The following is a 55,784-nucleotide window of genomic DNA, read 5'->3' as shown; positions in this document are numbered from 1 at the left end:
CGACGTCACTTGAAGTGGAGGCTCTCCAAAAATTTCATGAATTGCTCTAGATATTTCTGTCATACCGAAAGGGTCATTTACGTATAAGCCTATGATGCCTTCCTTAATCGACATAGGCTCAGAAATGTAAACTTGGAACCCCTTCTTGTTAAATATGGCCTCAACCTTTCTTAGGCCATAAGGAGGAAACTTCTTTCTCCGTGCTGGATTTAACCTTTTAGGTATTGGACTCATAGAGAAGAAGGTAGCTTTATCCGCCGTTAGGGTTATTTCCACGCTAGAAAGATACAAAAGAAGGGATATAAAAAATCATGAAAGAGGTTTAACTTTTCCTGTCGATATATCCTTATCTATGTCCTTAATTTCTTTGATAGCTAAGAGCAGCTGAGCGTGAACGAACATTTGAGGATAATTTCCAGTGTATTCTCCTTTATTTTCGTCTATATGTTCTCCCAATAGATATATCCCTTTGGAAGGCCTCAACACATTCCATAGTAACTGCCTAGCTTCATCATATCTCCCTAACCTAGCGTAGATTCTCGAAAGCCATACGTTAGCAAGCACGAAAGGATGAGTTGCTTCTCCCATGAAGTCTTTCCTATACCTCTTAACGAAGCCGTCCTTCAGTAAATCTCTCTCTATTAAAACAAGAGTATTAAGAAAGACCCTTTCTTTAACATCGAGGAAACCGTAAATGGGAAGGGTAAGAAGAGCTGCATCGACCTCGGAGGATTCAGAGTACCTGACCAAGTAACCTGACTTGATACAATTAGACATTATCCATTCTCTTAATTTATTTTTACTGGTTCCTGAAACTATTTTACCTATTACTCTTCCTAACTTTTCCACTCTATCCAAAGCTACCCACATCATAACCTTAGAGTGTGTATAATGCCTCGGTTTACCTCTATCTTCCCACATTCCAGCATCCCTCATTTTCCAGTTTTTTGATATCCATTCATGTATATATTCTAACTTATTCCAGTTTTCCTTTATAAACTCCTTATCCTTAGTAATCTGATAGTATCTATACACGGCGTCTACGAAGAATCCCTCTACGTCAAGTTGAACTTGGGACGCTGCAGCATTGCCTACTCTCACTGGTTTAGACGATGCGTAACCAGACAACCACATTAGACTTTCTTCAGGAGGTGGGTCTCCTCCATCCACAGTGTAAAGTGGATGAAGAAAGGGCTTTCCGGAGAAGTTCAATGAACCTAACAGGAAATTTAACACTCTTCTAGCTTCCACTATGTAACCGTAAGTCATGAGCGCTTCCGATATCATTGAGGAATCCCTGACCCAAGCGAATCTGTAGTCCCAATTTCTTGTACCTCCTTCTAATTCCGGAAGGGAAGTTGTAGGTGCAGCTATTGAAGCCCCGGTCGGAGAGTAAATTGATCCCAGTAAAGCTGAAATGCTAGTTGACTTAACAACGTCGATTTCGTTCTTAGGATGAGGAACCTTACTCCTCCAGAAATTAAGAGTGTTTTTAATTGATCTATTAACTGTTCTTTTTATCATTTTCTTAGTAAATGGTCCGTAAGCCGAATCTGAAGAATATATCAAGTATAAAGTTAAACCTGGCGGTTGGATTAAGTTTGTATTAGGAATGAGAGCCAAACATTCTCTCGTTAGGGGGTTTATGAATCTAATTCCATCCTTTTCTATTTCAACAGCTGGCTTATACAAGCCGTAGTTGAAGAGAGGCTTAACGCTAACATTGAGAGGTATATCACTTTTAACTTGCCTAATTAAAGACCTCTCTCCTATTGGCATCAAGTCGATTACCTCAGCCTTACCATCTTTACACAAGAAAGTAGTGGAAAGAATTGTACCAGCAACATATTTCACTTTTACGTCACATTCTTCCTCTGGTGAGATAGAGAACTCCCCTCCTTCATCGTCTAAAAGCTTTGTGAACACTGAAGGTGAATCATATCTTGGTAATGGAAACCATACCACGGAACCGTCGTTCACAATGACACTGGTTAGACCGTTACTAAGAAAACCTAAGGGTTTCATTAAATTAAAATTTGTATACTTTACATTAAAAGCTATTATATAATATAATATTATTATTTAAACATCTATAATTCTTATAGATATACTATTATATTTGAAATATTTTAAAAACTTTTTCAGAACTGAAAAAGATTTGAAAGTTGTTATGGCAAGACAATAGTTAGGTATAATTATTTATCATGTTAAAATAAAGGGTTTAATTCGCTTACTAAACAAAGATAACTATGTTTTAGAGAAAAATCTTGAATAATTTATAAATTATAAACCTAAAATCATTTTATGGAATATCAACAAATTGCTGTTCTAGCGTACTTGACAGGCATGATGATCATAGATTTTTTCATACTATGGCTTCTTTTCAGGAGCCATAACGCATCTAGAAAAGCAGTCTTATTCATTTCCTCCATTTTTCTTTATATGTCCACTGAGGCTACCGATATAGGTTACATACTCTTTTACCACGGATCCATACTAGTAGAAATATTTACCATATTTATATCATCAATACCTATCTTGTTATCCTTAAAGGTCAAAGACAAGGGATATTGGAGAGATGACATGATATCTTCCACTCTTCTAACTGTGACGCTAGTTCTAGATGAAGTTTCGATGGGTTATGCCTACTCTTCAGCCTTCGGTCCTCATTTAAATCCTATCGTGTCTTCAGTAAGTAACCCAGCCTTCGGAGTTATGATGATGGCTGATGCAATATTCTTCTTAGCCTTAAATAAAGTGAAATTTGACGTCAAAGAGTTAGCTCTGTTTACCTTTGCATCATCCATGGCATTCATGCCTAACGTTTTTCTGGCATTTGATAAAAATGTATGGCTAGTCTCTTCAGTATTTTCTTCATTAATAATGATAATAAATATCATTACGCTTTATCTAATTGAAATAAGGAGAGCCTCTTTCAACGCGCAGTTACTTTCAATTTCCCTTGCTGGGCTTGATTTCTTCATGATGTTAGGCTTATCCTTGTTCGTGATAGGAGATGGACTGATGATGATATCCCTAGCAATGATAGGAGCTATGGCGTTTTATTTCATGTTAATATTCCACAAGTTCAGTGATAGGAAAATAAGAATTGGGGCAGGGACGTCTCTCCTGTTCGTGAGTCTCATTAATTTAGCCGAGCTAACAATGGGATTCGGTGAAAGCGTTCTTGGATTCGTTGTTACTAATTCTATATTTAGTCCAAGACATATGAATTCTATGAGTTCTATGAGAAGTCCTCATAACAATCCTTTATGGTGGATGTTCCCTCTGAATCCGCTTTCAATGATTAATATGGCAGAAAAGTCAGCCAATATGTTACACGATCCTTTGTTTTCGATTTTCTGGGCTTCATATATGTTGATTATGACAACTACAATGATGCCTTTCTATATCTTAATGATGGGGGGAGAGATGCTATTCCTAGTTTATGAGAGATACAAGCATGCCAAGTCATCTGAGGTTAGAAGGTGGGCTTTAATGATAATTATAGCCATGCCGGTTTTCGTATGGCTCCTGCCATATTATACCAATTTTTACATTTTTGGTATGAGTGGTATGATATTTCCAGTGACAGTAATCGGGTTCATACTTTCAATGGTTATAATGTCCACAGCATCTATACTGTTCGGAAGAAGGGCCTTTTGCAACACCATATGTATGTCAGCCCATATGTGGACTAATGCTTACTATGACAAGTTCAAAGCCAAAAAGAACTCTAACTTTTGGCAATACTTCAGATGGATCCCCTTCGGTTTGATGATGATATTCTTCTCATGGTGGATATTGGGCGAAGTGGGAGTTCTTCGCTTCTTAAGATTAGGCATGTCTACCTTGAATCCTTTGGACTTGTTTGGAATGTTTACACTTAACTATGTTTGGTGGTTCTTTTTCTTTATGACTCCAGTGTTTGGAACTTATTCTTGCGCCAGACAAGGCTGGTGCGGTTACGGAACTTTCATGGGAATATTTAACAAGGTTCTGTTCAAAGTGAAGCCTAATGATGTCAAACTCTGCGAGACTTGTAAGGAAATAACTTGCGAAAAGGCTTGTCCGTCTAAAATTACGATCAGGGATGATATCTTGAAAAAAGGATTCATGAACAGGATATCATGCATAGGATGTGCAGACTGCGTAGAGGCTTGCGAATACAATAACTTAATGATACAAGATATAAGGGGTTATATTGCTGATAAAAAGAAATTAAAATAAAGAATATAGAATTTTTAGTTATTCTTAAACATTTATTATTATCTTCAATATCTTACTGTCTTTCTTAATATATTGCTATAAAAGTTCTGTTACTTCTCCCGCATCGTCTATTCTATAAGCTATAGGGGTAAAACCCCCTGATTCACGAAAGGTACATATTCTATTGAATCCCTCGTTTTAACCTCGATACCCTTAATTTTGAATAATGAACGTGGATCCATTATATCTTCCTTCCAAACGTGAATATGAAAACCTCTCTTAGTTGTTATAACAAGCCTTGCCTTCAGCCCTTTCATTTGTTCAATTATCTCCCTACTTTTGTTGTCCACATCTATCATGAAGATTCTAAAGTCGATACTTCTGGAAATTTCCGAATTGTAAATTTTCATTATATCCAGCTTCTTTCCGTTACCACATTGCTGTACGAACTTGGTAGCCGTCGCTCTCGACGCCTTGACAAAGTTCACTGGATTTAGCACAAACATAATCTTAACCCATTCCTTTTTCACTTGTATACCTCTTACTGTGAAAACGTCGGATATCTCTCTAACCGAGTTCATTATTTGTACTGCCCTACTTGGATTTACCTCGGATATCCTAAACAAGACCTTGTCTATGTTAACTCCGAGCTCATCCCTCACTTCTCTATCTCTAGAGATTAAATAAAATAAGTAGTATTGCTCGTCGTTGAGCTTAGGTAAATACTCTAAAAATTCGTCCAGTGATATTTGTTTCAATTCTACCCACATATTTGTCAATTGAAATGTAGTTTATGATATTTTCGTCTTCATGATTTAGGATACTCATAAATCTTTTGGATTTCCAAATGATGACCACAACAAAAATTTAAGCTAAATGAAAAGAATCCTCAATAATCTCTTTTTAAATGAAAAGAATTAATTCATATTTCAGGTATATTAAAGTTCCTTTAAATATAGATAGAAATATTTAAAGATAAAGACTGAGATATGGATATCATGAGAACTATTATAATTGGTGGAGGTTTCGCTGGATTGTCTGCAATGAAAGTTAACAAGTCGCTTCTGATTGATGAGAAAGATTATTTCACTTTAACTCATAAACTTGTTGACGTATTCAAAATTGGCAACCCCAATTTAGCAAAGATACCTTATCGAGAAGGAAACTTCTTGAGGGCTAGAGTAAGGGAAATTGACTTTAGAAGGAATAAAGTAATTACAGAGATGGGAGCTTTTGACTACGATAAATTACTGATAGCTGCTGGATATTCTCAGAAGATTTTCCCAAATACTCTAAAAATAGAAAACATAGATGACGCCTTAAATTTACGTCAAAGGGTAATGAAGAGTAAAAAAGTCACCATATTAGGAGGAGGTTTACTAGGAGTAGAGCTAGCAAGCGCTTGCAAAGAAATGGGGAAAGAGGTCAGTCTAGTTGAAGGACAGAACAAGCTCTTAGGCTTTATGACCAAGGAGTCCTCCCAGTTCGCCCTAAATAAGTTGAGTGAAATCGGAGTTAAGGTATTACTAAACCAAAAGGTGGAAGGCATAGAAAATGGCAAGGTCAAAACCAATGACTATGAGTTAGAAAGTGACGTGGTGATCTCGTCTGTGGGATTCAGAGGACCTTCCTTGGTTCAGGAGATGGGATTAACTAACGTCAATGGAAGAATGCTGGTAGACGATTATCTTCGTTCGGTAGATTATGAGAACGTCTATGGAGCAGGAGACTCGGCTACTACTAAGGGATTCGTTCCAATGTCTGCCCAAGTAGCAGTACAAGCAGGTAAGACCGCAATGGAGAACATGTTGAGGGAGCCTAGAAAGTTTACCTACAAACAAGTTGCAATTATAGTAAAGATAAACGGGGAGTACTTCGGAGATTTAATGGGTAGGTTCGTTAGGGGAAAGGTAGCTGAAATGGCAGAGAAGATAGGAATAGCAAAGGCTGTAATGCTAGTCAATTGAAAGCAAACTGCCGTACCTCATTGATATCTGGCGAGGTAAATAAGCTCCTAATATTTGGCTTTAGATAACAACTTTATTTAACAATAATTAAATCATTTTTCACTTCTCCTCTAATTGTTAATGTAACTACAATAATAATACATATACAATTCTTTTTTTCTTAACCTAAGATCTCGTTTATATATTTGTGATAACATAAAGCTGTCTTATCCCAATCATATTTGAGAGATTCCTCATAGCTCTTCCTAGACATAACCTTCATGTTTTTCTCTTCCATAAGGTAATCCAAGGCTTTAGCCGCTGAATCGAAGTCCTTATAACCTACTACGAAACCATTAACGCCTTCTTGAACCACTTCAGGTAGAGATCCAGTATTGTAAACTACTGCAGGAGTTCCGCACGAATTAGCCTCTACTATGGTCATCCCCCATCCCTCTATAAACGAGGTGGAGAGGATAGCCCATGCTCTTTGATAAAGGGATACCTTTTCTTTTTCGTCTACCCTGCCTAAATATAAAACGTCTTGTTTCCGTGACTCTTCTGCAAACTGTTGAGATAGATCCCCCGACCCAACAACAACGAATTTAGCCCTAGTCTTCATTCTTCTTTTAATTTCAAATATATCGAAGGGATTCTTGTATCTTTTAAGTCTACCAATCCATAAAACAGTAGGTTCCTTGTCCTTTTCCCCTGGTTTAAACTTCAAGTGATCTACTCCGTTATAAATGACCTTCACTTTACTTTCATCGATGTGTAGTTTATCATGAAGGTCTTTCTTAGTTGTCTCAGATACTGCAATCACATAATTGTATCTTTTAATTTGCCTCTCCAGAAACCTAACCGCTTCCCTCGATAGATAACCTAGTTCGTACTTTACAACGTCCTGATGAACATGATGAACTAAGGCTATAGATTTCGCGTTAACCAAATAGGAAAAGAATGGCACTGCGTGGGCTATGCTGTCCAAAACTACTTCGTGTTTTTTAGCTTCTTTAAGAGAGAAAATGTGAACTGACGCCCTCCCTCCCCTCCTTTTAAGTAAAATTCCTTCATATTCCTCCTTGCTAGGTCGATTCTTAACTGATTCGGAAAACCATGTCACTCGATTTCCTTTAGATACTAGTCTAGTTGCCACTTCCTTTAGCACTTCCTCAGCGCCTCCGGCCTGAGGATGATAAATGTCCCTGTGATTCACTATAAGCAAGTCCACAAAACGTCATTTATCAAAATGACATATTAAGTTGCACAGAGACAAGTTAGCGTTTAATAAAGGAAATTTAATTTCATATATAAGTTTAATTCTAAAATCTATAAGAAAGCATTATGAGTTGAGACATAACACAAATTTCAGAATATTTTCAGTGTAGGTAGAGTTCGTTTCTACATTTTCATTTTGAGATTAGAAGTTGAGATCAGAAGCGTTCATAATTTGTCGTCTGAGATACATCATACTTTTATATTTATAAAAAGCACAATATAATATTTATTTATATAAAATCTCATATCTTCTTTTATTAATATATATTCCATAATCTATAAATAGAAGATATTAACAGCTATATTACTTCAAGTTTAATGTAAACATCTAAACTGCCGCACCTACAGTTATTAATAATAGCATCAAGAAAACTTTTGTTATTGAGCTCCTTTCCGCATAAGTTACCAGTTGCGTTTAGATTTCCGTTTTCTACTTGAACCCTACCCGATATCTTTCCGTCGTTAGATTCTAGATAAACTAGGTATTTCCCTTCCTTCCTCCTAAGCTCTCCAATTGTGGAGATTAAATCGCACAAGTTTCCCTCTTTTGATTCTAGATGCAAGTAACCGCAAGGTGAAGGAATTGCAAACAACTTAAAATAAGGTATGAAATGTCCTTCTAATAAATGCCTCTCTAGATCTCCTTCATTCATTCCTACATATCTTATAGCTTGTGGTGAATTGAAGGAAGCTGAAATTGATAATGACAATTCATAATTTTGAAACGCGAATTCTGTCATGAAAGAGATAGATTTGTCGTCCGCGGAAGCGATATATGTTACTTTATTATTAAGGATCTTCCTTTCCATCTTTCCCGTAAAGGTGGAAAGTGAGGAAAAGGGATTACCGAAGGTGAAAAGAATCCTGAATTTGTTTGATGATGATGTAGCCTTATCCAAAGTGACGAAATTACCTGCATTATTCTCAACCATCAGAACTTGAATATGACCAGATATCCCAGCGAATGATGCTGGATCAGAAATTAGGCTTGCAACGTAATGGTCTAACTTTCGAGGAGATTTCCAATGAATCAACTTTGATCTTGTAACATAGCTCAAACTAAATAGATAAGCCGTGGTCATCTTGATAGTTATTTTACTTTTTAATATACTGTCTTTTGAAAATCTCTTATTAACAAATGATAGAGTCTCTCCAAAAAATTTTTAAATTAAACAACTTATTAGCCATATGCATGCCGTAATTTTAGCAGGAGGTTACGGAAAAAGGCTAAGGCCACTTACTGACGATAAACCTAAGCCTCTAATCGAGGTGGCTGGAAAGCCTATATTAGAATGGCAGATCTTGCACTTCAAGAAGTTTGGCGTTTCTTCTTTCATTTTTCTCACTGGATATAAATGGGAAGTTCTAGCAGAATGGGTAAGTAAGAACGAGAAGAGACTAGGCATAAGTGCTTATTTTTCGATAGAGGAAGAACCTCTGGGAACTGGAGGTGCGTTGAAGAAGGTTAAGGATATTTTGAGCAATAAAAATGAATTCGTTGTCACAAACGGTGACGTAGTGACCAATTTGGATTTCTCTAAAATGGATGTTAAGGAAAGCGTAGCAACAATCGCTTTAGTTCCTTTGAAGAGCCCCTACGGAATAGTTGAAACAAGGGACGATTTAATCACCAGTTTCAGGGAAAAGCCAGTTCTGGAAAACTATATGATAAATGCAGGGGTATACATGATATCACCTAAAATATTTGATCTATTGCCAGACAAAGGTGATATAGAGAAGTCAACGTTCCCCAAGTTAGCTGAGGCAGGACAACTTAAAGGGATAAAGTTCAAGGATGTATACTGGAGGTCAATAGACACGTTAAAGGACATTGAGGAAGCCTCAGGTGAGTTACCTCAATTTATAACATCTTAAAATAAGAATTATGCATACCACCTTTTCTTCTATACAAAACTTCTTCTATACAAAACATGTTGGAAAAGGAAAAAGAACGTGTAAAGGCTTTTCTCTAGTCACTTCTTACCCTTCTATTTCCTTACTACCATCTCCAGATCCTCGTCAGTGATACCATACCATTCCCTCATAGCCTTATTCGCCCCCTTCTCCTTTAAGTCCCTTATTATTTTCTTACTAAGTTCATCTATCAGATCCTGACAATCGGTAGGGACGCTATCTCTCATCAAGTCCAACACAGCTTTTACTAACTTAAGATCTGTTTCCATGCCAATTTCCCTATGTAATTAAAAACGGAGTCATCGCCGAAACTAAGCGAACTTACACGACTTAGTTATTTTATATATTTTTCTCCTTATATCGTTTAGACATGTTATCTCATCCTTCTCACATATCTCTATCTTTGCCCTTCCTGCAGACCTAACCAACTCTTCAGTCAATGTACTCTCCACTATTATGTCACATTCTCCTTCGCTTACCTTGAAATAACCTCTTTCGTCAACCATGTATCTTGAAACGGGGAAACAAACTATCATCGGTATACATTACTTTCTAACCACCCTTTTTGCTCTTTCTATCAAGATGTGAGTTTTTTACACTTGGTTACAGACGTTTTACTTCTTATTACTTCATGCTTAATTTTATGCAGAATTTCTCGATGAATTCACCTCATTGATTCGGAATTAAAATGGTGTATTAAAGTACGGCTAATTTTTGTTTAAAATTAAATTTATCTTATTACTTTTTAATAAGTTATAAAAATAAAAATAACTTTATTCTGTTCAGTGTAATTCCTAATGTTTGCCATGCTTGTGTCTATAGATTAGCAAAAGTAATATTGTTATAATGATAATAGGAATAATAACAAAGTATAAGATCTGAAGCTGGTTATTTCCAACAAGAGACGATGATAAACTCACGGTAGGGTTATTTACGTTAAAGCCGAAAACGACGGTCATATTTCCAGAATATGGATAATCTATAAGGAGCAACCCCGTATGGGAGACGTAAAATGCTTGGAACGGAAAGGACACATTTCCATTAGCAGTATTACCTATATAGTTTACCTCAACTCCATTAGGTGCTATATAGTATGGAGATCCATTGATGTCTACCTCAGCTATTTTAGATAATTCTGCATTTGAGGTCGTGTTCAACACTAATACTGCAAAGTGCTTATCTACAATCGAAACTTCAAGGCAATTATTCACGTTGGAGACTCTAATCTTAGCATCAGGGGAAGCCACTAGGAAGTTTCCTATGCCATGAGAACCGCTCTCTATCTTACCAGTATATTCCTTATAATCTCCTTGATAGCCAGTCTTTATCATGGAAGGTACTTGTTTTAGATAGAACGTATTATTAAGGATAACCTGACCTCCCTGAGATACGAACATCTTACCTTGCAAAGGTATCATATATTGAAGATCGAAATAAGCGTACTCGTTTGATCCATTGTATATCTTCAGTGCTGGTAAATCTTCACCTTGATAGCTATAAGTGGTGAACTGTACTTCCGGATATTCTATATAAGCCCCTGAGAATTCTGAGCACCAAAGTGTAAAGTATGAGCTATAAGTCGTTTTGTTGAAGCCTCCCGGAAAGGTCTTGTTCAGAATCGGATTATAAACGTTGACTTTCCCCGTCAATACAACGTGTTCTCCGTCCCAAGTTGAATTTAGGTTAACTACAACGTATTCGCCGTTGGCTGTGCCAGACAGTAGGTAAGGCATTACCATTCCAACTGCAAGGAAAAGGAATATTGACTCCTTTATCATCGCTTGTCTATGATATATCAGTACAAAAAATCTTTTCCGAAGGAGCCCAGTTAACCAATTACTTTAAGATAAATAGAAATGTTTAAGCAAATCTTTTATTCATATGAAGTTAGACTAATTAAATGTAGATTCTATGTTTAATAGACGTGAAAAGGAAGGGTATTGCCTTCTCGGAAGATGGCTATTATATAGTTGAGGTTTCTGATGAGGAAGTTAGGTTTAGGAAAGCCAGAGAGCTTGATATACTTTATTATTTGTCTTTTATTTCTCTTGTGCCAATAGTATTGGCTTACGCAGTTACATTCTATACTTGGATCTTATTACTAATTTTACTTCCTTTTATCCTTTACTTAGGCTACATCAAGGTTGCCCTTTCTAGATTCAGTCCAAGCGAGACGTGCAAACTTTATTCAATAGAGGTCAAGAGGAACATCGTTAAGATACATTCTGAGGCAAAGACCTTTATTATGCAAAAGGGAAAATTACTCAGCTTTAAGCTGGACGTTTAAGGATAATCTTTACCCCTTTTCTTGTAAACTACCCCGCCATTACGGATGGGGTCTCTGGTGTTAATAGATAAATTCTCAATTTATTAATATAAATTGCACGCAAGTGATAATTCTACACTTTTATTTATCAAGGATTACAAGGAGATTTTATCCTTTTTTAAATATTTTTATTACCTTTAAGAAAATAAAGAATACGCATACATATGCAAACATATAAGTTGAATGCTATTATAATTTTTCTTCTTTTTTCTTATTCTTACTTTGAATTCCACATTTTAATGACTGCATGCCTTCGCGTTTCAAATAGAACTTTCTCATGATTCCTTCAAAGAGAGAAACGAAGGTCCGAATTGTCATAAATTCTATAGTAAATATTAGAGCAAAATAAAATAAATTAAACGGAAAAGAGTAGAAGAGATTCGACACATCGATTCCGTAAATTATAGACGCGACTGAAACTCCAATCTTGAAATCGAAAAGCGAAAAAATAAGAGACACTAAACCGAATGTAATTTTCTTCATGTGTAAGCTGAAATGAAGACTAAAATAAATTTCTATTTTTTTCGTTTATCCAGATCATAACTTTCGAAAGTTTCAGTTTATGAGACTGATTCCTTTTCTGGTTGCAAATATAAACTACGGCAAAGTGGATTAAGAAAATGAAACTTTCAAGTTAGTTCGTCTGCCTGATCGAAACTTTCTTAAGGTAATCTATTAAGCTTCCGGTGTTCAAAATTTCTAGAGCCATTCCAGTTATACCCTTTCCCTTCAGAACTTTGCCGTTAGCTATCACTTCGCCGGTCTCAACGTTTACCTTTATCATATCTCCTTCGTTAACCTCCTTGGTTATGTTAGGAACAACAATAACAGGTAATCCGTTGTTAATTGAGTTCCTGTAGAATATTCTAGCAAACGATTCTGCCACTATTGCCTTAACACCTGCGGCCTTTAGAGCAATTGCCGCTTGTTCTCTTGATGATCCCATTCCAAATACCTTTCCAGCAACTAGAATCACTCCCTTGGAAGCCTTCTTATGAAACTCTGGATCTAAAGGCTCCATTGCGTGCTCTGCTAAGTACTTGGGATCGGTATACTTCAGGTGTCTGGCTGGAATTATAATATCTGTGTCTATTTTATCTCCAAACTTTATTGCAGGACCTTCTACTATCATTCCACATCACCTGGTAAGGATATCTTTCCCGCTATTGCGCTGGCTGCTGCAACTGCTGGTCCAGACAGATAAGTTTTGGATTCATTGCTTCCCATCCTTCCGCGGAAGTTTCTGGAGCTAGTTGAAAGAATAACTTCTCCTGGGCCCGCAACTCCGAAATGTCCTCCTAAGCATGGACCGCAAGTACCATATGTCACTATGCAGCCCGCCTCAAATAGGGTGTTTATATAACCCCTTTCTAGGGCTTCCTTAAACATTTCGTATGATGCCGGTATCGCTATACACCTGCTTTTTACCTTTTTGCCCTTCATTATCCTTGCAGCTATTTCGAAATCACTTAATCTGCCGTTGGTGCATGATCCTATGTAAACTTGATCTATAGGGGTACCCTGAACTTCGCCTGCAGTCTTAACGTTATCTACGCTATATGGAGCAGCTACGAGTGGTTCCATTTTATTTAACTCTATCGTGTACTCCTCGGGATACCTAGCTTCACTATCAGGGGTAACTAGTTTAGTTTCATACCCTCTCATTTGTTTTACATATCGCAGTGTTTCGGAATCTGGAACAAACATCAATGCATCAGCATTCATTTCAATTCCCATATTGGAGGTTGTGGCTCTATAATCCATCGGAAAAGCTGAGGGGTTCTTAACGAATACCTCTATTGACTTCCCATTGAAGTATTCGGCCTTAAAATCTCCTAGCAATTTGAGGGCAACGTCCTTACCGGTAATCCACTTGGCTGGTTCTCCTTCTAAGGTAACCTTGAAGGATGAAGGCACAACTAGCCAAGTCTTACCAGTTATTGCTGCAGCTGCAACGTCGCTTGCACCCATCCCTTGGGCGAAAGCACCCAAGGCACCAGATGTTGTAGTGTGGCTATCTGCAGCAACTATAACCTGACCCGGTTGCGCATACTTTTCAACAAGTAGTTCATGCAAAATCCCCACATTTATATCATAAAAGTATGGAATCTTAACGTCTTTTACGAACTTCCTTATGTTGCCTTGTATCTCTGCACTTCTAACGTCTGGAGGTGGAGCTAAATGATCAAACGCTATGACTATCTTACCTTTGTCGAATACCTTGACCATCCCAGCCTTTTCCATTACCTCTATTACATGATATCCGGTCAAATCATGAAATGCAACTATGTCTACCGCAGCCTCTATTACATCTCCTTCTGTTACAGTCTTACCTGAGGCCTGAGACAATATTTTCTCAGTTAAAGTCTGACTTGACATCAGCTACTATTCCTTTGAAGGGAAAATAAATGTTTCCTACTATAGAAAAACTTAGTTAGCGTCATAAAGTTCGATTTTTTAAGTTTGGATTGGCTATCCTAATGTAATGGATCTATACGAGGCAATAAAGAGAAGAAGGGATGTGAGATCATTCTATAAAGGAGGGGAGATAAGCGACGACGTTTTAGCTAAGATATTGATGGCAGGTCATTTAGCACCTTCAGTTGGATTTTCTCAACCATGGAATTTTATCATTGTTAGAGATATGGAGAAGAGGAGGAAAATTAAAGAATTGGCAATGAAAGAAAGGGAGAAATTCAGGGAAGAACTTTCAGAGGATAGAAAAAAGATTTTCGATAACGTAAAGATAGAGGCCGTTCTAGATACACCGGTTAACATAGCTGTAACATGTGACCCTACTAGGTTTGGACCTCATGTTCTAGGAAGGAGGACAATACCAGAGACTTGCCAATATAGCTCAGTATTAGCCGTTGAAAACATGTGGTTGGCTGCTACGAGCGAAGGAATAGGTATGGGATGGTTATCCTTCTTTATGGAAGAGGACGTTAAGAAAATATTGGAGATTCCCAATCATGTGAAATTGGTGGCTTACCTCACCTTGGGACCAGCTGAGATACCTGAAAGACCAGAATTAGAAATCTTTGGTTGGGGAAAAAGGATGAAATTGTCGGAAGTGGTTAACGAAGAATCTTGGGGTAAACCGGCTAGAAGAGAGCTCGTAGAAAAGCTCGAGAAAGTAAGAATATGAATGCTATTTCAAAAAGAAGTATTTAAATATAAAGGTGTTATCCATCTCCCACCTTAAGGATGGGGTCTTTCTCCCCCCTTAACTCGCATTTAGAATAAACTGCCGTATTATACTCTCCTCACTTGGAATATATTTCCTTATATCTAGTATATTCAAATAAATTCATATTAATAACTAAGCGTGATAGGAATTTTTTACTATTAAGAATAAATTAGTAAAAGAAAAGGGAAAAAAGGTAAGTTTCTTCTTTTACATGAAAGACTCCTTCGAGATTTTTTAAGAAAAGTAATAATAAAGAGACTTATAATAAGGATTTAATCTCGTAGGGAGTTTTCGCTACTTTCACTCCTGCCCTCTTAAACGCATTAATCTTGCTTTCAAAGGTACCCATGCCCATATAAACTACGGCCCCGGCATGTCCCATTCTCTTCTCCCGAGGAGCTGTCATACCGGCCATGTAAGCTATCACTTTCTTCTTTACTTCTCCCTTTGATATTGAACTAGCGAGTCTTTCCTCCATGGTACCTCCTATCTCTCCTATAACGATAATTTCCTCCGTTGAAGGATCATCATCCATCATTTTAGCCATCTCTAATATGCTAGTTCCTATTATAGGATCTCCTCCTATACCAACTACTAAAGATTGACCGACAGATTTCACTATCTCTGCAACTTCATATGTTAATGTACCCGATCTTGAGATTATGCCAATTTTCCCTTTGCTGAAAGCCATACTTGGCATTATACCCAGCATTGTTTCAGCTGGGGCTATAAGTCCGGGGGAATTGGGACCTATTACAGTTGAAGAATTGGACTTGGCGTACTTTATTGCCCTAAGAGTTTCAACGACTGGAATATGTTCCGTTATGACAACTATCAGTTTAATTTCAGAATCTGCAGCTTCAATTATCGCATCTGCAGCGTTTGAAGCTGGAACGAAAATTATGGATGCGTCAATTTCATGTTCCTTCATTGCCTCCTTTACAGTATCGTAAACTGGAACTTCATTTACTGAGCTTCCTCCCTTTCCAGGAGAAGTACCTGCAACTATTTTAGTTCCATAAGATTTCATGAGCTTAGTGTGAAATGAGCCTTCCCTTCCTGTAATACCTTGAACCAAAACTCTCGTGTTTTTGTCTATGAACGTATCGCATCACCTACCATTTCCATAACGTTCTTGTAAACCTTAACCCCGTTATTGCGCAGTATTCTTTCTCCCTCTTCCTCATTGGTACCTGAAAGCCTTATGAAAACCGGTTTATTTACCTCCTTTAATGCATCAACTATCCCATATGCAACCTCGTCACATCTAGTTATTCCCCCGTAAATGTTTGCTATAACCTTCTTGACCTTTGGGTTCCTTAAAACCGTGAGCATTGATTCTCTAACGTGAGTCCTGTCAGCACCACCCCCAACGTCAAGGAAATCTGCTGGAGAACCGCCAGCCAGTTTAACCATGTCCATCGTCGCCATTGTAAGCCCAGCTCCATTTCCTATTATTCCAACATCTCCGTCAAGCTCCACGTAGGCTGAGGGCTTGCTTACATGAATCCCCAAGGATTTTAGAGTATCGCCCACTCTTATTAACGAGTTATCTTCGATTATCACCTTAGAATCTAAGGCTATTGCCTTTTCATTGGTTATCGCCAGAGGATTAATTTCAGCCAGCTCAGCTCCGTAATCTACTACTAGATCGTATAGACCTTTCAGGACGGAATAGATGGAGGAAGGTTTGGCTGATATTAGTTTAGAGACCTCTATTGCATCGAAGAACTTCACTCCCCTCTCTGTAGGTACAACCTTAGTAATTATTCCTCCTTCTTCTTCTACATTGATGCCTCCCTTGCCTATAGCAAACATTGGCTCTTGAGTGTCTCTATCAATAAGACAAGACAGATAATATTCCCTTTCATGAGGGATGAACTCTTCCACTAGGAAGCTTTCAATCCCGTATTTAGCTTCCATTTCCTTTATAGTCTCAACAGGATTCTCAGTTACCTTTACGAGGCCGCGCTTCCCTCTCCCACCTTCCAAGATCTGTGCCTTAACAACCAACTTTCCTGAAGGAAGATTCTCTATTGGAGGTACTAGCTTGGCCTTTGGAGTCTCTATTCCTACCTTCCTGAACAGGATTTTTCCTTCATATTCGTAAAGTTTCATTATTCTTATTTAGGTTACAAATCATTTTAAGTATACACTTTTCACATTTAGGTTGTTTAAAGCAAGAAACTCTTCCCACTGTCACTAACCCAGCATGAAATAGCTTATAGGTGAAGAGATCCTTGGGCAAGGAGGATTCCACAACTTCCTTTACCTTTAACTTTGGTATTCTCATTGAGGTAACCCTGCTTAATACCCTGCTTCCGTACTCTGACGGTGGGAAGTAAATTCTGTTTCCCACAAAGAGGAGAAGCGAGTAGTACGTCTCCTGACCTATTCCTTGAACGCCCTTAAGGTCATCAATGAAGTCTTGTATTGAAGCGTAAGATGAAGCCTTATCTGCTATTACCTTTAGCCTCTTTGCCTTGGTCCTACTGAAGTTTACCCTCCTTATCAACAAATATATTTCTTCTTCGCTGAGAGAGCTAAGCTTACCGAAGTTTGTTAAGCCATTTTCCCTCATTTCCGAAATTACCTTTGCTACGGTCTCCCATCTTGTCATCTGAACCAAAATGGAAGAAATTATGATCTCCTCTCCTGACTGTAGCCCACCCCACCATCTTGGGGACTCCGGTTCAGAAACTATCCACCCTTTATCCTTAATCAAATCCATGTTTTCCTTGAAAATGTCCAGAACTTTCTTTATAGTTTGGTTTATCTTTTCTTGATCCACCTTGTATGATACAAGGGGCATAAAATTAGAGTTTTGTCCTTATTAATCTCAAAACTACTTACGTTGTAGACGGTCCTTAATTTCACAAACGTGGCGATTTGTTTCTTTTTACTGCCTTTAATATTATATTATTTATATTTCAAAATGTAATCAATTAGCTTTGGGGTTCCAATTTCATGATTTTTGGGCTTATTAGGATTATCTAGAGCCTTCTCCAACTCTCCTCCTTTCCACGTTAAAGGATCATCCAAGAACTTTGCTCCCAGGATCTCAGCATAGAGCTTCGTATCCTCCTTAGTTGCAGCTTTAGTCCAGTCAGAGTTATAAACTATTACTGTAGGCTTCCCATACATGACCACCGACTCCATAGCTGTTTTACCTTGATGCGTAACTACAACAGAAGCTCCTGCAATTAGCCTTTCCATTTCAGAATCGAACTTAAACGCTTTACTAGCCTTAACTGTAGAAGGGTCAACTTGACCAGTTTGTACTATGAAATTGAATTTATCGAGTTTAGATACTTCTTTAAATAGCCTAGGAAAGCCCATTGTACCAGCGGTAACCAGTACGTAACCTTCATTTTTGGCAGAGAATTTAGGTTTCTCTACTATAGGACCAACAACGTAAGAGTTCTTATATAAGGACTTCTGCTCCTTCCAATGGACAAAAACGTTCTTGGAAAATTTAGACATAATCGAAACAGCCTTACCTCTCGTTACTATTCTGTCCTGGCTCTCAATCGAGAAAATAGTCGAACCTTTCAGTTTTTGCGATAATGCAACGAAAAGGGAATGATTACTGCCGGTAGCTATTACAACATCGTATTTATTCAAAGAAAAGCTATCCCTAAATGACTTGATGGAGTTCCTCAGAAGGACAAACATTCCGTCCTTTGGTCCTCTACCCTTCATAACCTCATAAACGTTAGAGGCATAGTCTTTTAGAACTTCCATGGACCAAGAGTCTCCCCTCGGTACAACAAAGTCGGCCTTGAATGGTAAGTACTCAGCTATAGCTCTTGCAAACCCTGTATGTCCTCCTCCGCTGGCCACAATGAGAAGCTTCAACAAGTATTTTTTAAACTTGTACATAAAATGCCTTATGGATATGTCCAATACTAACTACAGGCCTCTTTGGTTAAAGGGAGGAATAGCTTACGCTAAAGCCCTTGAGAATTCGGGTTACCATCCAGTAGAGGTTGGACTCGGAGAGAGGGATTTTTACGTTGACGTTCAGTCTAACTCCTCAATAACTATGGCAGAGGCAGAGAAGGTTATAGAAAAGGTAAAGTATGATAACTTGAATTACAATTTCAAAGTAAATTCGGAGGGAATTTCACCATCTAATGAAAACCCGTCTTTTTTTAAGGTACTTAATATTTCAGTTCATCATCCTAATCCTACCGTACAGTTGGTTAGGATCAGAGGAGTTGCATTCACTTCTGAGGAGCAACTTAAGGACTATCTCTCTTGGTTAGATAAAGTATCTGAGATTGACCACAGAATACTTGGAGAGAAGCTAGACTTGTTTAGCTTCCATGAGGAATCAGGACCTGGTCTAGTGCTTTACCATCCCAAAGGACAAATAATAAGAAACGAACTTATGAACTTCATGAGGGAAATTAACGCTTCCATGGGATATAGTGAAGTTTATACTACTCACGTATACAGATCAGAGCTTTGGAAGATCAGCGGGCATTACGAGCTATATAAGGATAAAATGTTGATCTTCAATCATGATGAAGACGAACTTGGCTTAAAGCCTATGAACTGCCCTGCTCATATTTTGATATACAAAAGCAGGTCAAGGAGTTACAGAGAATTACCAATAAAACTCTCAGAGTTCGGCCACGTCTATAGGTGGGAAAATAAGGGAGAACTTTACGGATTACTGAGAGTAAGAGGGTTTGTCCAAGATGATGGACACATTTTCCTAATGGAAGAACAGCTAGAGGACGAGGTTAAACTTCTGGTTTCCAAAACTTTAGAGGTTCTATCAAAATTCGGATTCGGAAAGGAAAGCGTGAAGATATATCTCAGCACTCGTCCTGACGAAAGTATAGGTACGGATGAACAGTGGGAAAAGGCAACGTCGTCTCTAGAGAACGCTCTGAAGTCTCTCGGTCAGCCTTATCAAGTTAAGGAAAAGGAAGGAGCATTTTACGGACCCAAGCTGGACTTCGAAATAAAGGATAGTCTGGGCAGGTCTTGGCAACTTTCAACCATTCAGGTAGACTTCAACTTGCCAGAAAGGTTCAAGTTAGAATATGTAGATCATAACGGAGAGAAAAGGAGACCGGTCATGGTCCATAGGGCTATCTTTGGATCAATAGACAGGTTCATGGCAATTCTTCTAGAGAACTTCAGAGGTAAGATGCCTACTTGGATATCTCCAACTCAAGTTAGAGTGATTCCAATAACGTCGGAAGTAAACGATTACGCTAGGACTGTCATGACTTCGTTTAGGGAAAGGGGAATCCGCGTTGATTTAGATGACTCTCCGGAGACTTTATCAAAGAGAATAAAGGAGGCATACGACGAGGGAATACCTTATATTGTTATCGTAGGAAAGAGAGAAGCCACGGAGTCCAAGGTTACGTTGAGGGGAAGAAACAACGTAGAGATCAGAGGATTACCCTTAGACTTAGCTGTTAATCAAATAAAAGGTGAAGTTGAAAGAAGGGATGTTAACCAGACGGCAATAGAGAGACTAAAGAAATGATTTACGGTTTTTACAAGAGCCCCCTAGGTGGAATAACCGTAGCTAAGGACGATAAAGGATTTGTAATGCTTGACTTTTGCGAATGTTATGAGAGAAGTTTATTAGAGAATGAAGAATTCTCAGATTTTTTCTATAAGTTGGACTTATATTTTGAGGGTCGTAAGGTTGACCTACGTGAACCCGTGAGTATCAGAGGTAACCACTTCAGGTTAAGCGTGTTTAAGGAAGTCATGAAGATACCTTGGGGTCATGTTATGACTTACGGAGAAGTTGCCAAACGTCTGGACACATCCCCAAGAGCCGTTGGGGCGTCGCTCTCAAAGAACAACATTCTATTAATTATTCCTTGTCATAGAGTTATATCTGAGTCAGGAATAGGAGGTTACTCTAGGGGAATTGAAATAAAGAGGAAACTTCTGGAGCTGGAGGGAATTGAAGTCTCCTCTGATGGCAGAAGCATGAAAGTCAATAAATCCAACAGTAGAGATGAAGGTAATTGAAGATTTAACTTCGATTATTCCTACCGTGATTTACAAAACACTTAAAGAAGGCTATAGAAGCTTCATATTTCGCTAACAAGAAAGTTGAACTCAATTTACCTCTCATTCAAATGGAAGTTAAATAGATTTTTACTCTATTTTTTAGCAATCAGATTTCATAGTCTTGTATGTTATATCATGTTTTCTTAATGATTCACATTTTAGGACTAATTGGATGGGGAGGGTTAACCACAGGGGCTTATTACATGATGGTTATAGAAAATGAAGCCACCATCAAGATGTTAACAGCTTACAGGAGGCTTGTGATTATAGAGGTGATCTCATTGATAACCATGGCTATCTCTGGTCTTTACATGTGGATTAAACTTGGGATGCCAAATTGGGTATATCCAGCTTTCGCCTTAGCCCCCCTATTAGCTGTAGGAGAATTCTACCATTATAGATTTACTTTCTCAGATAAATTCCTTGAAAAGATGAGGTACTTGTCAGTGTTCTATACAATTATTGCCCTATTCCTAATATATGACATGATATTTAAACCGCAATTATAGAGCGCCGTCCAAATCGCTGGCAGAGAAATCGTCTGGATACTCATCTGTTTCTTCTTCCTTCATGTTATTTCTTTCACTCCTTCTTCCAGAGCTTTGTCTTCTACTGTCCTTATTCATTGAGTGAAAGTCCTCAGCTAAAATGTTCAATGCGTAGCCAAGCCTTTGATACAATAAAGAGGCTTCTGCAGAGGTCAACTGAAAGCCTACCCTATTTGATCCATCATCGACCATGATAATTAGCCTTCCTTCGTCTATATACCCCTTGGGGTTAGTTGTAGGTCTCACCAACAGAAGGTCTAGAGACTTGGGAGTTTTACTATCCTTCGTAAAATGAGGTATTCTGAGAATCCTCTCCATATTGTTGTTTGACTTTTCCATTACTTTATCCTAGCGTGCAGGATTAATAACTATTATACTCATGGTTAATGGATTACCTCCTAAATTTAATGTATAGTATCAATGTATGGCATAAAGGAAACTACTAATAAAAACTTAAATAAAAACATTTTAAGGAAGCTAAAAGATATTTTCATAATAAAAAGTTTACAGTCACTTTAGATCCATGGGCCTAAGGGTTATAGTACCGCTGTCCTCGTCGTAATGGAGTGAGAACTTCGTCCCGAACTTCTCTACCATGGACTTCGGTATGTACAAGTTCAGAGGTAGCGTATAGTATTCATACTCGTAAACCTTTCCCCTTACTGTCTTTTTGCCCACTAACCTCTTAGCTTCTACTTCTCTCTCTTTCATAAGATAGAAGTGCTCTTCTCTCTTTTTAAAACTTTTCCACGGACTCCTTAAAAACTGGACATACAATTTAAGAATTAGTCGATAGATTTAAACTTCTTATTTAATTTATAGAATATTGTCTCATTAATAAATGAATTAATACTAATAGCAAACAAATGTAACGTTGCCCTTCTTTCATTATAACTAAACGAAAAATAATATAATAACGTTTTATCAAGGAAAATTCCTATAGCAAGGCACTCTATTCCGAAACATCTTAGACCGCTAATGGGAACAGGATTTCCGTTAACTATACAAGTTATCTTTTGTAACGTCCAATCTATAAAGAAATGAAGCTGTAACATGTCAAAGTTGAACGAGTAAATTGTAGTATCGTCCTCCACCATGGGTTGCGACACTTTATCTCCCAGATCTGTTCTCTCGGTTTTGTCTACGATATCTCTGAGCTCATTCTCGTCCAGAATCACGTTAACTCCGTTGGCCTCTATAACTAGGTTATTTCCCTCCCATCCTAGTACTCTCAACTGCAACTTTGATTCTTACAACTACTGTTGAAGTTGCATCTTTAAAACGTCTAGTTAGCGTTATTTTCTTCAATCAAAGGAAACACTGTGAATCCAGTACACATATTGGCAAAGAAGGGAGAAGTAGCTGAGAGGGTTTTGATGGCGGGCGACCCAGGAAGGGTCAGGTTCCTGTCAAATTTTTTAGAAGAACCTAAGCTGGTAAACGAGAATAGAGGATACCTCCTTTACACTGGAAAGTACAAGGGAATTGAAGTATCCGTTGCTACACATGGAATAGGAGGTCCTTCTATAGCGATAGTTCTAGAGGAACTGATAATGCTGGGCGGTAAAAAATTCATAAGATACGGTACAGCTGGAGGATTAGTAGATAACGTAAAGATAGGTGATTACGTAATTGTAACAGGCGCGTCTTACAATCAAGGAGGACTTTTCTATCAGTATATGAGGGATAACGCTTCTGTTGCAGCTGCTCCTGACTTTGAGATAACGAGAGAATTGGTTAACGCATTCTCCTCACAGGGACTTCCTTACCACGTAGGAAACGTGTTCAGCAGTGATGCCTTTTACGCTGAGGATGAAAACTTCGTCTCAAGATGGGCTTCAAAAGGTAACATTGCAGTGGAGATGGAATGCGCAACTTTATTCTTCCTTTCAAAGATGAAAAGTGTGAGAAGTGGAGCAGTAACGGTCGTAAGTGATACCTTGACTGGGGGAACTAAATGGATAACTAAGGAAGAACTGGAGGAAAGGGTCTCCAAAGGCGCTAAGGCAATTCTAGATGTATTGATTAAGGTATAGCACATTTTTAATTTATGAAACTTGTAAGGGATCCAGTTCATGGCTACATAGAGTTAGATGAAAGGGTTCTCAAGCTAGTCTCAGATCCTTTCTTTCAAAGGCTGCGTCATGTAACACAAACAGGTCTAGCTTACATGGTATACCCTGGAATGACACACAAGAGATTTGAACATAGCCTTGGTACAATGTATTTGGCTAAAGAATTCAGCTCTTTTATCAAGAGGAATTCTGAAGTTGATTTCCTCACTACAGAGATGATTTCCCTTATTTCTATAGCGGGGCTCTTACATGACATCGGCCATATGCCCTTTTCTCATACATTTGAGAACGTTTTAGCTACTTTAAGACAAGTCTACGGTGAGGAAGTTATTGAACAAGGTAAAAAGACTCATGTAATAATGGGAGAAAAAATAATCTCTGAGGAATTGTCCTCGGTTCTAGAGAAGGAGTTCTCATTTGTGGGTGTGGATCCAGTTAAGTTCATAATTAACGTGATATCTGGAAAGTATAACACTGAGGAAGAGAAACTGGCTTCTCTGCTCATTTCTAGCTTCATAGACTCGGATAGATCCGATTATTTATTAAGGGATTCATACTTCGCTGGGGTAGATTACGGTAGGTTTGATATTGAAAGGCTAAAGAGGGTAATGTTATATGTTGATGGAAATCTTGCTATCCTCAAAAAAGCTACTCCAATTGTTGAGGAATTCCTGTTGGCTAGGATGTACATGTATGAAAACGTTTATTTTCATAGCGTTGTTGGTATGTATAACGCAATAGCTACACATGGCATAGCAAAGCTGATAAGGGAAAGCATAATCGAAGTGCCTTTGCGGCCTAAAGAACTTCTTAAGTTAAACGAGTTCAACATCATGTCCGAATTACAGAAGCACGGCGACGAGTTCTATATTGGTTTAATGGAGAGAAAGGGATTTAGAAGGATCAAACAAGACATAACCAAAGAGTGCATCAATGCCGACGAAATCAGGGATGAGGCAATGAAGGAGAGCTTTGAGACAAACGGCCTTATTATGTACCACGATTTCTTTGACGTACCTTACATGGAGGACCTAGGAGAGGCAATTTACATATATGACGGGAAAGAGATTGAAAGGTTCTCTTCAGTTTCTACCATGGTGAGAAGCATGAAGGAATTGAAGAAAGCTATTGTAGCATATCACGTGAAGGTAAAGGACAGAATTGATAAACTGGAGAGAATGATCAAGGAATGCAAATGAAGAGTAGGCTTTTTTCCTTTTTTCATATATTACAATATGGATACTTAACTCTCAAGATCATACAAATTTAATATAACTAAGTTTTTGCCACCAAAATGTTATTTTTTAATTTAACATTTTTTCACTTTCGAATTCACGACCGGTTATCGGAACGCACTCATTAACTCTCCAGCGAAGATAACCGCGTTGGAGTACTCCGTGAATACTCCCTTTTTTTCTTCCTTTCCTTCCCTTAAAAGAGTTACAACGTAAAAGATTTTTCCATCCTTCTGGAAGTTCCTCGACTTCCTTCTGGAAAAAGTTATAGTGTAGATTCCTACTTCAACTCTCTTAACTTGCGACACGTAAAAGCCTAATCTCATAATCATAAAGTAGTCCAAGGTTACACCCTTATATCTACGACTACGTGATACAATCCAGGTTTAACACTCCTTACTATGCGGGCGAACTCGCCCTTGAACTTCTGCATGGCTACCTTCCGTGGGTCTTCTCCCTTCTTAACTTGTATTCGAGCAAATAAATGAATGAATGAGTTCCCTTTACCTTTTACCTTCTGTTTTGCCACCTCAAATGCTTCCTCATCTCTCTCTGGCAGAGGACATATAATCCTGTCAGCTTCCTCCAGTCGATAAATTTTCTTAAAGGCATCACCTAATATAGGTATAACGCCGTAAGCCTTGTTTAGCTCTAAATTGACTAGCGTGTAATAGTAAGCAAAGGGATTTAGATCTATAGAGTACACTTTCCCAGCACCTTTAAGCAAAGACAGAATAGAAAATGGACCGTAACCTGAGAACATGTTGATCACAACTTCTCCCTTCCTTACCATACTAGGGATTCTATTATGTTCATAGGATAAGGTTTGAGAGAAGAATACCTTGGTGAAATCTAGGAAGAACGAAGCACCGTTCTCCCTATATATGGTTTCACTCCTTTTATCGCCTAACAAATGAACGTAATGGGATAGTCTATAGTCGCCTTCGGTTCCTCTAAGCCTACCCCACACCGACTTGACATGAGGGTTGTCCTTCATTATCTGCTCTGCAAATGGAACTAGATCTTGAGGGCTAACATCAAATGGAATTCCTATTACTGCTATGTCGCCTATTGTTTCAATTCTTTTCCAAATTTCTAATCTCTGTCTCGAACTCATCTACCTTATCCCTTATCCTCTCTATTTCCTTGAGCCCAATGTTTATAGGAGCTCCACCGTCAAGTACGGCGTCACCATTGACTATTACAGTCTCTGGATATGCAATAGAAAATATTAGGCTTTCGTAAGGCGATGTCTGATCTAATGGGAAAGCTGGAGGTTCGTCGAGCTCGAAAACCACAACGTCGCCTATGTAACCTGCTTCTATCTTACCGTACTTATCGCGACCTAATTGGGAATATCCCCATGATGTAGCCGAATTGAAGGCTTCCTCAGGGACCAAGAGTAATCTTGTTACTGCTAGCTTTAATTCGAAAAGTGGATCGAAGGATGGCGTAAGGTCTAAGGCTAGACTTGGCTTATACTTACTCAAAGGAAAGTTAGATACCTCGAAGGAAGGAGTCCAAGCTAGTCCTCCTTGCAAAGATAACTTCTTCAGGTCTTTCCTTGATCCACCCCCTAAACCTATTACGTGAGCACCATTCAAATCGGCTTCAGACAAATCCACATCTCTCTCAACCAGAACGGGAATTTTATACGTCCTCGAGACATCTAACACGTTCTTTAATTGATCCTGGTTCGCTACCCTTAGAATTACCCTATTTTCGTCTCCCGAGCTCCACCTATTATATAAGGTTGAAAACTCCTTCTCCCAGTTGGCATCATTATCTACAGTTACCGCCAAAACTGGACGAATGCCAACCTCTGAAACGGCCCTCGCAGTTAGATCCAAGTGAGGTCCACTGAACACAACAGTTCCCACTCCCCTCTTTAATAGATGGTAAGCTCCAGCCATTGCAAAGTAATACGCATCATTAGACGACATAACGTCTAGAATCTTTTGAGGATTTAATTTCCCCATAAATACCTTATATCTGAAAGGATATAAATAAAGATAAGAATTCATAACCAGCATCGCTGGAGTTACTAACCTATTTTTACCCCCTACTTCAAGATCGGGATAATCGAAACCCTCGATTTCCTTTGTGGAAACTCCCTTAATAACGCCGTCCTCTATGCCCACATTGGCATTCTTCATGGGCTTATCTGAACCTATTGTGACTCCGGATTTCAGCAGAATCTGCATGGAACGTAATTAACTTGAGAAATAATTAAGTTATACATATCTTCGGTGAGATGTTTGTACATCGAGGAAATAGAGCGAGAGTTGAACCAAGAATTCAGAGTGGAAACTGACATTAGGCTCAGCCAAGCTTATGTGATAGGTGCGGGGGACTCATTCGCCTCATCTATCACTATTGAAGGAGAAACTGGAGGGAGATTTAGGGCTATTGATCCTTACGACGGTTTCTCTTTCGACCTTAAGGGAAAACCAACTATATTTGTCTCGGTTTCAGGAAAACCATTTTATAACATTAGATTAGCCAAAAAGCTCAAGGGATCAAGTGAAACTTACGCTATAACAGCGAATCCCTCTTCTCAATTGGCTGAATCTGTAGATCACGTGATAAAAATTCCTTACAAGTCAAAAAAACCTCTACCCGGCACACTATCCTTTTTGATGACCACTTACGTCCTCTTTAAAATTGCGGGGATAGAACCAAATGTAGAAGAGAGACAAGATACCTACACGTTGGGAAATAATCCATTCTTTGTGGGCTCTAATGGAAATTACGGCATTAGCGTTTTCGCTTACCTTAAAATGAGCGAAATATTTGGAATTCAATCTAACGCTGAGAGAACCGAGCAGTTCTGTCATTCCCCAGTATTCTCAACTAAAGGAAGACAGATAGTAATCTTAGGCAATTCAGAAAGAGAGAAGAAGTTAGCCAAGTTTATAGACTTCACGGATGTGAAGTTTACTGGAATAAGGGATCCGATCTCTAATGCAATCATTTTCCTGAAATCTCTATTGTCAAAAATGAAGAGAGATAACTGGGACAAAATATTCTTTTTAGACTGCAGAAAAATATTAAACGTTAGCTCTAATATGATCTATTATGACTCAGGTTCCTGAACTTGACTTAACTGTAGCTGATACAAAGTGTGGATCTGATTCTCCATCAGTAAGAATAATGAGGTTCTGGGTTGAAGTTGGAGGAGAAAAGGACATTATTATAAAAGCATTGAAGGGAGTTCAGGTTGACCAAGTAGACATGTGGGCAATAGCCATGGAGGATAAGGGAGTAAAGATTCTAGAAAAGAAAGATGAAGGAAACATAGTGTTATACAAGGTTCGCCTTCCTTGAGGTAATGAAATTGAACTATTTGATTTTAGCTAAATATATTGGTTTTTTCTTAGCCGCAATTTCAGTTGTAACCTACAGTTTCGCGGGACCGATAGTAAGGATATTCACTTTTCAAGGATTGATAGTTTCGGGAGGATTGTTAGGATGGTATACGTTAATTTATAACTCTCCTAAAGATAAAGTAATTGAAATAGATGGCGAACACGTTCCCACGGCATCTGTGCTATTAAGGAGGAGAGCTTTAATGGGAGTTCCAGTATCGATTCTCTTAATCGCAGTTTGGCAAATACCTACATTTTTCCGACTTGCCTATAGCGATACTCCCTTCTTCATCCTAGCTCCAATATCGACCTTCATAGGAGGATTCATGATTGGATATTTCATTTCTTCCCTGAAGTTTGTAGAAAGGGCTGTACTTTTCCTACTTGGACTGATGGGAAGTATGTCAACTATAGTTATAGCTTACATTGATTCATCTTCGCTTGGAGAAAGTCAAACTGATATACTTGATGTAGTATTACTCCTTATTTATCTGATCATAGTGCCAGAAGCCATGACAATAATATATTATATCATGAGAAAGGCGAAGGGATTTTGAAAGGTAAGGTTTACATAGTTGGAGTTGGACCTGGAGATCCGGATTTAATTACATTGAAAGCTGTGAAAGTGATACAACAAGCAGACGTAATTCTATACGATAGGCTGATCAATGAGAGCCTCCTTAATTTTTCAAAGCATGGAGACAAAATATACGTAGGAAAAGGAATAGGTGAAGCTTGGAAACAGGAGAAAATAAACGATACTCTAGTAAAGGAAGCAGAAGCTGGCAAAATAGTTGTAAGAATGAAAGGTGGAGATCCAACAGTGTTTGGAAGAGGAGAGGAGGAATGTTTACATGTCTCTAGGCACGGAATTCCATGCGAGATAATACCTGGCGTCAGCAGTGCTATAGCGGTTCCAGAGGTAGCTGGCATACCAATAACTAGCAGGTTGGTAGGCGCGTCTGGTTTCGCCGTAGTGTCAGGAACAAGGGTATCAGGAGAGCTGGACCCAGACTTCATACCTAAGAAGGGTACTGTAATAATTCTGATGGGAATACACGACATAGAGAAAGTTGAAAAAGCCCTGCTTATGAAGAGGGAAAGGGATGAGAAAGTTGCAATAATCGAGAATGGAACTTTACCTTGTCAGAGAGTAATTAAGGGTCAGTTAAAGGATTTAACAAAGCTTGTGAAGGAAAATAAGGTAAGGTCGCCTGCAGTGTTGGTCGTTGGAGAAGTGATAGACTTAAGTTTTACTCTGAAGTAGAAATGATGAAATTAGCTATCCAATCTCTTGAGAGACAAGCTGGCTTAAACTTGACTGTAGTAATTTTCTCTTGGCGGTATTGAAGAAGAACCGACTTCATTGTTGTTATGTTTCCGTTGGATGAAAAAATCAACTAGTTAATAGAATAAGTATGTACGTTATTCTTGAAAGCTAACTTAATCGTAATAGGTCATAAGGCAAGAAAAAACATGCCGTAGATTAACACACTCCTTAGCGATCTCTCATATTTATATATAAAAATTCAAATATCTTAGATTACTTTATTTAATGAAAACAATCTTTTAATAATTATTATTATACAATATAAGAGAGAAAAACTTTTACCTTACTCCAAAATTGCTAATTCCATAAGTATTCCATTAGATTAAAAACTTCTGTGTTTACTATTACTTGTGTACCCTCCAAAATTCGGTTATGTTATTCCGGAAAGCGTGAAAGAAGCAATTGAGTTCCTTGAAAGCCACGATGATGCTAGACCTCTAGCTGGAGGACATTCTCTAATTCCTATGCTTAAATTAAGAATAATTAGACCGTCGTACTTGATAGAGTTGAAAACTTTACAAGAACTGAAGGGATTAAGGAAGGAAGGAGAGAATTACGTTATAGGAGCACTAGCCACTCATTACGAAGTGAAGAACGCGAAAATACCACTTCTAAGTCAAACCGCCTCAGTTATTGCAGACCCACAAGTTAGAAACATGGGAACCATAGGTGGAAGCATATCAAACGCCGATCCACTATCTGATTACCCTGCACCTCTGATAGCAATGGATGCTAAAGTGATAATAACATCAAGTAAAGGCGAAAGACAAGTGGAGTTTTCTCAGTTCCAAAAGGACATGTTCACAACGGATCTATCTCAAGGGGAATTAGTTAAAGCTATAGTAGTACCTTTATTGCAAGGATACAAGACAGTCTATGAAAAACTGGAAAGAAAGGCTGGAGATTATGCAATAGTAGGGGTCGCCGTGGCACTAAAGGAAGAGGAAGGTGTAATCAAAGACGTTAGAATAGGTCTTACTGCGGTAAACAATAAGGCAATGAGGGCCAAAGCTTCTGAGGAAATTTTAATTAACAATTCCCTTTCCGAAGATCTTATTTCAAAAGCTGCAATTGCAGCAATTGACTATGCAGATCCTACCACCGATATAAGAGGATCGGCGGAATACAAAAAGAAAATGGTAAAGGTTATGACTGAGAAAGCACTAAAGAGTCTGGTGAGACAATGAAAGTTGTAGAACCTAACGAAAAAGTAGCAATAAAGCTGAAAGTAAACGGTAAAGAATACGAAGAAGTAGTTGAGCCAAGAAGACTTCTCGTTCATGTCTTACGTGACTTGGGATTCACTGGCGTTCATGTAGGTTGCGATTCTTCTAACTGTGGAGCATGTACGGTAATTATGAACGGAAAATCGGTAAAATCATGTACCCTTTTAGCCATAGAAGCTAACGGAGCTGAAATAACGACGGTTGAAGGTCTTAGCAGCAACGGTAAACTGCATCCTATTCAAGAGGGATTTTGGGAGAAACACGGACTTCAATGCGGTTATTGCACTCCCGGAATGATAATGGAAGCTTACTTCCTTTTAAAGGAGAATCCTAACCCAACGGAGGAGGAAATAAGGGAGGGAATCTCAGGGAACCTATGTAGATGCACTGGTTATCAAAACATAGTAGAGGCCATAAAGTACGCCTCAGAGAAAATGAAGAAACAAGAGATAGAGAAAACCACGTGAGATTAAGGTAAATCTTCCTTTTCATCTATATCCCTCAATATCCCTTCACTACACTCCACCTCTTTTATTTTCATTTCACTTATCAAATTTCTCATACCTTGATCTCCTGTTATTTTATCTAGGAATCTTAACATAACGGACGTCCTAAATAGAACTGGATTTCCTCTTCTCCCTCCATGAACGGGAACTACGACTTCTCCTTCTGCATTATCGATTATCTTTTTGACGTCTTCCTGACTTAAGAATGGCATATCTCCCAGAACTATTAAAATAAATTCATGTTCCTTCATGAATCTAACTCCAAGCTTTATCGATGTACTCATACCCTCGTACCACTTGGGATTATATATTACAACCTCTTCTTTAAGAAAGGGAATCAATTCATCAGCATACTTGCCAACTATTATTACCCTATCAATGTTAATCACCGAGATTACCTTCTTTATTATAGGTTCACCATTCAATTTGAATAGCAGTTTATTTCCGCCGAACCTTTTTCCTTCTCCCGCAGCTAATATCACGGCACCGACGTCTACCATATGTTTATTTTCCATTCGTTCGCCTATATAATACCATGAAATACGAAGGGCAAGTAAACGTGAACGCATCAAGGCAGGAGATTATGTCTTACATGGATAACATAGAGAAGCTAGTTCCCTGCTTCCCTAAAATTAAACAGTTCTCTAAAAATCAGGACGGATCTTATGACGTAATAGGTAGCGTGGGTATAGGTTTCATAAAGGGGGAATATAAGGCAAATGTAAAGTTAGAGAAAATAAATGACGAAAGTCTAAAAATGACGGCTAAAGGAAAGGGAATGAACAGTAACGTGGACATAGATGCGACCATACAAGTACAAGACAATCTCATAAAATACTCAGCCGAAGTTAAGGTATCTGGTACATTGGCAACTGTAGGGGCTAGAATGATGGGATCTGCAGTAGAGGGTATAGTAAATGACCTTTTCTCATGTTTTAAAAAACAAATAGAGAAAACACAATAAAAGGAAAAAGAGAAGAGGGAAAATCTCTCTTCTACATTGTATATTTTCACAGTAAGAGAGATTTATTTAGCTATGTGTCAAGACAAACGTAACTAACTATTTTTAATCCCTCATTATAATTTCTAAAGCATGGAAATCGATGGAGAGGAAAGCATAAAGGACAGCATTAGTCTAATTTCATTTTTATCTAAGAAGGAGAATTTAATGTGTTGCATACCGGGAGTTACAAGCAGGAACGGAGACAAGTTCATCACTAAGACAAAGGTAGGTTTCATTTCGATAGAGTTGAATGGAGAGATAAAGGATTTTGAAGTAAATAATAATGTAATTAAGAATACCATAGAAATTCAGGGCGCAGGGATGGAAGTAGTAGTTAAAACCACCCTTGACGTTGAGGAAAAAGTCCTAAAGTGGAAGGTAGAATATGAAGCTAAGGGAAGTTTGGCTCAGTCCTTTAGGAAGATAATAGATGGCCAAGCAGAAAAGGTAGCCAAGGATATAATCTCATGCAGCTTAGAGAAGTCTGGTGCACTGAAGTAACTAAGCTAATGGCTCTAAGACCACACCGATCCCCCTAGTTCTACCTTCTCTAAAAACGAATATCTGACCTTTCTCTATATATTCAGGATTATATAGGAAATGAAGGATAACCTCGCTTGAATCACCGCTCCTTAGAACTTTCTTATATATTTTCTCGAACTTCACAGCCTGCCTAAGAGTATAGAGATGCATCGTAGCTACGTAACCTTCCCTTATTGTAGTAGGATGATGAAGAATGAATACCCTAGCCTTGAACCGTTTCACTGCAAGACCCTTATTCTTTGACATTATCATACCCTTCCTGAGATATTCCTTATTCACTCCTTGTATTGCAAATGTAGCAATGTAGCCTTCGCTCGCCCTGTCTACGAATACTCTATTTATTTGAATACTCTTTACCTTCACTTGTTTGAATTCTCCGGCTTTGTCTGGACCTATGTAAAAGTCTTCATTTGATGAGACGGAACCTCTAACTACTGAACCCAGTACGACTGGACCTACTCCCGTTACATTGTATATTTCATCTATGTAAACTAAAGGTAACTCATCAACTATCCTTTTTGTAGATGAAGGTAAGACGTTCAAAAGCTTCAAAAGGAGATCTATACCCTTTCCAGTAACATTAGAAACCTTAAATATGGGCACTACCCTAGTCGTCTTCATTGCTAGAATTGAATTTAAAAGGTCTCCTTCGTCCTCAACTTCAAGGGCTAGTCTGTTTATTCCTGGTATCTTTAGGACCGACTTGACGTCATTTATAATCTGATCTATACGTTCCTTTGGATACTTATCTACCTTAGTTATTACAACAAAAACTGGGAATTTTAATATAGAAGCTATGGCAAGATGTTCCCTTCCCATTGTGCTCAGACCATCGTCAGCCCCAACAACCAACATCACATAATTCACATCGTAGCCTAGAAGTCCTTTAAGGGTGGTCCTAAGGTATCTCTCATGTCCTCCAAGGTCAATTAGCCTAATCACCTTTGAGCTCTTCATTGTTATGTCGGCTTCGTCTAGAGGATCTCTAACGCTCCTATTCACTACCTCTCCCTTATCGTCGAAGCCTAACAATCTCATGCTAATTGACGAGGTTCGACCTGAAATTACTTCATGCAGATGTCTGGCTACAACTGCCCTAAGTGATCCGTTGCCATCATCATATTTACCTGAAATTAAAACTCCAGTTAAAGTGCTCTTGCCAGCGTTAACGTGGCCCATCACAGCTAGATTGATTTCAATGGGAACTTGATCCCTAAAGAGCCTCACTAAAACCTCTGCAACTTCTCTTCCTCTTCCTATTTCAACAATTCTTTTATATACTATTTTAGCATTTACTAGCTCGGCTATCTTCTCTAGTGCGTCCAAGCTTTTTTGCATCTCCTCCTTGGTCATTCCAATAACGTCTCCGTCGTTGCTTACTCCTAAAACGTAGAAAGCTTCGCCATTTCCCTCCTCAAGTCTAAATCTCATTTGCGTGGCAAGCGATTCTAATCTGTTCTCATCCAAGGCTGAAAGAATAAGTTTATATTCTATCTTGCCTAAATCGCTTTCGCGCGGATACTTCATTAAACCACTTGCACAAATTATAAATAACGAAAGTCGTAAATAAATCTTAATTGGTGTTACCTTGGAACCAATCCTAATTTTTAAGGAAGTAATGAAATGCCCAGTCTGCGGTAATGAAACCTTAGAAGCCAAAGATTACCTTTACGAAGTACCGGAGGCTGGGAAAATTACTTTGTCCAACTGGGAGTGTTCTTCGTGCGGATATAAATATAGAGACGTTAAGCCTTACGAAGTAGCTGAACCTAAGAGAATTGAGCTTTCCGTCGAAAACGATGATGACCTAACCTCGATAGTTTATAGATCATCCTTCGCTAAGGTTATAATACCAGAGCTTGGATTCGAAGTAGAACCCTTAAATGGAACAGGAACAATTACCACAGTAAGAGGTCTTATAGAGGTCTTCTTAGATGAAATAGGCGACTTGATGGATACTCGAGATTTAAAAGATGCGATGGAAGGAAAAAGGAAGTTCACTTTAATAATTGAGGATACATCTGGCTTAAGCTTCGTTAAAAACGTAAAGGCTAAAGTTACTCAATTTTTATCTCCTTCCCCTCCATAGCCTTGGGGTTTTTCTTCTTTAGCGTGATCTCAACTATTCCATTCTTATAGCTTGCCTTAGCTGAATTCTCATCTACTTCGCTTGGTAGCTCAACTTCAGCATAGTACTTCTTAGGTGCTGAATCTGAAGTGAAAAGCACTAACTTCTGTCCAACTATCTTCAGTTTAACGTCGTCCTTGCTTATCCCCGGCACCTCAGCCACCACCTTTATGTCGTCTCCTTTTTCCAACACGTCTACTAAGGGCTCTATCTGATCGCTTACTATGGGTTTGCCCTGCATTTTCTTGACATTACCAAACTCCTCAATTTTTGGAGTGCCGTCTGGACCTACGCTGATTTTGACTCCATATATGTAAGGACCGTTATCACCAGATTCCTTAGATATTCCTCTCATGAATTCACGTTCTAATCTCCTAAATTCCTCGTCCATTTCAGCCATTATTTCGTCCATTATATCGAATATACTCCTTCTCTTTACGGGCATGTGGATCACTGTGTAAATGTTGAATTACGAAGACTTAAAATTTTCTATCATGATTTAACCAATATCCAAGTTTTGTTTAAACTTTTGTAAAGCGATTAGATTTAAAGGGATTAGTGCAAAAATTTTGTAACTGAGTAGACCAGAATCCTTAAAAAAATGCAAAATAAGCCTCTCTTTCAATAAAACACAGATTAATGCTGAACTAACTCTAAAAGTAATCCCATTACACTCTTGGGGTGTACGAAAGCTACAGTATGCCCCATAGCTCCCGGCCTTGGGGTCTTATCTATCAATGTTAGACCTTTATTTTCTAAGTCTTTAAGAGAAGCTGAAATGTCAGAGACCTTAACTGCTAGATGATGCATTCCTTGTCCCTTGGTCTTAAGGAATTTGGCCACGGTGTTATTCATATCTTCATGATTTACTGGCTCTAGTAATTCAATCGCCGTCTCACCCTCCTTTCCCCTCATGAAGGCTACCTTGAGTCCTCTGTCGTTCAATACGTCCTTATATATGCACTTCATCCCCAGTTTCTCCTCATAAAATTTTATCGCTTGATCTATATTTTCTACAACTACTCCTACGTGGTCTATTTCCTGCGTTTCCATGAAGGTAAATAATCAATTTAGACTTATAAGCTTGTTCAAAAACGCAAAGATTATATACTATTTAAACCTAATGTAGATGGGTATTTCTCTTGGACATAGAAAATAAAATAAATGAATGGAACGAGAAGGTATACAAAACTTGGTTGGCTAAGAGACCTGAGAGAAAGAAGGTATTCAGAACACCGTCTGGAATTGAGGTCAGTCCTCTATATACTCCTCTAGATGTGAAAGGAAATTACATGGAAAAAGTTGGCTTACCTGGTGAATACCCTTACACTAGAGGAATTTACCCTAACATGTATAGGGGAAGAATATGGACAATAAGGCAATACGCTGGGTTTGGTTCGGCAGACGATACTAACAAGAGATTTAGAGGGTTACTTGCAGCTGGACAGACTGGACTGAGCATGGCTTTTGACCTACCAACTCAGCTGGGCCTTGATCCTGATCATATTTTAGCTATGAGCGAGGTAGGTGTAGTTGGAGTCTCAGTTTTTCATTGGAAGGAAATGGACAGAGTAATGGATCAAATTCCCTTAGATAAGGTATCTACGTCGATGACAATTAATGCTACAGCAATGGAGTTGGTCTCAATGTATGCTGCTACTGCAGAAAGCAGAGGCATACCCATGAAAGTTCTAGACGGAACTGTGCAGAACGATATCTTGAAGGAATACATTGCTAGAAAGAACTTCATTTATCAACCTGAACCTTCCATGAGATACGCTATAGACGTAATAGAGTATGCCGCCAAGAACATGCCTAAATGGCACTCTATCAGCATAAGCGGATATCATATCAGGGAAGCAGGAGCTGACGCACCTTTGGAAGTGGCCTTCACCCTGGCCGATGGAATAGAGTACGTTAAACATACAATGGAAAGAGGTATTCCAGTCGACGATTTCGCTTCTCATCTATCATTCTTCTTCGCCGGATATACCAACATATTTGAAGAGATAGCAAAGTTCAGGGCAGCAAGAAGAATGTGGGCTAAGATAATGAAGGAAAGATTCAATGCGAAGAAGCCTGAATCCCTAATGTTAAGGTTCCACACCCAGACTGGAGGTGCAGAGCTAACTGCACAGCAACCTGAAATCAACATAGTTAGAACAACCTTGCAAGCACTTGCCGCGGTTATTGGAGGAACTCAAAGTCTTCACGTGAACTCTTATGATGAAGCTTTGTCATTACCAAGCGAGAAAGCAGCGAAAATTGCAATAAGAGTACAGCAAATAGTAGCTCACGAGAGCGGTGCGGCTGATACTGTAGATCCACTAGCTGGAGCATACTATATAGAGTGGCTGACAGACCAGATAGAGGAGAGGGCATGGAAGATAATAGACACTATCGACTCCATGGGTGGCATGCTTAAGGCAATAAACGCGGGCTATCCACAGTCTCAGATAGCAGAAAGTGCCTATAGAATACAACAAATGATCGAAACTGGAGAAATGATAAAGGTGGGAGTCAATATGTATTATGAACCCGACTGGGTTGGAACTACCGAAGTTTTCAGAGTTAGACCGGAAGTGAGGGATACCGTAATGGAGAGACTCAGGAAATACAGGGGAGAAAGGGACGAGATAAAAGTGAGAGATTCCCTCAATGAATTGAGGAAAGTGGCTGAAAACACAAGCGTTAACATGTTCCCCTACATGTATAACGCAATCAAGGCAGGTGCTACTGTTGGAGAAACTAGCAAGACCTTAAGGGAAGTATGGGGAGAATATAAGGAGCCAATTATTTTCTAGAGTAGTGGGTCTCCCTTAATTTCCTTTCTATTTCTAGATATTTCTCTTTGTTGTCCACATTTACTTCAGGAATTTCCCTAACCACGTCCCACTTATCCCAGGGGAAAACAATCCATTTATCAATCATCTTATAATAGAAATCTGGATACTTCCTAGCCCAAGGCTTTATGTATACGGTGGCATATTTCACCGACTTAGGGTTAAACATAGAAAGGACGTTAGACACTGCCTCTAAAGTCTCTCCGCTGTCAGCTACATCGTCCACGACTAACACATCCTTCCCTTCTATATCGTCCACACAAACAGACTTTACCACCGGTTTAACATCCTTCTTTCCCACGTTCTTGTAAAGCTTTATCTCAATATACCTGATTCTTTCTATGTTAAGAATATCCTTCAAAAGCTTTGAGGGGACTACCCCACCAGTTGGTATTGCAACTATAACCTCTGGAACGAAACCAGAATCTACTGCTTGTTCTGCCACGTGAAGCATTGCTTTTTCGATCTCGTCCCAAGTGGGTATATAGAAGTCACTCACCTAATACCACCAAAGGAATTTCGAATTCTTCAGGTAAAAGTCCTCCATGATGACCCTTAAGTTTGGCGTAGTCGCCATTTTCCTTGTAATCGAAAATGTAGGACTTGTAATCTGTAGGGATGCCTATGTAATCAGGAACAAGGGAGAGGTCGTTCACCTTTCCTAGAAGACCTCTATCCGTTACCTCTTGCTTAGAAAAGACCTTAATTGAGCTATATTTTTCAGCAAAATATGGCAAAAGCTCGTACCTTGTTCTCATGAAAAGGGCCCTAGAATCGCCGTATGGAGGGATGTCAAGCATCTCCATTAAGTTCTTATCGTCCATTATAATTACTGAATCTGAAACTGTAACGTGACCATGATCCGCGGTAATGAAAGTAGAGAATCTGTCTTTGTATATCTTTGCAACGTTATATATGCCCTCAAATACTGCCTTAGCAGTGCTTAGGGTGGGTTCAACGTAGGGACCGTACTTATGAGACATCGTGTCTACATCTGGAATGTACAAATAAACGAATTCGTAATCCCGTTGTAATGCATCTGAAAAAATATAGAGGGCGTCCCAGAGGTTGGAGAATGTTTTAGTCTCGGTTGTATTCTCATGTGTAGCCTTAGAGAACTCATTACCATCTAGACCTTTTGGAACTATTTCGAGAGTCTTCTTTGAGTTCCTGTCAACTTCCTTTAAATAGCCCTTTACATTAGGAAAAACCTTGTCGAATGATATGGAGTCTTTGAAAGAGTCCCTCTGATTCACAGAAGGATGCGTGAACCTTAAGGTGTTTATTATGCCACCCATCCTCTTCACGAACGTATTGTAACCTAAAACTCCATGCTCTCCAGGAGTCATTGCTGTAAATAAGGTTGTAATAACTGTGGATGTAGTAGAAGGGAATACTGTGGTTATTTTCCTAGCCTCTTTTGGAATTCCTACCTTGGATAACGTACTCCATCCTAGACCGTCTAACAGAACCAAAGCTACCCTCTTACCGTGAACTTCCATTTTGCTGATGCAGTTTCTTTCAACGCCTAAAAACGACGATATGCCGCATGCTAGCGTATAAATATTATCCTTCGAGTAATCTGGATATAGTAAATCCATGGCATAAAGATTTATTCTAATTAATTAAGCGTTTATGGGTATGGATTCAACTTCGCTTGCTGGAATTTTAATTGAGATGTCTTACGTCGCAATGGGGCTAGTCATAGCAGGTTTTGGAGCTGGCGTAGCAATGTGGATTCTGAGGAAAAAGGGGAGAGTATGAGGTATGATGCCTTGATAATAGGAGGAGGACATAACGGGCTAGTTGCCTCCTTCTATTTAGCTAGGCGTGGACTCAAGGTAGCAGTTCTTGAAAGAAGGGAAATTGTAGGTGGTGCTTCCGTAACGGAAGAGTTATGGCCAGGCATAAGGATATCTACTGGTGCTTACGTACTAAGTTTGCTTAGACCTAGGATTATAAATGAGATGAATTTGCCTGAAAATGGGCTACACGTTTATAATAAGGATCCAGGACTTTTTCTTCCACTTGGAAGGAAAAATCTCTTCATATGGAACGATATTAAAAGGACGCAGAAGGAAATAGAAAAGTTCTCTAAGAAGGATTCATTAGCTTATTCCAAATGGATTAAGTTCTGGGATACTTTCTATGATCTTGCAGATTTCTTCATGCTTACTCCTCCCGTGACCATATCCGACGTAGGAGATTTGTTGTATAGGTTTAAAGGATCAATAGACGAAGAAAACCTAAGCAGGATTGGTAGAACGTTCCTTCAGGATGCTAGATCGTTCTTGGACGAATTCTTCGAAAGTGACGAGGTAAAATCTGCACTAATTGAGGATTCTGTGGTTGGCACATTCGCTTCTCCTTCAACTCCTGGTACAGCGTATGTATTAGCTCATCATGTAATAGGAGAGGTAAACGGAATTAAGGGAATGTGGGGGTACGTAAAGGGTGGAATGGGAGGAGTAACTTCAGCCATGGCTAGGGCATGCGAAAAGATGGGAGTTGATATTATGACATCTACCGAAGTGGAGGAAATACTAGTTAAGAACGGAGAGGTAGCTGGGGTTAAAACTAAGGATGGAAGGATTATAGAAAGTAAAATAGTTTTATCGAATGCTGATCCCAAAACAACATTCTTGAAACTCGTCAATGATGTTGACGAAGAAATCAGAAAAAGGGTTTCCGCGTTGAAGAGCAAAGGAGTATCGTTTAAAGTAGTAGGATACACAGAAGAACTCCCTGACTTCGGTAACGGGAAATCCCTTGGACCTGAACACGTTGCCTCGGAGTTGATCATGCCTAACGTAGATTACATAGAGAGAGCTTACGATGATGCAAGAGTTCTGGGATATTCAAGGGAGCCTTGGTTATCAATAAACTTTCAGACTTCCGTGGACCCAACCGTAGCTCTTCCTGGAAAACATGTGTTCTCCATTTTTGGACAGTATTTGCCCTTTAACGATAGATTAGATGACATGAAAGAAAAGATAGCAGAAATAACTTTGGAAAAAGTCAGAGAATATGCACCAAATTTCAAGCCAGTTAAATACGAGGTAATTACACCATTGGATATAAAAAGGAGATTTGGAATCTGGGAGGGAAATATATTTCACATAGATATGACGCCTGATCAATTATACATATTTAGACCTGCATTGGGTATGAGCAGATACAAAACTCCAATAAAGGGTCTCTATCTGTGCGGGTCTGGAACCCATCCGGGAGGTGGAGTGACCGGAGCTCCAGGATATAACGCTGCACATGCTGTACTGAATGATCTAAATGTTTGAAATAAAGAAATTTTCTCGTTTTCCTTATTAATGTTATTTAAACCACTGTGGCTATATATCATCTGAAAGAAATGAGTTTATCAGACTCTTTCACGAGTATTTTATTAGTCGTCGCGTTTACTATTATAGTGGTAATAGCTGTGAAATTATTCGGTAAATCAACGACAAACTTTGCCAACAGTGAAAGGGCTATGCAATTACAATCGAAGAATCAAAAGAAAATAGGGATAGAAAACAAAATCACATGGGACGATATAGGAGGATACGAGGGGCTAAAGAAGGAAATAAAGGAATACATAGAGCTTCCCCTAAAGTATGAGGGAATAGCCAAGAAGTACGGGCTAAAAGCTCCCAAGGGAATATTGCTCTTCGGACCTCCTGGATGCGGAAAGACTTTAATGATGAGAGCTCTAGCTAACGACGCTAAGATTAACTTCATTTACGTTAACATTAGCGATATAATGAGCAAATGGTACGGCGAAAGCGAAGCCAGATTGAAGGAGCTGTTCGCAAACGCGAGGAAAAATGCTCCTTGTATACTCTTCTTCGATGAAATAGATACTATAGGTGTAAAGAGAGAGAATCATACTGGGGACTCGGTAACTCCCAGACTGTTATCTCTCATGTTATCCGAAATCGATGGAATGCAGTCCGACGATGGAATGATTATCGTCGGTTCCACAAACGTACCTCAGATGTTAGATAAAGCCCTCCTTAGGGCTGGTAGGTTCGATAAGCTACTTTTCGTGAGTCCTCCAGACATAACTGCAAGAAAGGAAATTCTCAATATTCATTGTAAAGGTAAACCTCTAGCTCCAGACGTGGATTTGAATAAGATAGCCGAGATGACCGAAAGATACAGTGGAGCAGATTTAGCTAACATTTGCCAAGAGGTCGCGAGAAAGGTAGCAGCTGAAGTAATAGAAAGTGGAAAAGAGAGACAAATTCAAATGAAAGACTTCATGGACGTCATAAAAACGTATAAGCCAAGCATAACTCTGCAGATGCTGGAGGACTACGAAAAGTTCAAGCTTGACTTTGAGAGGAGGTCAACTAGGGAGATAGAGATAGAGGATAAGGGTGAATCTACTTTAGAGGATATAGGAGGTTATGAGCAAGTAAAAGCTGAGCTTAAGGAACTTTTGGAATTACAGTTCTTCCATTATAAACTTCTAGAAGAATTGAAGGTACCGCCTATAAGAGGAATATTGCTTTACGGACCTCCAGGAGTTGGAAAGACAATGATGTCTCGTGCTCTGGCAAACAGCCTAAAGGTTAAGCTAATTCCCTTAAGCGGCGCAGAGATAATGTACAAGGGTTACGAAGGAGCTATAGCTGCAATAAAGGAAGTTTTCAATAGAGCTAGAGAGAACAAGCCGTCGATAATTCTCTTAGACGAGTTGGACTCAATAGCGTCAAAAAGGAACAAGAACGTGTCAGAGTCTTCCAGAATAGTTAACCAGATTTTAACGGAAATGGACGGAATAAGAAGTCTAAAGCAAGTGGTTGTAATAGGAACTACAAATAGAATGAGCGTAATAGATTCTGCATTACTAAGGCCAGGTAGATTTGATAAGATAATAGAGATGCCTCTGCCAAATGAAGAGGAGAGGTTGGACATTCTGAACAAATATCTAGGCAAGGACGTTTGTGAAAGGGTAAATTGTGCACAGATAGCTAAGATGACCGAAGGTTACACGGGAGCAGATTTAACAGCAATAGCCAGAGAAGCTAAGATGGCTGTGCTTAAGGAAATAATTAGGGGAAACAAGGAGAGAAAATTAACTTTCGACGATATGATGTGGGCTCTAGGAAAGATAAAGCCATCCTATAAGGAAGAAAAGAGGAGAAGCGCAACGAAGAAATTACAGATGTAAATAAAAAAATGTGTGTGTATGCTCAGATACCTATGCTGACCTCTTTTATAATTTTTATAATCTCAGCGTCTCTAAAGTCATAGATCCTATACCGCAAATGATGTAATTATATTATGAAATCTATGTTTTATTTTACATAAGAAAAACTCTCACATCTTTTCTCTTTCATCGTCATTTTTCCAAGCTTAACTTCCAGGGAAATGGAGAAGAAGATTTTAACATTTAAAATTATAAATCTTTTAAGGAAAAATATATGAGATAAAAATCAATTTATTTTAGCTTTCTAAAGATTTGCTTGTGATTACCCAATCTTTAATCCTTTCTACGTTTTCTATGGAACTATCTAATGGCTTCCCTTCTTGACTGATAACAGAGAAGCCCATCTTAATGCAGAAGTTAGTAGATGCTGCTATATCTACATTTCTTAGCTTTGATCTTATATCGAAATATAAGGAAGCCCTACCTTCACAAACTAACGACATATCCAAGGAAGCACTTCCCAACGTTCTTACCTTGAACGGTTTCTCCACCTTTTCCATTATTTCCTTAGCTTGAGCCACTTGATCTACATCATAGTAAGCTAACACTACTCTAGGTGTATCTAAAGCTGGAGAACCGTCCATATATGCACGCTTTTTATCATAGGAATATGCCTTTCCTGTAGTTAAATTCATGATAATGCCAGCAACTGAGTTCCTCATCGACTTAGATTCTCTTTCATATAACGCTATAGAAACAGAGTACCAAGGAATCCCCATAACGAAATTGCTGCTTCCGTCTAAAGGATCAATTACAGCTATATAATCAGAATTTGACCTATCTATTACACCTGACTCCTCAGTAACGAACTTTATCTTGAGATCGGTCTTCTTATTAAAGTAATCAATTATGAAAGTTTCAATCTCTCTATCTGCAATTCTGCTTGTATCTCCGGAATGATACCCTACAATTTTAGAAGAATTGGGATCTGCTCTTACTTGGTTAACATAAGAAAAGAGATTTCTTGATAGATCTAGAAGAGTTTCCCGAAGACTCATTTCTTCCCCTTCTTTTCGTTCAAGTATGAATACACAGCATGTGATGCTACTGCACCTTGAGCGGTTGCAGTTATGACTTGCCTGAAGCCCATCCATAAGCCCGTACAATCTCCAGCTGCGAAAATCCCCTCAACGTTAGTTCTCATCCATTCATCAACTTTTATATAACCTCTCTCATCAGTTTCTATTCCATTGTTTCTGGCGAAATCCACTGGAGGTTCGAATCCTATCTCAACGAATACTCCGTTAACGTCAAGTTCCCTCGTTTCACCAGTCTTTAAGTTCTGGACCACGGCCTTATTCACTAATTTCTCTCCTTTTATTTCAGTTACTGTAGAATTTAGTATTATTTCAACATTAGGTTTGTGTTTTATTATCTCAACGTAAAACGGCTGCCCTCTAAATTGGTCCCTCCTGTGTACTAAGTATACCTTGGTCGCATATCTTGAAAGTAGCTCTGCTCCCTCCAATGCTGAATCACCTCCTCCAACAACGACGACAGGTCTGTTCTTAAATAGAGGAGCGTCACAAACAGAGCAGTAAGATACCCCCTTTCCAGTGAACTTTTCCTCTCCTGGAACGTTGAGTTTCCTTCTTTTTACTCCTACGGCTACTATAACAGATGACGCCTTATACTCGCCCTTTCTCTTGGTTTTGACTATGAATTCGTCCCCTTCCTTCTTTATGCTCTCCACCGTTTCCATTAGCACTGGAACGTTGTATCTCGAAATATGTTGATTAAACGTCTCGATCATCTTTTGGGCTGGAAGGTTTATCAAGCCTAGATAATCATCAACGTCTGCAGCTTCCGTTAGCTGCCCACCTGGAATCTCTCCGATTACGAGAGTTTTCATAATATACCTTGCAGAATAAAGTGCAGCACTGTAAGCTGCTGGACCAAGTCCAACGATTATTACATCGAATTTTTCCCCTGGTTTTACATTTGAGAGTTTAGGTAATAGGCTCATTACCATTATTATTGGAGAGTTGTCTTTAATTTTTTACCATTTTCCTGTTTTTGCTACAAATTCATTAATTAGGAATGCATTTAACCGACCAATGATAGGCTAACTAGTGAAAGTCCTCCTAGTAACGGGAAAACTAGCCTACCCTATACTTGTTGAGGCCTTAAAGGACGTGAAGGGAGTCGACGTTGACATATCCGTGATGGACGTACCAGTTGCAGCCCTAATGGACGTTCGTTACATAGCAGAAAGACTTAAGGGCGTAAGAGGATACGACGTGATAGTTCTTCCGGGGTTAGTTTTTGGAGATGGAGGAATTATAGAGAAAAGAACTGGGATCCCTACTGTTAAGGGTACGGAAGAGGCATGGGACATTAGATTAGTTTTGGACGCACTTAAACATGGAGTCAGGCTCTCTCCAAGGGAGCCAGCTGACAAGTTCCTAGATAAGGGTGAAGCTAAAGCCATACTTTCAGAGATAGAGGAGAAATCAGTTTATGCATTCAAAGAGCAAAACGTTAAGATACCTTTACGTCCCCCTCCATTTAAAATATTCTTAGAAATGGGAGATAAACAGTCACAAGAGGACTTATTGAGAGTAAAGGACTTCGTCGATGTCATAGTGATAGGTTTTCCAGTAGGACATGACGATAAGGATGAAGTTAGAAGAAAAGTCAGAGAGGCTCTTAAATTGGGAAAACCCATTGGAATAGATAGCGATTCACCTTCGGAGCTAATTGAAGGAGTTAGATCGGGTGCTTCCTTTGTTTTCAACCTTAATGAAATGAATTTGGAAAAACTAGCTAATATTAAGAATAATGCTACTTTTGTAGTTGCACCTTTTGAAGTTGAAAATAGAGGAGAAGTCACGATATCGATTGTTAATAAGGCAAGAGAACTTGGCTTTTCGAAGTTAATTGCGGATCCAGTTCTATCACCTCCACTTAAAGGGTTCGTAGACAGCCTATCGCAATACACAAAGGTCACAAGCCAGCTAAAAGACGTTCCAATCATGATGGGAATACTCAACTTCACTGAACTGATAGATGCCGACAGTGTAGGTGTAAATGCGTCAATGGTAGCGATAGCAGGAGAGATAGGTGCATCTTGCTTATTAACAATGGATAAGGGAAAAACTCGCTGGAGCTCATGGGAAGCTAGGGAGGCCTCAAGGATGATCTCCGTAGCAATGAGACGATCAAAGCTTCCTAAAGACGTTGGATTTGACCTCTTTGTACTGAAGGACAAAAGGAGACTGCCGAGAGAGTCCAAAAAGGGATACGAAGTTTCCAGAAATGAGCCAATCATGGACAGTGGATTCGCTAGAATTTACCTTACGAACGACGATATAGCTATTGAGTGGAGAGGAAAGGGTGGAGAAATAACACTTCACGGCAAAGAGGCTCTAAGCTTAGGAAGACAACTGCTCAGGGAACTGGAGAAGAGAAACGTTAAAGTTTCTCAGGAACACGCAATATACATAGGATATGAGCTGGCTAAGGCTGAAGTAGCACTTTCAATTGATAAAAATTATATTCAAGACAAACCAATATTAAGGAGGATTCCTAGTGAAGAGAATCGCGATACCTAAGATAATTGAGGTGAAGTTGAAAAAGAGGAATCTAGCCGAAGGCGAGTTCTTTATCGCAATTTCTTCCATTCCGCCCTTAATAACATTAGATAATGCAAACGAACTGGAGAGAAAACTCCTGGTTTCAATTATAGAGGAAAAAAGGAAAGAGGTTTGCGTTAGTTATCCTAGGTTGTGTTACCCATCTCTATATGGTGGAGTCTTCATATTTAGAGAGGATGAACCAGTGATGAGACTGGAGAAGAGAGGTTACATACATTTACAGGAAGGCATAAACGAGAAGAAATCAATAAGGGTTGAAGATTTCTTGAACACTGATATGGAAGGATGTATAGATAGCACCCCTTCAATCTGCTTCTTTCGGGAAAGAAGACTTGGGCTTAAATGGATAGACAACATAGGTTTAAGGTACATCATGGGTATTCAATAACGGCGTAAGAGTCTTTTCCCTCACTTATCCTCAGAGTTATGTTGAACTTCTTTTCAAGTTTCTCATAAATTTCCTTAGCTATATCCTGTCCTATGTACTCAACGGTAGCAAATGGATGGTCTATTGTCTTTGTCAAAACCGAAAATGGGCCTTTTAGCTCAACTGAAGAGATGTCTTTTCTGGGAATTATTATTTTATGGTCATATTCCTTTACGACGTTGTAAATCACTTCCCTCAGAATGTCAAAGTCTATTACGAATCCACTTTTCTCATCTACATTCCCCTGAACTTCCACCGTCAATTCGTAGGTATGACCGTGAATCTGCTCATTACCTGGTGAAGATGGAGTGTAATGTGCTGAGTCTATCGTAAATCCTTCTATACCTATCTTGATTTTCATTTAAGTACCCCCTTCGAACATCCTTCTTAAGTTTTTGTTAACATGTCTCCACGTAGCCTCAGTTAAGTTTCGAATCTGATCACACAAGGACTTCACGTCCTGATCTTCCCTCATGGAAGAAATCTTCTTGTAGACTGTGTTAAGGCTATTGAAATCTCCCTGAAAGATTATCCTTTCGTTATACTTTAGATAATCGGAACCGAAAATTAGATCACCTCCTTCTTCCACCAATCTGTAAATAGCGTAGGTCGTATTATCTACATCTACTCCGAGATGGAAAAGTTGGTCCTCCACCTTATTCTTTAAGGAAATGACGTTATCTTGGATCAAGGATATTATGCTATCAAGTATCTCCACTTGTTCCCTAAATGACTCGTCTGCTAGTGCCTCACTAAGGTTAGTTCTCCTTAGACATTCTGTCGAGCAAGGCACTTCCTCATCAACTAGGTCTATCTTCATTCTGGGAGTATTTTCGATGAAAGTCTTCTCAGCCGAGTTCACACTTATAACTCTACGTTGTCAGTATTAAATATGGAGCAAGTCCTGCATTTAGCCGATAAAATATTAACCGACATGATGTCGTGGTACGGAAAGACCTTCAAAGGAGCTTTGATAGACTTGGAAGGATCTACTCTGATTATTGTCCTAAAGGAAGTATCTGGAATATCGTTTACATCTAGAGGTGAAATATCTTGGTTCTTCATGAGGAGAGCCTTAAAAGAAGTAGAACTAAATGAAGGATGCCACTTGGAGATGATAATTTTTTCCGACAAAGAAGTGAAATACGGCATACCCTATCTAAGTTACGCTTCTAAGGTAGGAAAAGTTGTATATGATCCAGAGGGATTGTTTTCATCTTCAGCTAAAATTATAGATGAAGGAAACATGAAAATTTTAGATATAGCAGAGATCAAGAAAGGAGAGGTAGTTGAGATTGAACAACAGTGAGTCTGCATCGGAGTTCCTTTTGAGGGCAACTAGAACTCTGAAGGAATCAAAATTAGCATTTGATGAAGGAGATTTGCTCTATACGGCAATAAGACTTTATGAAACTGTAGAAAACCTATCTAAAGTGATCATGTCCTTATACGGAGTTTACACAAGATCCGACAAGGGAAACGCGTTAGCCTTAAATTACGTGAAAAGGAGCAGACAACTAGACCAAAAAACTTCGTCTTTAATTGAAAAATTGCAAGAAATTGAAGCCAAACTCTATCCTTCAACCATGATAGACGAAGCTTCCCTCAAGACACCTTCAGTTATCATAAGACACAAGGAAGCAGAAATACTGCTTAATCAAATTACCAATTTATTTGATGAGGTTAGCGTGATATTTGATGAGTTCCATAATTGACCTCGATTCTGACACTTGTTCCTCTGACGTAATGGACGCGATATTTTATGTTAAGGGTACAACTTTTAAGATATCAAGGAAAAATCCTTATTTTGAAGAAATAAGAAAAATGGGGATTGAAGTGCTAAAAGTAGATGGTGATCAGGTTTATTTCAAGATAAGGCGTTCTGGATAGCATTCTATGGAAGAATTAGAATGTACCTGCAAATTAATGAAAAGGACGATTATCGAGCTTGTGAGAAGTTAAACTTGTTTATACAAGATGACCTAGAGGAGGAACTTTTTTCTCTAATGAGAGATAGAGACGTAGCTATAGTGGGTGCTGGTCCATCTCTTAGGAAAGTAAAGGATCTAAAGGAAGAAATTATAGTTGCCGCTGATGGAGCTTCTAGATATCTTGAAAGTTACGTTAGGACGCCGGATATCATTGTAACCGATCTGGATGGAATTACGAAGATAAACGGATCTTCATTTTACGTTGTTCATGCTCACGGAGATAACATTCCATCCATTGATATGGTAATAGAAATGAAAAAGATGGTAGGGACATGTCAAGGTTTTCAATTAGGCAGAACGAAAATGTATGGAGGATTCACAGACGGAGACAGAGCTGCGCTCTTAGCATTGATTGCCAAAGCGAGGAAAGTTAGCCTTTATGGAATGGATTTCGATGACGAGAAAATAGGAATGTATTCTAAGCCATATCTTCTCGATGACATACCTTTATCGGAAAGAAAGAAAATTAAACTCAAAATTGCAAAAGAAATTCTGCAGTTTTCTGGACTAATCTAAGAAATATCAATACAGAAAATGTTTTACTCTCTTTTAAAAAGGGAAAACAATTTGTCTACTAATCTAGCTCGACGCCTGAAAATCTCTGTAAAAATTCCGATTCGATATAGCTCTCCATAACAGAAGATTTAAATGGTATAAGTAATTACAAAGATTGGTGCATAAAGGGATGCGTATTCTCCACGGTTAGAATTTTTGATACAACGTTAAGGGATGGTGAGCAGGCTCCCGGTATAGATTTGACTGTGGAGCAAAAGGTAAAGATAGCTAGACGTCTAGCTGATATGGGCGTGGACGTCATAGAGGCAGGATTTCCAGCCTCTTCAGAGGGAGAGTTTATAGCAACTAAGAAAATCCTGGAAGAAATAGGCGATATGACAGAAGTTATAGGATTATCAAGAGCAAACAAGAATGACATTGATAAAACCATACAAAGCGGTTTGGGAAGTATACATGTTTTCATAGCCACTTCAGACATTCATTTAAAATACAAGTTAAGAATGACAAGAGAGGAAGTCCTTGACAAAATTTATGAAAACGTGAGATACGCAAAGGATCATGGAATGGTTGTGGAGTACAGTCCAGAAGATGCTACCAGGACTGAAGAGGATTTTCTACTGACAGCTGTAAAAACGGCAATAGATGCTGGAGCTGATAGGATAAATATACCCGACACTGTAGGTACGATGCAGCCTTTCAAATTCTACGATCTAATAAGAAAGATTGTAGGTGTTGCTGGAGATAAGATAATAAGCGTACACTGCCATAACGATTTCGGCTTAGCTACTGCTAATTCGTTGGCGGGTTTATTTGCTGGGGCCAGGCAAGTCCACGTAACGGTCAATGGAATAGGGGAGAGGGCAGGAAATGCTTCTTTAGAAGAGGTTGTTATGGGCGCAAAGAAACTTTTCGGATTTAACGTTAACGTAAAGACGTGGATGTTATATGAAACAAGCAAGATGATTTCCCAGATGACTGGAGTTCCTGTGCCGTACTTCAAGGCTATAGTTGGAGATAATGCGTTCGGACATGAGGCTGGGATACATGTACACGGCGTTTTAGAGAATCCATCTACTTACGAACCTCTGACTCCAGAGGAAGTTGGAAACTTTAGGAGGATCGAGTTAGGTAAGCACAGTGGAATTCACGGTCTAAAGAAAATCCTAGATGATCAAGGAATTTACTTGGACGATATCTCATTAAGGGAAGTCCTAGCCGAAATCAAATCAATGGCTGATAGAGGCGAGAAAATAACGTCAGAAGATGCGAGGCGAATAGCCCTTAAATATGTAACCCATTGATTTTTCTTTATGATAAGATATTTCGGTCATTCGACGGTTTTGTTTGATAAGCTAGTTATAGATCCTCACGATGGAGGCAGCATTGGTCTTTTAAGACCAAATTATGGTGAAGCGAAATATGTTATTATAACTCACGATCATTATGACCATAATGCGTTCCAGTTAATTAATTATCAAGACATGAAGGTTGCGTATACTGGGAGTATGGATTTAGGAGACTTCAAGGTTGAAGGTTATTCCACCTTTCATGACAAAGAAAGGGGAAAGAGAAGGGGAAGAAATATTATCTATAAGATAATTAGAAAGTCAGATAATTTCACTCTGGTTCATCTAGGAGATTTAGGTCATCCCTTGAGCGAGGATGTCCTAAAACAGATCAAGAAACCGGATCTCTTGGCTGTCCCTGTGGGAGGATTGATAACAATAGACCATAACGAAGCTTCTCAATTAATAAGTGAACTCGAACCTAGCTCTATATTGCCTATACATTACTGGATCAAAGGACACTACATGCCTCTTAACCCTGTGGACGAATTCATAGAAAAGGTAAAGGGAAAATACGAACCAATAAATATAAAAACAAGCAAAAATGAAGACCTTGAAAAGGAAGGTAAGGGTAAAGTATTTTACATTAAAGCCTGATTTTCTCAACCTTCGCCAGAGGAACTGTATCCTTACTTATCTCCTCGTTTACAACCTTTTCTATGGCCTTTCTTATTGCTTCGCTTCGATTTAGACCATATCTTATAGCATATCTATCTAGTAGTTCCAATAAATCCTCTTCTACTTTGAATGTAACTACTCTCATTTTTTCCTCTAAATATAAGCTTTTCACTCGTTAGGCTTAAATATTATGTGGAGCGGTAACACCATATTCCTATTACATGAGGAAGACTACATCAAGAATAAGACTAAAATATTCCTTTTGCAGTATTAGTATTGAGGAAGAAATACAGTGCCAACCATACACTTGTCCCTTCCAGAATGGATGTACGACGAATTAAAGAGAAAAGCTGAGGAGTTGGGCATACAAATGACTGATCTTGCTAAAATGTATATAAAAGACGGAGTAGAAGGTAATACAAAACAGGAGAGTAACGAGGACAAGGGAAAGTATGAGGAGAGCATAGCCTTTTTAGAAGCAAAGGTGGCACAATTAGATGCCATAGTATACGAACTATTAAAGAAGATGCAAATGATGGAGGAAGACAAGGAAGACGTCGAAATGATAGATAAATGATGTGTAATAATTATATCTAGCTTGTTTAGAATAACGTATGCCTTTGTAACTACATAAAATTTATTCTTATGTTACATTTATGTTATTACAAAGAAAAGAAATAAGGGAGAAGCTTAATTCTCGTTATAATCTAGATGATACGCTTTCATTTCCATGTATATACATCCAAGAATCCACATTCTGGCCATTTAAAACCAAAAGAAGATAGACTAGGATAATAAAAAGGTAAAATCCAGAGGGGACCCTTCTGTGCTCATACGTCCCTGGGACACAGGGACATTTCACACAGACCCATTAATATTAAAGAAACATAAAAATAAAAATTTTACTATTATGCTCTACCTTTACATCATTATAAGTGTAACTGTTCTCATTATAGAACTGTTCCTTCTTATCTGTTCCAATACATTCTTTAGGTCACCGGAATTGGGAGCATCAACCTCTGCTACTAAATCGTATTCTCCGTACACGTTTTCTACCCTTTTGACAAAGTTTAGTTGTTTTAACTGTTCAGCCACTTCTTGTTCCTTACCTACTGATGTTACAATCAAAACGTAGGCGGCATATTTTTCTGTCATATACCCCAGATACCTTTCTCAATACTTATTTTAAAAGTAAGCGTTCTGGATTGAAAATTCTTGATGATAAGAAGAGCAAAAGTATTGACGCTATTAACGTTACTGATAGATAGAATATGGATTCTCCAGGCAATCCGAATACATAGAAAAGAAGGGAGGCACTAAGCTGCTCATATGGTATAATGTATATTAAAGACAGAGGAAACGTAACTTGAGCAAGGTTAATGAATAACGCTGAAAATGAAGCAACCATTCCGAAACTTAAGACAAGAAAGTTTATTATTTGAATGTTCCTAGTAGACCCACCGAAAATCAGCAGAAGAATTAAACTAATTGCAGCCGTAAGGAGAACAGTCTCAATGTAGATTACTACTATTAATATTGCAAATGAGGAGGAAAGAGCGAGAGATACGCCAAAGATAAATGAGGCAAAGAGAGAAAAAACGAATATGCCTATCAAGTCTCCTAAGGACGACATTAAACCTAGAAACATGGAAATGAAAAGCTTGGAGACTATGAACTCCATAGGTGATATAGGAGATGCTAAAAGTGATTCCAGAGTTCTTCTTTCCTTCTCGCCGGTTATTCCATCTGTAATGAAAAAAATTACAGGTGTTGCACTAGGGAAAAGAACCAAGGCTATTATCCTTGCTAGTTCGACTAACTGATCTCTTGCCTGCGTTGTAATGTGATGAGTTGGAGTTATATAAGTATAAACCACCTCCAACGGTTCCCTAATGTTCACAGGGCTTACGTTAGTGTGGGAATCGTTTATCAATTCTGATATCCTACTTAAAGATACGTTGTATAGAACGTTATACAAAGCATTGTCCACTAAATCTTGCGCCTTCGTGTTGGAGGAAATTTGAACCGTCATATAAACTAAACCCTTTCCTCCCAGTGAGGTTAGATTGCTATAGAATCCCTTAGGAAAGGTTAAGATTACGTCAGGCGTTACATTAGAATCGTTCTGATTAACCACTATCCCTCCATGAGAGGTTATATAGAAAGCTACTTCATTTACGTAAACTGAGTTGGCAGGTGAGTTATTAATTAGCTCCACAATAGGAGGTTGAGAAACCACAGATGCGTAAAGAACGAAACCAATCAATGGAAGTATAAAGAAAGGAAGTACCAAGGTACCCACAAGTAATTTCTTGTCCCTCTTAACGTCAAGCCACTCTTTACGAAGTAAAGTCAGCAGGTTCAAAGTTCCACCTAATAATCCTCAAGTTATATCTATCGATAAAAACACTTGTGCTAAGTCTGAGTTAACCTGGTCATCTTTATGAATGCCTCCTCAAGGTTTTGAACTCCCATCTTATCAACTAATTCCTTAGGGGTTCCCTCCATTAAGGACCTCCCTCCCTCAATCATCACAACCCTGTTACAAAGGTACTCTACCTCAAGCATATTATGAGATGAGAGAAGAACAGTAACCCCCTTTTCCTTAGCTATATCAGTTATCTTATGACGCACATTTATAGCCGATTCAACGTCCAGGGCGGAGGTTGGCTCATCCAGAATTGCTAACTTTGGACTGGTCATCAACGTCCTAGCTATTATTAGCCTTCTTTTCATTCCTCTGCTATATTCAGAAGCCTTATCCTGGATTCTGTCTCCTAGGTCTGCAATCTTTATTGCAGTATCTACATATTCATTTACCTTTCTTTTATCTCCTCTTGCGTACAGCTCAGCGTAAAAACGCAGGTTCTCTATTCCAGTCAGCCTGTCGTAAGGAAAGGTGTCTTCAGGCATATACGATATTAAGCCACTCTCCCTGGCTTTCTGAGGGGTCATTCCTGCCACTTCAACCTTGCCCTCAAATGACCTTATTATCCCAGACAAGATTCTCAACGTCGTAGTTTTACCCGCTCCATTTGGACCTACTATCCCAAAGACCTCTCCTGAAAACACATTGAAGTTAATTCCCTTCAAAATCTCCCTTTGACCAAAGCGTTTCCTAAGATCGGTAACATCCACGATAGTTTCCGTCTTAATCATACAAGTCTATTTACACAGATCTCATTTAATATTCTATTCGTTATTTACTTATCATGGTAGGTAACATCAGGGATAGAACCACGGAGTTCCTCTTGAGGTTTGGGGATAGAGGAAAGACCGTGGTTTCGATTGCCCTGATGTGCGAGCCTACCCAACTTGGAGATTTCAGCTATAAATGTGTTCAAGAAAAAATAGTAGAAAGAGGATATGATTTTGATCCTAAAATGCTGTTGAGGTCGATGGAGAAGGACTACGGAATAACAGAAACAAGCTATAAATCCACTAATCAGCATTGGTGGAGGTTCCTAGATAAGAACCAAGTTGAAGAAGCAATTTCCCCCGAGGAGGAAGACCCAGCAGTCACTGTTGTTAAAATTCAAGCTGAAAGTTTGGACATGCCATCAGCTGAGAGGAAACTTTCTATATTGATGAGAAAACCTAAGTTAAGCGAAATCGATAAAAGGATATTTAGGCAATTCTCCTTTGAAGAACTTCCGCTCTTTGTCAAGATATATAACGATGCGATGCAGTACGAGGAAACGCAGGAAATAGGCGAGAGAATAAAAAAAATAATAAACATGGCAAGAGCTGTTGCTATGAAGATAAATGAGAAAGAAAGTTACAATCAGGGACTTCTTAAAAAAGAAAGGGAAAGAGAAGATTACAATGCTAACAGCGTACGATTATCCGACCTCAAGGATAATATCTGAAACAGAGCTGGACTCAATTCTCGTTGGAGATTCGCTGGGCATGGTGGTACTAGGATATAACAATACTCAAAAGGTGGAAATGGAAGACATTATAAGGCATACATCCGCAGTAGCTCGAGCTAACCCGCCACAGTTAATGGTAGCTGATATGCCTTTTCTTTCTTACGAAATTAGCGTAGAGGAGGGCATAAGGAACGCCGGTCTTCTGGTTAAGGCTGGTGCAGATGCAGTGAAACTTGAAGGTGGAGTAGAAGTTGTAGACGTGGTTAAAGGAATAACTAAAGCTGGAATTCCTGTAATGGGACACATAGGAATGACCCCACAGAAGTATCTCAAGCTTGGCGGTTTCAGAGTCATGGGGAAATCTGAAGAAGAGGCAGAACTCCTTGTTGAGGACGCTAAGGTTCTGGAAAAGGCTGGAGCTTTCGCCGTGGTCATTGAGAATACTTATGCTGATATTGCAGAGAAAATAACCAAGGCCCTGAAC

68 protein-coding genes (2 of these 68 running past the window's edge) are annotated in these 55,784 nt (G+C 38.8%); 34 read left to right on the top strand and 34 right to left on the bottom strand.

Annotation, left to right across the window (positions count from 1 at the left end):
• Together RQ359_RS09165 and treH1 are read right to left on the bottom strand one after the other, a co-directional pair.
• On the bottom strand, window positions 1-276 hold the beginning of the coding sequence (locus RQ359_RS09165) for a radical SAM protein (protein ID WP_157042914.1). 879 nt of this gene lie to the left of the window's left edge; 276 of the gene's 1,155 nt are visible here — the first part of the coding sequence; it begins with the start codon at window positions 274-276; its stop codon lies off the left edge, out of view.
• A 33-nt stretch (window positions 277-309) separates the two neighbouring features.
• Complete coding sequence (gene treH1, locus RQ359_RS09160) at window positions 310-2,025, bottom strand: alpha,alpha-trehalase TreH1 (protein ID WP_457921171.1); 1,716 nt, start codon at window positions 2,023-2,025, stop codon at window positions 310-312.
• Window positions 2,026-2,304: 279 nt separating this feature from the next.
• Here treH1 and RQ359_RS09155 point away from each other — a divergent pair, with 279 nt between their 5' ends.
• Window positions 2,305-4,230 carry a 4Fe-4S binding protein gene (locus RQ359_RS09155; protein ID WP_156016763.1) on the top strand — a complete coding sequence of 642 codons (1,926 nt, stop codon included), beginning with the start codon at window positions 2,305-2,307 and terminating at the stop codon, window positions 4,228-4,230.
• 119 nt (window positions 4,231-4,349) lie between these two features.
• Here RQ359_RS09155 and RQ359_RS09150 read toward each other — a convergent pair whose 3' ends face one another.
• Window positions 4,350-4,967 (bottom strand): hypothetical protein, encoded by a 618-nt coding sequence (locus RQ359_RS09150; protein ID WP_457921170.1) that lies wholly within the window; start codon window positions 4,965-4,967, stop codon window positions 4,350-4,352.
• A 240-nt stretch (window positions 4,968-5,207) separates the two neighbouring features.
• On the opposite strand from RQ359_RS09150, the gene RQ359_RS09145 reads away from it, so the two are divergent.
• Window positions 5,208-6,176, top strand: a complete 969-nt coding sequence (locus tag RQ359_RS09145) for an NAD(P)/FAD-dependent oxidoreductase (protein WP_156016765.1) — start codon at window positions 5,208-5,210, stop codon at window positions 6,174-6,176.
• 160 nt (window positions 6,177-6,336) lie between these two features.
• Here RQ359_RS09145 and RQ359_RS09140 read toward each other — a convergent pair whose 3' ends face one another.
• Both RQ359_RS09140 and RQ359_RS09135 read right to left on the bottom strand, forming a co-directional pair.
• Window positions 6,337-7,386: a glycosyltransferase family 4 protein gene (locus tag RQ359_RS09140; protein WP_054837865.1), complete on the bottom strand. Its 1,050-nt coding sequence runs from the start codon at window positions 7,384-7,386 to the stop codon at window positions 6,337-6,339.
• Window positions 7,387-7,732: 346 nt separating this feature from the next.
• A complete protein-coding gene (locus RQ359_RS09135) occupies window positions 7,733-8,491 on the bottom strand; it encodes a hypothetical protein (protein WP_206338986.1) in 759 nt (252 codons plus the stop codon).
• Between the two features lie 130 nt (window positions 8,492-8,621).
• Here RQ359_RS09135 and RQ359_RS09130 point away from each other — a divergent pair, with 130 nt between their 5' ends.
• Complete coding sequence (locus tag RQ359_RS09130) at window positions 8,622-9,308, top strand: nucleotidyltransferase family protein (RefSeq protein WP_156016766.1); 687 nt, start codon at window positions 8,622-8,624, stop codon at window positions 9,306-9,308.
• 113 nt (window positions 9,309-9,421) lie between these two features.
• On the opposite strand, the gene RQ359_RS09125 is transcribed toward RQ359_RS09130, so the two are convergent.
• From RQ359_RS09125 to RQ359_RS09115, 3 genes are all read right to left on the bottom strand, one after another.
• The gene (locus tag RQ359_RS09125) at window positions 9,422-9,616 is read right to left on the bottom strand and encodes a hypothetical protein (RefSeq protein WP_054837867.1); all 195 of its coding nucleotides are present in this window, start codon (window positions 9,614-9,616) and stop codon (window positions 9,422-9,424) included.
• Window positions 9,617-9,658: 42 nt separating this feature from the next.
• Window positions 9,659-9,883: a hypothetical protein gene (locus RQ359_RS09120; protein WP_054837868.1), complete on the bottom strand. Its 225-nt coding sequence runs from the start codon at window positions 9,881-9,883 to the stop codon at window positions 9,659-9,661.
• A 258-nt stretch (window positions 9,884-10,141) separates the two neighbouring features.
• A complete protein-coding gene (locus RQ359_RS09115; protein WP_457921169.1) occupies window positions 10,142-11,125 on the bottom strand; it encodes a hypothetical protein in 984 nt (327 codons plus the stop codon).
• 146 nt (window positions 11,126-11,271) lie between these two features.
• On the opposite strand from RQ359_RS09115, the gene RQ359_RS09110 reads away from it, so the two are divergent.
• Window positions 11,272-11,634, top strand: coding sequence for a hypothetical protein (locus RQ359_RS09110; protein ID WP_054837871.1), 363 nt, complete (start codon window positions 11,272-11,274; stop codon window positions 11,632-11,634).
• Window positions 11,635-12,307: 673 nt separating this feature from the next.
• Here RQ359_RS09110 and RQ359_RS09105 read toward each other — a convergent pair.
• On the bottom strand, window positions 12,308-12,805 hold the full coding sequence (locus tag RQ359_RS09105; protein ID WP_156016770.1) for a 3-isopropylmalate dehydratase small subunit: 498 nt from the start codon (window positions 12,803-12,805) through the stop codon (window positions 12,308-12,310).
• On the bottom strand, window positions 12,802-14,052 hold the full coding sequence (locus RQ359_RS09100) for a 3-isopropylmalate dehydratase large subunit (RefSeq protein ID WP_457921168.1): 1,251 nt from the start codon (window positions 14,050-14,052) through the stop codon (window positions 12,802-12,804). The genes RQ359_RS09105 and RQ359_RS09100 overlap by 4 nt, the downstream gene beginning before the upstream one ends.
• 106 nt (window positions 14,053-14,158) lie before the next feature.
• Between RQ359_RS09100 and bluB the strand changes: the two genes are divergently transcribed.
• Window positions 14,159-14,821 (top strand): 5,6-dimethylbenzimidazole synthase, encoded by a 663-nt coding sequence (gene bluB, locus RQ359_RS09095; protein ID WP_156016773.1) that lies wholly within the window; start codon window positions 14,159-14,161, stop codon window positions 14,819-14,821.
• Window positions 14,822-15,122: 301 nt separating this feature from the next.
• On the opposite strand, the gene sucD is transcribed toward bluB, so the two are convergent.
• The 4 genes from sucD to RQ359_RS09075 all read right to left on the bottom strand — a co-directional run bounded on the left by sucD (window position 15,123) and on the right by RQ359_RS09075 (window position 18,724).
• Window positions 15,123-15,962, bottom strand: a complete 840-nt coding sequence (sucD, locus tag RQ359_RS09090) for a succinate--CoA ligase subunit alpha (RefSeq protein ID WP_338117031.1) — start codon at window positions 15,960-15,962, stop codon at window positions 15,123-15,125.
• Window positions 15,959-16,981, bottom strand: coding sequence for a succinate--CoA ligase subunit beta (locus tag RQ359_RS09085; protein WP_156016777.1), 1,023 nt, complete (start codon window positions 16,979-16,981; stop codon window positions 15,959-15,961). Before RQ359_RS09085 ends, sucD begins: the two co-directional genes overlap by 4 nt.
• Entirely contained in the window at window positions 16,962-17,654 is a 693-nt protein-coding gene (locus RQ359_RS09080) for an endonuclease III domain-containing protein (RefSeq protein ID WP_457921167.1), read from the bottom strand. Before RQ359_RS09080 ends, RQ359_RS09085 begins: the two co-directional genes overlap by 20 nt.
• 128 nt (window positions 17,655-17,782) lie before the next feature.
• Complete coding sequence (locus tag RQ359_RS09075; RefSeq protein WP_170267535.1) at window positions 17,783-18,724, bottom strand: UDP-N-acetylglucosamine--N-acetylmuramyl-(pentapeptide) pyrophosphoryl-undecaprenol N-acetylglucosamine transferase; 942 nt, start codon at window positions 18,722-18,724, stop codon at window positions 17,783-17,785.
• A gap of 37 nt (window positions 18,725-18,761) precedes the next feature.
• Between RQ359_RS09075 and thrS the strand changes: the two genes are divergently transcribed.
• From thrS to RQ359_RS09060, 3 genes are all read left to right on the top strand, one after another.
• The gene (gene thrS / locus RQ359_RS09070; protein ID WP_156016784.1) at window positions 18,762-20,375 is read left to right on the top strand and encodes a threonine--tRNA ligase; all 1,614 of its coding nucleotides are present in this window, start codon (window positions 18,762-18,764) and stop codon (window positions 20,373-20,375) included.
• Complete coding sequence (locus RQ359_RS09065; protein ID WP_156016786.1) at window positions 20,372-20,875, top strand: methylated-DNA--[protein]-cysteine S-methyltransferase; 504 nt, start codon at window positions 20,372-20,374, stop codon at window positions 20,873-20,875. The genes thrS and RQ359_RS09065 overlap by 4 nt, the downstream gene beginning before the upstream one ends.
• Before the next feature lie 167 nt (window positions 20,876-21,042).
• Window positions 21,043-21,426: a hypothetical protein gene (locus RQ359_RS09060; protein WP_054837877.1), complete on the top strand. Its 384-nt coding sequence runs from the start codon at window positions 21,043-21,045 to the stop codon at window positions 21,424-21,426.
• Here the strand turns inward: RQ359_RS09060 and RQ359_RS09055 are convergent.
• The 3 genes from RQ359_RS09055 to RQ359_RS09045 all read right to left on the bottom strand — a co-directional run bounded on the left by RQ359_RS09055 (window position 21,421) and on the right by RQ359_RS09045 (window position 22,706).
• Window positions 21,421-21,804, bottom strand: a complete 384-nt coding sequence (locus RQ359_RS09055) for a hypothetical protein (protein ID WP_054837878.1) — start codon at window positions 21,802-21,804, stop codon at window positions 21,421-21,423. The two genes, RQ359_RS09060 and RQ359_RS09055, sit on opposite strands and share 6 nt — an antisense overlap.
• Before the next feature lie 171 nt (window positions 21,805-21,975).
• Entirely contained in the window at window positions 21,976-22,176 is a 201-nt protein-coding gene (locus RQ359_RS09050) for a hypothetical protein (protein ID WP_054837879.1), read from the bottom strand.
• A 74-nt stretch (window positions 22,177-22,250) separates the two neighbouring features.
• Window positions 22,251-22,706, bottom strand: a complete 456-nt coding sequence (locus RQ359_RS09045; RefSeq protein ID WP_156016788.1) for a hypothetical protein — start codon at window positions 22,704-22,706, stop codon at window positions 22,251-22,253.
• 81 nt (window positions 22,707-22,787) lie between these two features.
• On the opposite strand from RQ359_RS09045, the gene RQ359_RS09040 reads away from it, so the two are divergent.
• Together RQ359_RS09040 and RQ359_RS09035 are read left to right on the top strand one after the other, a co-directional pair.
• Window positions 22,788-23,501, top strand: a complete 714-nt coding sequence (locus RQ359_RS09040; RefSeq protein ID WP_054837881.1) for a purine-nucleoside phosphorylase — start codon at window positions 22,788-22,790, stop codon at window positions 23,499-23,501.
• A 14-nt stretch (window positions 23,502-23,515) separates the two neighbouring features.
• The gene (locus RQ359_RS09035) at window positions 23,516-24,739 is read left to right on the top strand and encodes an HD domain-containing protein (protein ID WP_156016790.1); all 1,224 of its coding nucleotides are present in this window, start codon (window positions 23,516-23,518) and stop codon (window positions 24,737-24,739) included.
• A 143-nt stretch (window positions 24,740-24,882) separates the two neighbouring features.
• Here RQ359_RS09035 and RQ359_RS09030 read toward each other — a convergent pair whose 3' ends face one another.
• Genes RQ359_RS09030 through RQ359_RS09020 form a run of 3 tightly spaced genes read right to left on the bottom strand, consistent with a single transcriptional unit; the run spans window position 24,883 to window position 26,979 of the window.
• Window positions 24,883-25,119, bottom strand: a complete 237-nt coding sequence (locus RQ359_RS09030; protein ID WP_156016793.1) for a hypothetical protein — start codon at window positions 25,117-25,119, stop codon at window positions 24,883-24,885.
• A gap of 2 nt (window positions 25,120-25,121) precedes the next feature.
• Window positions 25,122-25,892 (bottom strand): class I SAM-dependent methyltransferase, encoded by a 771-nt coding sequence (locus RQ359_RS09025; protein WP_054837883.1) that lies wholly within the window; start codon window positions 25,890-25,892, stop codon window positions 25,122-25,124.
• Entirely contained in the window at window positions 25,852-26,979 is a 1,128-nt protein-coding gene (locus tag RQ359_RS09020) for an amidohydrolase family protein (RefSeq protein ID WP_054837884.1), read from the bottom strand. The genes RQ359_RS09025 and RQ359_RS09020 overlap by 41 nt, the downstream gene beginning before the upstream one ends.
• A 54-nt stretch (window positions 26,980-27,033) precedes the next feature.
• Here RQ359_RS09020 and RQ359_RS09015 point away from each other — a divergent pair, with 54 nt between their 5' ends.
• The 6 genes from RQ359_RS09015 (at window position 27,034) to cutC (ending at window position 31,166) form a co-directional block, all read left to right on the top strand.
• Complete coding sequence (locus tag RQ359_RS09015; RefSeq protein ID WP_156016795.1) at window positions 27,034-27,870, top strand: sugar isomerase; 837 nt, start codon at window positions 27,034-27,036, stop codon at window positions 27,868-27,870.
• Complete coding sequence (locus RQ359_RS09010; protein ID WP_156016797.1) at window positions 27,854-28,102, top strand: hypothetical protein; 249 nt, start codon at window positions 27,854-27,856, stop codon at window positions 28,100-28,102. Before RQ359_RS09015 ends, RQ359_RS09010 begins: the two co-directional genes overlap by 17 nt.
• Window positions 28,103-28,106: 4 nt before the next feature.
• A complete protein-coding gene (locus RQ359_RS09005) occupies window positions 28,107-28,700 on the top strand; it encodes a DUF1404 family protein (protein WP_054837887.1) in 594 nt (197 codons plus the stop codon).
• The gene (gene cobA / locus RQ359_RS09000) at window positions 28,697-29,410 is read left to right on the top strand and encodes a uroporphyrinogen-III C-methyltransferase (RefSeq protein WP_054837888.1); all 714 of its coding nucleotides are present in this window, start codon (window positions 28,697-28,699) and stop codon (window positions 29,408-29,410) included. The genes RQ359_RS09005 and cobA overlap by 4 nt, the downstream gene beginning before the upstream one ends.
• A 413-nt stretch (window positions 29,411-29,823) precedes the next feature.
• Window positions 29,824-30,660, top strand: a complete 837-nt coding sequence (gene cutB / locus RQ359_RS08995; protein ID WP_054837889.1) for a glyceraldehyde dehydrogenase subunit beta — start codon at window positions 29,824-29,826, stop codon at window positions 30,658-30,660.
• The gene (cutC, locus tag RQ359_RS08990) at window positions 30,657-31,166 is read left to right on the top strand and encodes a glyceraldehyde dehydrogenase subunit gamma (RefSeq protein WP_054837890.1); all 510 of its coding nucleotides are present in this window, start codon (window positions 30,657-30,659) and stop codon (window positions 31,164-31,166) included. The genes cutB and cutC overlap by 4 nt, the downstream gene beginning before the upstream one ends.
• A 2-nt stretch (window positions 31,167-31,168) precedes the next feature.
• On the opposite strand, the gene RQ359_RS08985 is transcribed toward cutC, so the two are convergent.
• The gene (locus RQ359_RS08985; RefSeq protein WP_240900101.1) at window positions 31,169-31,720 is read right to left on the bottom strand and encodes a nucleotidyltransferase family protein; all 552 of its coding nucleotides are present in this window, start codon (window positions 31,718-31,720) and stop codon (window positions 31,169-31,171) included.
• 20 nt (window positions 31,721-31,740) lie between these two features.
• On the opposite strand from RQ359_RS08985, the gene RQ359_RS08980 reads away from it, so the two are divergent.
• Both RQ359_RS08980 and RQ359_RS08975 read left to right on the top strand, forming a co-directional pair.
• On the top strand, window positions 31,741-32,169 hold the full coding sequence (locus RQ359_RS08980; protein ID WP_054837892.1) for a CoxG family protein: 429 nt from the start codon (window positions 31,741-31,743) through the stop codon (window positions 32,167-32,169).
• 129 nt (window positions 32,170-32,298) lie between these two features.
• Window positions 32,299-32,709, top strand: coding sequence for an SRPBCC domain-containing protein (locus tag RQ359_RS08975; protein WP_054837893.1), 411 nt, complete (start codon window positions 32,299-32,301; stop codon window positions 32,707-32,709).
• On the opposite strand, the gene RQ359_RS08970 is transcribed toward RQ359_RS08975, so the two are convergent.
• Window positions 32,710-34,278, bottom strand: a complete 1,569-nt coding sequence (locus RQ359_RS08970) for a GTP-binding protein (protein WP_156016801.1) — start codon at window positions 34,276-34,278, stop codon at window positions 32,710-32,712.
• A 91-nt stretch (window positions 34,279-34,369) separates the two neighbouring features.
• Between RQ359_RS08970 and RQ359_RS08965 the strand changes: the two genes are divergently transcribed.
• Window positions 34,370-34,840, top strand: coding sequence for a ZPR1 zinc finger domain-containing protein (locus tag RQ359_RS08965; RefSeq protein ID WP_054837964.1), 471 nt, complete (start codon window positions 34,370-34,372; stop codon window positions 34,838-34,840).
• Here RQ359_RS08965 and hsp20 read toward each other — a convergent pair.
• Complete coding sequence (gene hsp20, locus RQ359_RS08960; protein WP_054837894.1) at window positions 34,809-35,324, bottom strand: archaeal heat shock protein Hsp20; 516 nt, start codon at window positions 35,322-35,324, stop codon at window positions 34,809-34,811. The two genes, RQ359_RS08965 and hsp20, sit on opposite strands and share 32 nt — an antisense overlap.
• 191 nt (window positions 35,325-35,515) lie before the next feature.
• Complete coding sequence (mce, locus tag RQ359_RS08955) at window positions 35,516-35,932, bottom strand: methylmalonyl-CoA epimerase (protein ID WP_054837895.1); 417 nt, start codon at window positions 35,930-35,932, stop codon at window positions 35,516-35,518.
• An 89-nt stretch (window positions 35,933-36,021) separates the two neighbouring features.
• Between mce and RQ359_RS08950 the strand changes: the two genes are divergently transcribed.
• Window positions 36,022-37,683 carry an acyl-CoA mutase large subunit family protein gene (locus tag RQ359_RS08950; protein WP_054837896.1) on the top strand — a complete coding sequence of 554 codons (1,662 nt, stop codon included), beginning with the start codon at window positions 36,022-36,024 and terminating at the stop codon, window positions 37,681-37,683.
• Here the strand turns inward: RQ359_RS08950 and RQ359_RS08945 are convergent.
• Entirely contained in the window at window positions 37,673-38,221 is a 549-nt protein-coding gene (locus RQ359_RS08945) for a phosphoribosyltransferase (protein ID WP_054837897.1), read from the bottom strand. The two genes, RQ359_RS08950 and RQ359_RS08945, sit on opposite strands and share 11 nt — an antisense overlap.
• Entirely contained in the window at window positions 38,214-39,323 is a 1,110-nt protein-coding gene (locus RQ359_RS08940) for an alkaline phosphatase family protein (protein WP_054837898.1), read from the bottom strand. The genes RQ359_RS08945 and RQ359_RS08940 overlap by 8 nt, the downstream gene beginning before the upstream one ends.
• A 40-nt stretch (window positions 39,324-39,363) precedes the next feature.
• Between RQ359_RS08940 and RQ359_RS08935 the strand changes: the two genes are divergently transcribed.
• From RQ359_RS08935 to RQ359_RS08925, 3 genes are all read left to right on the top strand, one after another.
• Window positions 39,364-39,486 (top strand): hypothetical protein, encoded by a 123-nt coding sequence (locus RQ359_RS08935; RefSeq protein WP_256201771.1) that lies wholly within the window; start codon window positions 39,364-39,366, stop codon window positions 39,484-39,486.
• Entirely contained in the window at window positions 39,483-41,018 is a 1,536-nt protein-coding gene (locus tag RQ359_RS08930; RefSeq protein ID WP_156016803.1) for a phytoene desaturase family protein, read from the top strand. The genes RQ359_RS08935 and RQ359_RS08930 overlap by 4 nt, the downstream gene beginning before the upstream one ends.
• Window positions 41,019-41,209: 191 nt before the next feature.
• The gene (locus RQ359_RS08925; protein WP_420856780.1) at window positions 41,210-42,895 is read left to right on the top strand and encodes an AAA family ATPase; all 1,686 of its coding nucleotides are present in this window, start codon (window positions 41,210-41,212) and stop codon (window positions 42,893-42,895) included.
• Window positions 42,896-43,170: 275 nt separating this feature from the next.
• Here the strand turns inward: RQ359_RS08925 and RQ359_RS08920 are convergent, their stop codons facing one another.
• Window positions 43,171-43,932 (bottom strand): inositol monophosphatase family protein, encoded by a 762-nt coding sequence (locus RQ359_RS08920; protein ID WP_054837899.1) that lies wholly within the window; start codon window positions 43,930-43,932, stop codon window positions 43,171-43,173.
• Entirely contained in the window at window positions 43,929-44,900 is a 972-nt protein-coding gene (gene trxB / locus RQ359_RS08915; protein WP_156017956.1) for a thioredoxin-disulfide reductase, read from the bottom strand. The genes RQ359_RS08920 and trxB overlap by 4 nt, the downstream gene beginning before the upstream one ends.
• Window positions 44,901-45,006: 106 nt before the next feature.
• On the opposite strand from trxB, the gene RQ359_RS08910 reads away from it, so the two are divergent.
• Both RQ359_RS08910 and RQ359_RS08905 read left to right on the top strand, forming a co-directional pair.
• Window positions 45,007-46,488 (top strand): dihydropteroate synthase-like protein, encoded by a 1,482-nt coding sequence (locus RQ359_RS08910; protein WP_338116977.1) that lies wholly within the window; start codon window positions 45,007-45,009, stop codon window positions 46,486-46,488.
• Complete coding sequence (locus RQ359_RS08905) at window positions 46,466-46,918, top strand: hypothetical protein (protein WP_054837900.1); 453 nt, start codon at window positions 46,466-46,468, stop codon at window positions 46,916-46,918. The genes RQ359_RS08910 and RQ359_RS08905 overlap by 23 nt, the downstream gene beginning before the upstream one ends.
• On the opposite strand, the gene RQ359_RS08900 is transcribed toward RQ359_RS08905, so the two are convergent.
• Both RQ359_RS08900 and RQ359_RS08895 read right to left on the bottom strand, forming a co-directional pair.
• Window positions 46,902-47,318 carry a 6-pyruvoyl trahydropterin synthase family protein gene (locus RQ359_RS08900; protein ID WP_054837901.1) on the bottom strand — a complete coding sequence of 139 codons (417 nt, stop codon included), beginning with the start codon at window positions 47,316-47,318 and terminating at the stop codon, window positions 46,902-46,904. The genes RQ359_RS08905 and RQ359_RS08900 overlap by 17 nt on opposite strands.
• The gene (locus tag RQ359_RS08895) at window positions 47,319-47,819 is read right to left on the bottom strand and encodes a hypothetical protein (protein ID WP_054837902.1); all 501 of its coding nucleotides are present in this window, start codon (window positions 47,817-47,819) and stop codon (window positions 47,319-47,321) included. It abuts the gene before it with no gap.
• A 30-nt stretch (window positions 47,820-47,849) separates the two neighbouring features.
• On the opposite strand from RQ359_RS08895, the gene RQ359_RS08890 reads away from it, so the two are divergent.
• From RQ359_RS08890 to RQ359_RS08865, 6 genes are all read left to right on the top strand, one after another.
• Window positions 47,850-48,266: a hypothetical protein gene (locus RQ359_RS08890; RefSeq protein ID WP_156016807.1), complete on the top strand. Its 417-nt coding sequence runs from the start codon at window positions 47,850-47,852 to the stop codon at window positions 48,264-48,266.
• Complete coding sequence (locus tag RQ359_RS08885; protein WP_156017958.1) at window positions 48,253-48,672, top strand: hypothetical protein; 420 nt, start codon at window positions 48,253-48,255, stop codon at window positions 48,670-48,672. The genes RQ359_RS08890 and RQ359_RS08885 overlap by 14 nt, the downstream gene beginning before the upstream one ends.
• Window positions 48,656-48,847, top strand: a complete 192-nt coding sequence (locus RQ359_RS08880; protein WP_156016809.1) for a hypothetical protein — start codon at window positions 48,656-48,658, stop codon at window positions 48,845-48,847. Before RQ359_RS08885 ends, RQ359_RS08880 begins: the two co-directional genes overlap by 17 nt.
• 20 nt (window positions 48,848-48,867) lie before the next feature.
• Entirely contained in the window at window positions 48,868-49,464 is a 597-nt protein-coding gene (locus tag RQ359_RS08875; protein WP_156016811.1) for a 6-hydroxymethylpterin diphosphokinase MptE-like protein, read from the top strand.
• A 116-nt stretch (window positions 49,465-49,580) separates the two neighbouring features.
• Entirely contained in the window at window positions 49,581-50,765 is a 1,185-nt protein-coding gene (locus tag RQ359_RS08870) for an isopropylmalate synthase (protein WP_457921269.1), read from the top strand.
• Window positions 50,766-50,774: 9 nt separating this feature from the next.
• Window positions 50,775-51,407 carry an MBL fold metallo-hydrolase gene (locus RQ359_RS08865; protein WP_054837906.1) on the top strand — a complete coding sequence of 211 codons (633 nt, stop codon included), beginning with the start codon at window positions 50,775-50,777 and terminating at the stop codon, window positions 51,405-51,407.
• On the opposite strand, the gene RQ359_RS08860 is transcribed toward RQ359_RS08865, so the two are convergent.
• On the bottom strand, window positions 51,397-51,573 hold the full coding sequence (locus RQ359_RS08860) for a ribbon-helix-helix protein, CopG family (RefSeq protein ID WP_054837907.1): 177 nt from the start codon (window positions 51,571-51,573) through the stop codon (window positions 51,397-51,399). The two genes, RQ359_RS08865 and RQ359_RS08860, sit on opposite strands and share 11 nt — an antisense overlap.
• 147 nt (window positions 51,574-51,720) lie before the next feature.
• Here RQ359_RS08860 and RQ359_RS08855 point away from each other — a divergent pair, with 147 nt between their 5' ends.
• A complete protein-coding gene (locus RQ359_RS08855; RefSeq protein WP_054837908.1) occupies window positions 51,721-52,005 on the top strand; it encodes an SH3 domain-containing protein in 285 nt (94 codons plus the stop codon).
• A gap of 344 nt (window positions 52,006-52,349) precedes the next feature.
• Here the strand turns inward: RQ359_RS08855 and RQ359_RS08850 are convergent, their stop codons facing one another.
• From RQ359_RS08850 to RQ359_RS08840, 3 genes are read right to left on the bottom strand one after another with little or no spacing between them, the layout of a single operon-like run.
• Window positions 52,350-52,583: an Lrp/AsnC ligand binding domain-containing protein gene (locus RQ359_RS08850; protein ID WP_054837909.1), complete on the bottom strand. Its 234-nt coding sequence runs from the start codon at window positions 52,581-52,583 to the stop codon at window positions 52,350-52,352.
• 25 nt (window positions 52,584-52,608) lie between these two features.
• Window positions 52,609-53,787 carry an ABC transporter permease gene (locus RQ359_RS08845; RefSeq protein WP_156017962.1) on the bottom strand — a complete coding sequence of 393 codons (1,179 nt, stop codon included), beginning with the start codon at window positions 53,785-53,787 and terminating at the stop codon, window positions 52,609-52,611.
• Window positions 53,788-53,843: 56 nt separating this feature from the next.
• Complete coding sequence (locus RQ359_RS08840) at window positions 53,844-54,587, bottom strand: ABC transporter ATP-binding protein (RefSeq protein ID WP_054837910.1); 744 nt, start codon at window positions 54,585-54,587, stop codon at window positions 53,844-53,846.
• A gap of 53 nt (window positions 54,588-54,640) precedes the next feature.
• Between RQ359_RS08840 and RQ359_RS08835 the strand changes: the two genes are divergently transcribed.
• Window positions 54,641-55,297 carry a hypothetical protein gene (locus RQ359_RS08835; protein ID WP_156016813.1) on the top strand — a complete coding sequence of 219 codons (657 nt, stop codon included), beginning with the start codon at window positions 54,641-54,643 and terminating at the stop codon, window positions 55,295-55,297.
• On the top strand, window positions 55,194-55,784 hold the 5' portion of the coding sequence (gene panB / locus RQ359_RS08830) for a 3-methyl-2-oxobutanoate hydroxymethyltransferase (protein WP_054837911.1). The gene runs 213 nt beyond the window's last position; 591 of the gene's 804 nt are visible here — the first part of the coding sequence; its start codon is at window positions 55,194-55,196; the stop codon falls past the right edge of the window. The genes RQ359_RS08835 and panB overlap by 104 nt, the downstream gene beginning before the upstream one ends.

Origin of the sequence: Sulfuracidifex metallicus DSM 6482 = JCM 9184, assembly GCA_032834875.1 — an archaeon.
GTDB lineage: Archaea > Thermoproteota > Thermoprotei_A > Sulfolobales > Sulfolobaceae > Sulfuracidifex > Sulfuracidifex metallicus.
Note: the sequence above shows the minus strand (reverse complement) of the source record. Positions and strands in the feature narration are given on the sequence as shown.

What these genes read in the sequence shown, in the direction of transcription:
- treH1 (WP_457921171.1), bottom strand. Translation starts at nt 2,025, where the DNA reads ATGAAACCCTTAGGTTTTCTTAGTAACGGTCTAACCAGTGTCATTGTG.
- RQ359_RS09155 (WP_156016763.1), top strand. Translation starts at nt 2,305, where the DNA reads ATGGAATATCAACAAATTGCTGTTCTAGCGTACTTGACAGGCATGATG.
- RQ359_RS09145 (WP_156016765.1), top strand. Translation starts at nt 5,208, where the DNA reads ATGAGAACTATTATAATTGGTGGAGGTTTCGCTGGATTGTCTGCAATG.
- RQ359_RS09130 (WP_156016766.1), top strand. Translation starts at nt 8,622, where the DNA reads ATGCATGCCGTAATTTTAGCAGGAGGTTACGGAAAAAGGCTAAGGCCA.
- RQ359_RS09125 (WP_054837867.1), bottom strand. Translation starts at nt 9,616, where the DNA reads ATGGAAACAGATCTTAAGTTAGTAAAAGCTGTGTTGGACTTGATGAGA.
- RQ359_RS09120 (WP_054837868.1), bottom strand. Translation starts at nt 9,883, where the DNA reads ATGATAGTTTGTTTCCCCGTTTCAAGATACATGGTTGACGAAAGAGGT.
- RQ359_RS09115 (WP_457921169.1), bottom strand. Translation starts at nt 11,125, where the DNA reads ATGATAAAGGAGTCAATATTCCTTTTCCTTGCAGTTGGAATGGTAATG.
- RQ359_RS09105 (WP_156016770.1), bottom strand. Translation starts at nt 12,805, where the DNA reads ATGATAGTAGAAGGTCCTGCAATAAAGTTTGGAGATAAAATAGACACA.
- RQ359_RS09100 (WP_457921168.1), bottom strand. Translation starts at nt 14,052, where the DNA reads ATGTCAAGTCAGACTTTAACTGAGAAAATATTGTCTCAGGCCTCAGGT.
- bluB (WP_156016773.1), top strand. Translation starts at nt 14,159, where the DNA reads ATGGATCTATACGAGGCAATAAAGAGAAGAAGGGATGTGAGATCATTC.
- RQ359_RS09085 (WP_156016777.1), bottom strand. Translation starts at nt 16,981, where the DNA reads ATGAAACTTTACGAATATGAAGGAAAAATCCTGTTCAGGAAGGTAGGA.
- thrS (WP_156016784.1), top strand. Translation starts at nt 18,762, where the DNA reads ATGTCCAATACTAACTACAGGCCTCTTTGGTTAAAGGGAGGAATAGCT.
- RQ359_RS09065 (WP_156016786.1), top strand. Translation starts at nt 20,372, where the DNA reads ATGATTTACGGTTTTTACAAGAGCCCCCTAGGTGGAATAACCGTAGCT.
- RQ359_RS09060 (WP_054837877.1), top strand. Translation starts at nt 21,043, where the DNA reads ATGTTATATCATGTTTTCTTAATGATTCACATTTTAGGACTAATTGGA.
- RQ359_RS09055 (WP_054837878.1), bottom strand. Translation starts at nt 21,804, where the DNA reads ATGGAAAAGTCAAACAACAATATGGAGAGGATTCTCAGAATACCTCAT.
- RQ359_RS09050 (WP_054837879.1), bottom strand. Translation starts at nt 22,176, where the DNA reads ATGAAAGAGAGAGAAGTAGAAGCTAAGAGGTTAGTGGGCAAAAAGACA.
- RQ359_RS09035 (WP_156016790.1), top strand. Translation starts at nt 23,516, where the DNA reads ATGAAACTTGTAAGGGATCCAGTTCATGGCTACATAGAGTTAGATGAA.
- RQ359_RS09025 (WP_054837883.1), bottom strand. Translation starts at nt 25,892, where the DNA reads ATGAGTTCGAGACAGAGATTAGAAATTTGGAAAAGAATTGAAACAATA.
- RQ359_RS09020 (WP_054837884.1), bottom strand. Translation starts at nt 26,979, where the DNA reads ATGCAGATTCTGCTGAAATCCGGAGTCACAATAGGTTCAGATAAGCCC.
- RQ359_RS09010 (WP_156016797.1), top strand. Translation starts at nt 27,854, where the DNA reads ATGACTCAGGTTCCTGAACTTGACTTAACTGTAGCTGATACAAAGTGT.
- RQ359_RS09005 (WP_054837887.1), top strand. Translation starts at nt 28,107, where the DNA reads ATGAAATTGAACTATTTGATTTTAGCTAAATATATTGGTTTTTTCTTA.
- cutC (WP_054837890.1), top strand. Translation starts at nt 30,657, where the DNA reads ATGAAAGTTGTAGAACCTAACGAAAAAGTAGCAATAAAGCTGAAAGTA.
- RQ359_RS08985 (WP_240900101.1), bottom strand. Translation starts at nt 31,720, where the DNA reads ATGGAAAATAAACATATGGTAGACGTCGGTGCCGTGATATTAGCTGCG.
- RQ359_RS08980 (WP_054837892.1), top strand. Translation starts at nt 31,741, where the DNA reads ATGAAATACGAAGGGCAAGTAAACGTGAACGCATCAAGGCAGGAGATT.
- RQ359_RS08975 (WP_054837893.1), top strand. Translation starts at nt 32,299, where the DNA reads ATGGAAATCGATGGAGAGGAAAGCATAAAGGACAGCATTAGTCTAATT.
- RQ359_RS08970 (WP_156016801.1), bottom strand. Translation starts at nt 34,278, where the DNA reads ATGAAGTATCCGCGCGAAAGCGATTTAGGCAAGATAGAATATAAACTT.
- RQ359_RS08965 (WP_054837964.1), top strand. Translation starts at nt 34,370, where the DNA reads ATGAAATGCCCAGTCTGCGGTAATGAAACCTTAGAAGCCAAAGATTAC.
- hsp20 (WP_054837894.1), bottom strand. Translation starts at nt 35,324, where the DNA reads ATGCCCGTAAAGAGAAGGAGTATATTCGATATAATGGACGAAATAATG.
- mce (WP_054837895.1), bottom strand. Translation starts at nt 35,932, where the DNA reads ATGGAAACGCAGGAAATAGACCACGTAGGAGTAGTTGTAGAAAATATA.
- RQ359_RS08940 (WP_054837898.1), bottom strand. Translation starts at nt 39,323, where the DNA reads ATGGATTTACTATATCCAGATTACTCGAAGGATAATATTTATACGCTA.
- RQ359_RS08935 (WP_256201771.1), top strand. Translation starts at nt 39,364, where the DNA reads ATGGATTCAACTTCGCTTGCTGGAATTTTAATTGAGATGTCTTACGTC.
- RQ359_RS08930 (WP_156016803.1), top strand. Translation starts at nt 39,483, where the DNA reads ATGAGGTATGATGCCTTGATAATAGGAGGAGGACATAACGGGCTAGTT.
- RQ359_RS08925 (WP_420856780.1), top strand. Translation starts at nt 41,210, where the DNA reads ATGCAATTACAATCGAAGAATCAAAAGAAAATAGGGATAGAAAACAAA.
- RQ359_RS08920 (WP_054837899.1), bottom strand. Translation starts at nt 43,932, where the DNA reads ATGAGTCTTCGGGAAACTCTTCTAGATCTATCAAGAAATCTCTTTTCT.
- trxB (WP_156017956.1), bottom strand. Translation starts at nt 44,900, where the DNA reads ATGAGCCTATTACCTAAACTCTCAAATGTAAAACCAGGGGAAAAATTC.
- RQ359_RS08900 (WP_054837901.1), bottom strand. Translation starts at nt 47,318, where the DNA reads ATGAAAATCAAGATAGGTATAGAAGGATTTACGATAGACTCAGCACAT.
- RQ359_RS08890 (WP_156016807.1), top strand. Translation starts at nt 47,850, where the DNA reads ATGGAGCAAGTCCTGCATTTAGCCGATAAAATATTAACCGACATGATG.
- RQ359_RS08880 (WP_156016809.1), top strand. Translation starts at nt 48,656, where the DNA reads ATGAGTTCCATAATTGACCTCGATTCTGACACTTGTTCCTCTGACGTA.
- RQ359_RS08875 (WP_156016811.1), top strand. Translation starts at nt 48,868, where the DNA reads ATGTACCTGCAAATTAATGAAAAGGACGATTATCGAGCTTGTGAGAAG.
- RQ359_RS08865 (WP_054837906.1), top strand. Translation starts at nt 50,775, where the DNA reads ATGATAAGATATTTCGGTCATTCGACGGTTTTGTTTGATAAGCTAGTT.
- RQ359_RS08860 (WP_054837907.1), bottom strand. Translation starts at nt 51,573, where the DNA reads ATGAGAGTAGTTACATTCAAAGTAGAAGAGGATTTATTGGAACTACTA.
- RQ359_RS08850 (WP_054837909.1), bottom strand. Translation starts at nt 52,583, where the DNA reads ATGACAGAAAAATATGCCGCCTACGTTTTGATTGTAACATCAGTAGGT.
- RQ359_RS08840 (WP_054837910.1), bottom strand. Translation starts at nt 54,587, where the DNA reads ATGATTAAGACGGAAACTATCGTGGATGTTACCGATCTTAGGAAACGC.
- RQ359_RS08835 (WP_156016813.1), top strand. Translation starts at nt 54,641, where the DNA reads ATGGTAGGTAACATCAGGGATAGAACCACGGAGTTCCTCTTGAGGTTT.